The sequence below is a fragment of the Novosphingobium umbonatum genome, assembly GCF_004005905.1.
Taxonomy (GTDB): Bacteria; Pseudomonadota; Alphaproteobacteria; order Sphingomonadales; family Sphingomonadaceae; genus Novosphingobium; species Novosphingobium umbonatum.
The window spans coordinates 1-57,671 of the sequence record NZ_SACO01000001.1 but is presented as its reverse complement, the minus strand read 5'-3'; the positions used below and the strand labels follow the sequence as shown (position 1 = coordinate 57,671).

General features: G+C 62.6%; 40 protein-coding genes and 1 riboswitch (1 of these 41 running past the window's edge). Of the genes, 18 read left to right on the top strand and 22 right to left on the bottom strand.

Annotated features, from left to right (window positions below):
• The 3 genes in view from EOE18_RS00200 to EOE18_RS00190 are tightly spaced (each overlapping or abutting the next) and all read right to left on the bottom strand, a layout consistent with a single transcriptional unit that may run on beyond the window.
• Nucleotides 1-195: the beginning of a right-handed parallel beta-helix repeat-containing protein gene (locus EOE18_RS00200; protein ID WP_127705033.1), read on the bottom strand. Its footprint begins 1,263 nt before the window's first position; only the first 195 of its 1,458 coding nucleotides appear in the window; the start codon lies at nucleotides 193-195; the stop codon falls past the left edge of the window.
• The gene (locus EOE18_RS00195) at nucleotides 195-2,729 is read right to left on the bottom strand and encodes an ABC transporter permease (RefSeq protein WP_127705032.1); all 2,535 of its coding nucleotides are present in this window, start codon (nucleotides 2,727-2,729) and stop codon (nucleotides 195-197) included. Before EOE18_RS00195 ends, EOE18_RS00200 begins: the two co-directional genes overlap by 1 nt.
• Complete coding sequence (locus EOE18_RS00190) at nucleotides 2,726-3,424, bottom strand: ABC transporter ATP-binding protein (RefSeq protein WP_246027173.1); 699 nt, start codon at nucleotides 3,422-3,424, stop codon at nucleotides 2,726-2,728. The genes EOE18_RS00195 and EOE18_RS00190 overlap by 4 nt, the downstream gene beginning before the upstream one ends.
• A gap of 55 nt (nucleotides 3,425-3,479) precedes the next feature.
• Here EOE18_RS00190 and EOE18_RS00185 point away from each other — a divergent pair, with 55 nt between their 5' ends.
• Nucleotides 3,480-4,151, top strand: coding sequence for an arylesterase (locus tag EOE18_RS00185; RefSeq protein ID WP_127705030.1), 672 nt, complete (start codon nucleotides 3,480-3,482; stop codon nucleotides 4,149-4,151).
• Here the strand turns inward: EOE18_RS00185 and EOE18_RS00180 are convergent, their stop codons facing one another.
• The 3 genes from EOE18_RS00180 to EOE18_RS00170 are packed head-to-tail and all read right to left on the bottom strand — an operon-like array spanning nucleotide 4,152 to nucleotide 9,634.
• A complete protein-coding gene (locus EOE18_RS00180; RefSeq protein WP_127705029.1) occupies nucleotides 4,152-5,408 on the bottom strand; it encodes a TolC family protein in 1,257 nt (418 codons plus the stop codon).
• Nucleotides 5,401-8,505 carry an efflux RND transporter permease subunit gene (locus EOE18_RS00175; RefSeq protein ID WP_127705028.1) on the bottom strand — a complete coding sequence of 1,035 codons (3,105 nt, stop codon included), beginning with the start codon at nucleotides 8,503-8,505 and terminating at the stop codon, nucleotides 5,401-5,403. The genes EOE18_RS00180 and EOE18_RS00175 overlap by 8 nt, the downstream gene beginning before the upstream one ends.
• Nucleotides 8,506-8,509: 4 nt before the next feature.
• Nucleotides 8,510-9,634, bottom strand: a complete 1,125-nt coding sequence (locus EOE18_RS00170) for an efflux RND transporter periplasmic adaptor subunit (protein WP_127705027.1) — start codon at nucleotides 9,632-9,634, stop codon at nucleotides 8,510-8,512.
• 302 nt (nucleotides 9,635-9,936) lie between these two features.
• Here EOE18_RS00170 and EOE18_RS00165 point away from each other — a divergent pair, with 302 nt between their 5' ends.
• Nucleotides 9,937-11,010: a LacI family DNA-binding transcriptional regulator gene (locus tag EOE18_RS00165; protein WP_127705026.1), complete on the top strand. Its 1,074-nt coding sequence runs from the start codon at nucleotides 9,937-9,939 to the stop codon at nucleotides 11,008-11,010.
• On the opposite strand, the gene EOE18_RS00160 is transcribed toward EOE18_RS00165, so the two are convergent.
• Nucleotides 11,011-12,204, bottom strand: a complete 1,194-nt coding sequence (locus EOE18_RS00160) for an MFS transporter (RefSeq protein ID WP_164852613.1) — start codon at nucleotides 12,202-12,204, stop codon at nucleotides 11,011-11,013. It abuts the gene before it with no gap.
• A gap of 179 nt (nucleotides 12,205-12,383) precedes the next feature.
• Between EOE18_RS00160 and EOE18_RS00155 the strand changes: the two genes are divergently transcribed.
• The 4 genes from EOE18_RS00155 (at nucleotide 12,384) to EOE18_RS00140 (ending at nucleotide 20,079) form a co-directional block, all read left to right on the top strand.
• Nucleotides 12,384-15,230, top strand: coding sequence for a TonB-dependent receptor (locus EOE18_RS00155; protein ID WP_164852612.1), 2,847 nt, complete (start codon nucleotides 12,384-12,386; stop codon nucleotides 15,228-15,230).
• A gap of 81 nt (nucleotides 15,231-15,311) precedes the next feature.
• Complete coding sequence (locus EOE18_RS00150; protein WP_127705020.1) at nucleotides 15,312-16,808, top strand: tryptophan halogenase family protein; 1,497 nt, start codon at nucleotides 15,312-15,314, stop codon at nucleotides 16,806-16,808.
• Between the two features lie 17 nt (nucleotides 16,809-16,825).
• The gene (locus EOE18_RS00145) at nucleotides 16,826-18,328 is read left to right on the top strand and encodes a tryptophan halogenase family protein (protein ID WP_127705019.1); all 1,503 of its coding nucleotides are present in this window, start codon (nucleotides 16,826-16,828) and stop codon (nucleotides 18,326-18,328) included.
• A gap of 17 nt (nucleotides 18,329-18,345) precedes the next feature.
• Nucleotides 18,346-20,079, top strand: coding sequence for an alpha-glucosidase (locus EOE18_RS00140; protein WP_127705017.1), 1,734 nt, complete (start codon nucleotides 18,346-18,348; stop codon nucleotides 20,077-20,079).
• Between the two features lie 84 nt (nucleotides 20,080-20,163).
• On the opposite strand, the gene EOE18_RS00135 is transcribed toward EOE18_RS00140, so the two are convergent.
• A complete protein-coding gene (locus tag EOE18_RS00135) occupies nucleotides 20,164-22,929 on the bottom strand; it encodes a TonB-dependent receptor (RefSeq protein WP_127705015.1) in 2,766 nt (921 codons plus the stop codon).
• A 74-nt stretch (nucleotides 22,930-23,003) separates the two neighbouring features.
• On the opposite strand from EOE18_RS00135, the gene EOE18_RS00130 reads away from it, so the two are divergent.
• The gene (locus tag EOE18_RS00130; RefSeq protein ID WP_281278031.1) at nucleotides 23,004-24,497 is read left to right on the top strand and encodes an MFS transporter; all 1,494 of its coding nucleotides are present in this window, start codon (nucleotides 23,004-23,006) and stop codon (nucleotides 24,495-24,497) included.
• A complete protein-coding gene (locus EOE18_RS00125; RefSeq protein WP_127705013.1) occupies nucleotides 24,494-26,320 on the top strand; it encodes a DUF8034 domain-containing protein in 1,827 nt (608 codons plus the stop codon). The genes EOE18_RS00130 and EOE18_RS00125 overlap by 4 nt, the downstream gene beginning before the upstream one ends.
• Here the strand turns inward: EOE18_RS00125 and EOE18_RS00120 are convergent, their stop codons facing one another.
• On the bottom strand, nucleotides 26,321-27,211 hold the full coding sequence (locus EOE18_RS00120) for a LysR family transcriptional regulator (RefSeq protein WP_127705011.1): 891 nt from the start codon (nucleotides 27,209-27,211) through the stop codon (nucleotides 26,321-26,323).
• A gap of 17 nt (nucleotides 27,212-27,228) precedes the next feature.
• On the bottom strand, nucleotides 27,229-28,161 hold the full coding sequence (gene kdgD, locus EOE18_RS00115; protein ID WP_127705009.1) for a 5-dehydro-4-deoxyglucarate dehydratase: 933 nt from the start codon (nucleotides 28,159-28,161) through the stop codon (nucleotides 27,229-27,231).
• Nucleotides 28,162-28,380: 219 nt separating this feature from the next.
• Here kdgD and EOE18_RS00110 point away from each other — a divergent pair, with 219 nt between their 5' ends.
• Nucleotides 28,381-28,773 carry a hypothetical protein gene (locus EOE18_RS00110; protein ID WP_127705007.1) on the top strand — a complete coding sequence of 131 codons (393 nt, stop codon included), beginning with the start codon at nucleotides 28,381-28,383 and terminating at the stop codon, nucleotides 28,771-28,773.
• A 62-nt stretch (nucleotides 28,774-28,835) separates the two neighbouring features.
• Here EOE18_RS00110 and lpdA read toward each other — a convergent pair whose 3' ends face one another.
• From lpdA to EOE18_RS00070, 8 genes are all read right to left on the bottom strand, one after another.
• A complete protein-coding gene (lpdA, locus tag EOE18_RS00105; protein WP_127705005.1) occupies nucleotides 28,836-30,236 on the bottom strand; it encodes a dihydrolipoyl dehydrogenase in 1,401 nt (466 codons plus the stop codon).
• Nucleotides 30,237-30,257: 21 nt separating this feature from the next.
• Nucleotides 30,258-31,466 carry a 2-oxoglutarate dehydrogenase complex dihydrolipoyllysine-residue succinyltransferase gene (odhB, locus tag EOE18_RS00100; protein WP_127705003.1) on the bottom strand — a complete coding sequence of 403 codons (1,209 nt, stop codon included), beginning with the start codon at nucleotides 31,464-31,466 and terminating at the stop codon, nucleotides 30,258-30,260.
• A 39-nt stretch (nucleotides 31,467-31,505) separates the two neighbouring features.
• Nucleotides 31,506-34,346 carry a 2-oxoglutarate dehydrogenase E1 component gene (locus EOE18_RS00095; protein WP_127705000.1) on the bottom strand — a complete coding sequence of 947 codons (2,841 nt, stop codon included), beginning with the start codon at nucleotides 34,344-34,346 and terminating at the stop codon, nucleotides 31,506-31,508.
• A 144-nt stretch (nucleotides 34,347-34,490) separates the two neighbouring features.
• A complete protein-coding gene (gene sucD / locus EOE18_RS00090; RefSeq protein ID WP_127704998.1) occupies nucleotides 34,491-35,384 on the bottom strand; it encodes a succinate--CoA ligase subunit alpha in 894 nt (297 codons plus the stop codon).
• Nucleotides 35,385-35,460: 76 nt separating this feature from the next.
• Nucleotides 35,461-36,423 carry a malate dehydrogenase gene (gene mdh / locus EOE18_RS00085; RefSeq protein ID WP_127704996.1) on the bottom strand — a complete coding sequence of 321 codons (963 nt, stop codon included), beginning with the start codon at nucleotides 36,421-36,423 and terminating at the stop codon, nucleotides 35,461-35,463.
• 359 nt (nucleotides 36,424-36,782) lie between these two features.
• On the bottom strand, nucleotides 36,783-38,810 hold the full coding sequence (locus EOE18_RS00080; RefSeq protein ID WP_246027172.1) for a putative bifunctional diguanylate cyclase/phosphodiesterase: 2,028 nt from the start codon (nucleotides 38,808-38,810) through the stop codon (nucleotides 36,783-36,785).
• A 234-nt stretch (nucleotides 38,811-39,044) separates the two neighbouring features.
• Nucleotides 39,045-39,374 (bottom strand): hypothetical protein, encoded by a 330-nt coding sequence (locus EOE18_RS00075; protein ID WP_127704993.1) that lies wholly within the window; start codon nucleotides 39,372-39,374, stop codon nucleotides 39,045-39,047.
• A gap of 135 nt (nucleotides 39,375-39,509) precedes the next feature.
• Nucleotides 39,510-40,619, bottom strand: a complete 1,110-nt coding sequence (locus EOE18_RS00070; protein ID WP_246027171.1) for a cell wall hydrolase — start codon at nucleotides 40,617-40,619, stop codon at nucleotides 39,510-39,512.
• 249 nt (nucleotides 40,620-40,868) lie between these two features.
• Nucleotides 40,869-41,079, top strand: a riboswitch (cobalamin riboswitch).
• A gap of 116 nt (nucleotides 41,080-41,195) precedes the next feature.
• Here EOE18_RS00070 and EOE18_RS00065 point away from each other — a divergent pair.
• The 6 genes from EOE18_RS00065 to uvrA all read left to right on the top strand — a co-directional run bounded on the left by EOE18_RS00065 (nucleotide 41,196) and on the right by uvrA (nucleotide 50,021).
• Nucleotides 41,196-43,046, top strand: coding sequence for a TonB-dependent receptor plug domain-containing protein (locus tag EOE18_RS00065; protein WP_127704991.1), 1,851 nt, complete (start codon nucleotides 41,196-41,198; stop codon nucleotides 43,044-43,046).
• A 106-nt stretch (nucleotides 43,047-43,152) separates the two neighbouring features.
• Entirely contained in the window at nucleotides 43,153-43,926 is a 774-nt protein-coding gene (locus EOE18_RS00060; protein WP_246027170.1) for an ABC transporter substrate-binding protein, read from the top strand.
• Nucleotides 43,923-44,909 (top strand): FecCD family ABC transporter permease, encoded by a 987-nt coding sequence (locus EOE18_RS00055; RefSeq protein WP_127704987.1) that lies wholly within the window; start codon nucleotides 43,923-43,925, stop codon nucleotides 44,907-44,909. The genes EOE18_RS00060 and EOE18_RS00055 overlap by 4 nt, the downstream gene beginning before the upstream one ends.
• Nucleotides 44,906-45,670 (top strand): ABC transporter ATP-binding protein, encoded by a 765-nt coding sequence (locus tag EOE18_RS00050; RefSeq protein ID WP_127704985.1) that lies wholly within the window; start codon nucleotides 44,906-44,908, stop codon nucleotides 45,668-45,670. Before EOE18_RS00055 ends, EOE18_RS00050 begins: the two co-directional genes overlap by 4 nt.
• 97 nt (nucleotides 45,671-45,767) lie before the next feature.
• Nucleotides 45,768-47,033 carry a DUF3857 domain-containing protein gene (locus EOE18_RS00045; protein ID WP_127704983.1) on the top strand — a complete coding sequence of 422 codons (1,266 nt, stop codon included), beginning with the start codon at nucleotides 45,768-45,770 and terminating at the stop codon, nucleotides 47,031-47,033.
• 87 nt (nucleotides 47,034-47,120) lie between these two features.
• Nucleotides 47,121-50,021 carry an excinuclease ABC subunit UvrA gene (gene uvrA, locus EOE18_RS00040; protein WP_127704981.1) on the top strand — a complete coding sequence of 967 codons (2,901 nt, stop codon included), beginning with the start codon at nucleotides 47,121-47,123 and terminating at the stop codon, nucleotides 50,019-50,021.
• A gap of 286 nt (nucleotides 50,022-50,307) precedes the next feature.
• On the opposite strand, the gene EOE18_RS00035 is transcribed toward uvrA, so the two are convergent.
• A complete protein-coding gene (locus tag EOE18_RS00035) occupies nucleotides 50,308-51,207 on the bottom strand; it encodes a glycosyltransferase (RefSeq protein WP_164852611.1) in 900 nt (299 codons plus the stop codon).
• A gap of 565 nt (nucleotides 51,208-51,772) precedes the next feature.
• Here EOE18_RS00035 and EOE18_RS00030 point away from each other — a divergent pair.
• Entirely contained in the window at nucleotides 51,773-52,456 is a 684-nt protein-coding gene (locus tag EOE18_RS00030; protein WP_127704977.1) for a DUF2971 domain-containing protein, read from the top strand.
• A 139-nt stretch (nucleotides 52,457-52,595) separates the two neighbouring features.
• Here EOE18_RS00030 and EOE18_RS00025 read toward each other — a convergent pair whose 3' ends face one another.
• The 3 genes from EOE18_RS00025 to EOE18_RS00015 form a co-directional block, all read right to left on the bottom strand.
• A complete protein-coding gene (locus tag EOE18_RS00025; RefSeq protein ID WP_127704975.1) occupies nucleotides 52,596-53,807 on the bottom strand; it encodes an argininosuccinate synthase in 1,212 nt (403 codons plus the stop codon).
• A 172-nt stretch (nucleotides 53,808-53,979) separates the two neighbouring features.
• Nucleotides 53,980-54,561 (bottom strand): TMEM165/GDT1 family protein, encoded by a 582-nt coding sequence (locus EOE18_RS00020; RefSeq protein ID WP_127705766.1) that lies wholly within the window; start codon nucleotides 54,559-54,561, stop codon nucleotides 53,980-53,982.
• Complete coding sequence (locus EOE18_RS00015; protein ID WP_127705764.1) at nucleotides 54,561-55,313, bottom strand: SDR family oxidoreductase; 753 nt, start codon at nucleotides 55,311-55,313, stop codon at nucleotides 54,561-54,563. The genes EOE18_RS00020 and EOE18_RS00015 overlap by 1 nt, the downstream gene beginning before the upstream one ends.
• 100 nt (nucleotides 55,314-55,413) lie before the next feature.
• Between EOE18_RS00015 and EOE18_RS00010 the strand changes: the two genes are divergently transcribed.
• Both EOE18_RS00010 and EOE18_RS00005 read left to right on the top strand, forming a co-directional pair.
• On the top strand, nucleotides 55,414-56,244 hold the full coding sequence (locus tag EOE18_RS00010; RefSeq protein WP_127704973.1) for a PhzF family phenazine biosynthesis protein: 831 nt from the start codon (nucleotides 55,414-55,416) through the stop codon (nucleotides 56,242-56,244).
• A 72-nt stretch (nucleotides 56,245-56,316) separates the two neighbouring features.
• Entirely contained in the window at nucleotides 56,317-57,633 is a 1,317-nt protein-coding gene (locus tag EOE18_RS00005) for a hypothetical protein (protein ID WP_127704971.1), read from the top strand.
• Nucleotides 57,634-57,671 lie beyond the last annotated feature (38 nt).

The following is a 57,671-nucleotide window of genomic DNA, read 5'->3' as shown; positions in this document are numbered from 1 at the left end:
CGGGTGGCGGGCGGAGCCATCGCCGCCATCATCGCCCTTTTGCGCATCGGCATAGAATATGCGGGTGGGTTGGTCGGCAGGGGGCGCGGCGCAGGTGGTCAATTCCGGCAGGTCGGGCGAAACGGGTGGCGGGCTGCCCGTCAGAAGCGCGGGGCTGGCGACCGTCAGCAGCAGGGCCGGAATACGGTTCAACATCACAATTCCCTCAGCGCCGCCGCAGGCCGCGTGCGCAACACCGGCAGCGAACCGCCCAGCGCGAAAGCCATGACCAGTGCCAGACCCGCGCCCAGTACCATCAGCACTCTTCCCCAATCGGGCATGAAGTCAAAGGAGAAAAGCTGCACCACCACCAGCCAGCCAAGCCCGCTGCCCAGAGCCAGCGCCACCAGCGCCAAGAGCAGCGCCAAAGCGCCATATTCGGCCAGCAACAGGCCCAGCAATTGCCGCTGGCTGGCGCCCAGCACGCGCAGGATGGTGTTGTCATAGGCGCGACTGGCGCGTGCGGCGGCCAAAGCGCCCAGCAACACGGCAATGCCTGCCAGCACCGCGACACTGGCCGCGGCCAGAATGGCATTGGCCAATTGGGTCAGCAACCCGCGCGCATCGCGCAGCAAGGGGCCAACCTCCACCACCGAGGCGGTGGGGAAGCTTTTGGTCAAGGCGCGTAGCAGGCCGTCATTGGCCTTGGCGCCCTTTGTCGGGGTGAAGGGGGGCAGGTTGACGGTTGCAGCCAGTTTGAAAGGCGCGCCGGTTAGCGCATTCGGGGAAAAGACCAGCACATAATTGAAGCCAAAGCTTTGCCAGTCGATGCGGCGCAGGGAGGCGATGCGCGCGCTGCGCTCCACGCCCAGCAGGCCGACCGTGATGCGATCGCCAACCTTCAGACCGGTGGCGCTGGCCAGCTTGTCGTCAATGGACACCAGTGGCTCGCCGCTGTAGCCCTTGGGCCACCATGCGCCCTGGGTGATGACATTGCCTTCGGGGATGTCATCGGCAAAAGTCAGGCCGCGTTCGCCCTTCAATTGCCATGCGTCCTGCGGAATATCCTTCATATCGGACACGCGTGTCTGCTGGCCCTCTGGCCCATAGCTCAGGATCGCGCCGCGCAGGGTGGGCACGCTGCGGACGCTTGCGCCCTTGGCCGATTGCTCGACGATGGAGCGCAGGGCCGGTTCATCCTGCGGTTGCAGGTCGATCACGAAATAGTCGGGGGCTTTTTGCGGCACGCGGGCGGCAATATTGGCGTCCAGACTGGTTTGCACCACCGCCAGCAGCACAAAGGCGGTGAGCCCAAAGCCCAGCGCGGTGACCAGCCTGCCGGTTTGCGCGCCGGGGCGGTGCAGATTGGCCAAAGCCTGCCTTGCGATCACCCCGCGCGGGCGGGGCATATGCGCCGCCACCCAACGCACCAGCCAGCCCAAACCGCCCAGCAGGCCAAAGGCCGCACCTGCGCCGCCAAGGAAAATGGCGGTAGTTTTGCTGTCTCCCCCGCCAAGGAAGGCAAGGCCGACAATCGCCGCCACGCCGCCCAGCACCGGCAGACTGGCCCCGCGCCGCCAGCCTCCCACGGGGGACACGCGGGCGCGCAGCAGGGCCATGGCGGGAAAATGGCGTGCGGCGGCCAAGGGCGGCGCGGCAAACACCAGCGCCACCAGCAGGCCCCATAGCGCCGCCCGCGACAGCGCCCAGGGCGCCAGCACCGGACCATCCATCACCGGCAGCACATCGGCCAGCAGCCGCGCCAGCAAGGGCAGGATCGCCACGCCCGCCGCCAGCCCCGCCAGCGCCCCCACGCCCGCCGCCGCCAGAATTTGCAGCACATAGATGCGGGCAATATCACCGCTGGTTGCGCCCAGCACTTTCAACGTGGCAATCACCCCGCGCCGCGCCTCCAGATAGGAGGCCGTGCCGCCACCAATGCCGAGCCCTGCAATGAGCAGCGCGGCCAGACCCAACAGCACCAGAAAATCGCCCATGCGGGTGATGAAGCTTTCGGTGCCCGGCGTGGCTTTGTCGCGGGTGCGGATGTCCAGCCCCGCTTCGGGGAAGCGCGCGGTCAGGGCATCGGCAATGGCTTGGGGGTTGCAAGTGGCGGCGCAGGCCATGCGCAAACGGCTGCGGAACATGGCGCCGGTGGCGGTCAGGCCCGCCGCATCGGGAAAGCCCATGGGCACGATCACCGTGGGGCCTAGGGCAAAGCCTTCGCCCAAGCCATCGGGCTCGGTGGCGATAATGCCGCCCACGCGCAAAGGCTGGCCTGCAATGGTGAATTGGTCGCCGGCTTTGAGGCCCAGACGCGCGGCGGCCCCGCTGGCGATCCATGCGCTGCCCTGTGGCGGGGCGCCCACTTGTCGGCCATCGGACAGGGTGAGGCGGCCCACCAGGGGCCATGCTGCATCCACCGCCTTCAACTGCACCGGCGCGGCATTGTCGGCATGGCTGGCCATGGCCTGCATCCGCTGCCCATCGGACAAGGTGCCATAGGCGGAGAGCGCCTTGCGTTCCTCCACCGTAAACGGGCGTTGCCACACGGTGATCTGCACATCGCCGCCCAGAATGGTCCGGCCCTTCGCCGCCAGACCCTGACTGATCGCGGTGGTGAGCGAGCCGATGGCCGCCAAGGCTCCCACGCCCAGAAACAGGCAGGCCAGCAGCAGCCGCAGCCCTTTGAACCGCGCCGACAATTCGCGCCGCGCGATGCGCCATGCGGCGGACCAGCTTAAACTCATTGGACGATATCCGAAGCAATGCGCCCATCGGCAATGCGCAGGATGCGCTGCGCACGGCGGGCCAGCGCCTCATCATGGGTGATAATCAGCAAGGTGGCTCCCGTTTCGGCGCGGCGGGCAAGGATCAGCTCGATGATCGCCTCGCCGGTGGCCGTGTCCAGATTGCCGGTGGGTTCATCGGCAAACAGCAGCGCAGGGCGGGGGGCCAAGGCGCGGGCAATGGCCACGCGTTGCTGTTCGCCGCCCGACAATTGGCTGGGGTAATGGTGCAGGCGATGGCCAAGGCCCACCGCTTCCAGTTCCTCCTGCGCCCGCGCCTCTGCATCGGGAATGCCCGCCAGTTCCAGCGCGGTCATCACATTGTCCAGCGCGCTCATGGTGGGCAACAGGTGAAAGGCCTGCAACACCACCCCGATCCGCCCGCGCCGCGCCAGCGCCAGCCCATCCTCGGACAGGCCCATGAAATCGGCTCCGCCCACATTCAATTGCCCGCCGCTGGCGCGTTCAAGGCCGCTTAACACCGCCATCAGGCTGGATTTGCCGCTGCCCGATGGGCCAAGCAGCGCCACCACCTGCCCCTGCGGCACGGATAGGTCGATACCTTTGAGGATGGAGGTAGCCTCTGCTGCACTGCCAAGCGAGAGAGTGAGGCCTTGGGCGAGGATGGCGGTCTTGCCGTTTGCGGTTTGGGTCACAATATCAGTATGGTGATGCGGTCCTGCGGCTGCAAGGTGTTTGGAAGGGTGAAACATGCGTAAATGGGCGGCTCTGGCGGGAATTCTGGCTCTGGGCGGCTGTGGGCAGGGGGGGCAGCAAGAAGCCAAGGCCCCGCAACAACAGGCTAGCGCGGCGCCCGCTCCCGCACCGCAAGGGCCACAGGTGCATATTGTCGCGCTGGGGGACAGTCTGTTTGCCGGATACGGATTGCGGGCGGAGGAAGCCTATCCGGTCAGGCTGGAGGCGGCTCTGCGCACGCATGGGGTCAATGCCAGCGTGGTCAATGCCGGTGTTTCGGGGGACACGACCGAGGATGGTCTGGCGCGGCTGCAATTCACGTTAAGCTCGCAGGCGCAGGCGCCCGATATGGTGCTGATCTCGCTGGGTGGGAATGATATGTTGCGCGGGCTGCCGCTCGATCGGACCAAGGCCAATCTGGACGCCATTTTGGGCGAACTGGCCAAGCGCCATATCAAGACCGTGGTGATGGGCATGTTGGCCGCGCCCAATATGGGGCCTGACTATGCCAAGCAATTCAACGCCATTTTCCCCGCGCTGGCCAAGAAGCATGGCGCGGTGTTGGTGCCTTTCTTCCTGAAGCCCATTTTCGGCAAGCCCGCGCTGCAATTGCCCGACCATATCCACCCCACCGCGCAAGGGGTGGAGGCTATGGTCGGGGCAACGGTGGATGTGGTGAAGCCTTAATCAGCCCTCATCATCGTCAATCCACAATTGATGGCTGTCGATCCGCAGGCGGGTGATGGCGCGCATGGCATCGGTGCGGGCCACCGCCTCGGCGCGGAAAGCGTCCTGCACCATGCGTTCGGCCAGCAGCACTTCGGACAGGCTGATCTCGCCCAATTGCTGTCCACGGCGCAGCTTTTGCAGGGCGGCCACTTGCGCTTCCACCGCCGCGCGGGATTGCTGCCACACGGTCAGGCTGGCCTCGGCCTCGGCCAGATCGGTGTTGGCGGTTTCGGCAATGGTCAGGCGCGTGGCCTGCAATTCGCCCTGTGCGGCGCTGGCCTCGGCCGCGGCCTTGCTCGCCTGTGCGGCGCGATAACCGCCGCCCAGCGGGATGGTGAGCGAAAGGCCAGCGCCCTTTTCCATGCCGCCGCGATCGGAAAAGGCGCGTATGCCCAAAGTGGGGTCCGGGGTTCGCTCGGCGCGGGCGCGGGCGGCTTGGGCATCGGCTTGCGCGGCCAAGGCTTCGGCAGCGGCCAGTTCATGGCTGCGGCGCAGGATGGCATCGCGCAAAGGCGCAAGGCCACCGGCGGGTACATGGGGCAGCGGCACGTCGGGCGCCACGGCGGGCAGGGGCAGGGCAGGGAATTGCGCCATCAGCCTTGCGCGGGCGACCTTCTCGCGCCCCATGCTCCGCTGCGCCTGCGCGCGGGCCGAGCCTAGCGCCGCCTCGGTCTGGTTCTGCTCCAGCTCGGCTGCATCGCGCAGGGCCACGCGGCGCTTCACACTGGCCAGCAAGCTTTCCATATTGGCCACCGCTTGCGCATCCACGCTGGCCTCTTGCGCGGCGCCCAGCCAGTCCCACCAGTTTTGCGCCAGCACCAGCGCGGTATGGTGGCGGGCATCCTCGGCCATATTGCTGGCATAGGCGACCCCTTGCGCGCCGATCTTGCGGTCCAGCGTGGCCTTGCCCGGCAGGCGGAAGGGGCGTGATAGCTGGCCTTCATATTCGTTGAACGTGCCATTGTTGACGCCGGTGCCATCATCCACATGGCGGCGAGCCACATTGGTGCTGAGCGTAAATTCCTGCGGCCCGCGTGCCAGAGCATCGGCTTCGGCCCGCGCGGCATCGGTGCGGGCATTGGCGGCGGCGACGGAAGGATGCGCGTCCAGAGCGGCCACCACATCCGCGCGGGTGGGCAGGCCTGCCTCGTCGGGCGCATGGGCGAAAGCGGAGGATGCCAGCAGCAGACCGGCCAAAGCCGCAAATTTACGCATCGGCCAACTCCTGTTCCTCGGCGCTTTCGCCAAAGCGTTCATAGAGGATGGGCAGCAGCACCAAGGTCAGCAGGGTGGAGGTGATCAGGCCCCCGATCACCACAATCGCCAGCGGCTTTTGAATTTCCGAACCCGGCCCCGTGGCAAACAGCAGAGGCACCAGACCAAAGGCGGCAATCGTGGCGGTCATCAAAACGGGGCGCAGGCGGCGCTGGGCCCCTTGGCGCACGGCTTGGGATAGGCTGAGCCCGCTGTCGCGCAATTGGCGGATATAGCTGACCATCACCAGACCATTGAGCACCGCAATCCCCAGCAGAGCGATAAAGCCCACCGAGGCAGGCACCGAGAGATATTCGCCCGACAGCGCAAGGCTGATCATCCCGCCCACCAGCGCGAAAGGAATATTGACCAGAATGAGCAAAGAGGCGCGCAAGCTGGAGAGCGTGAGGTAAAGCACCAGAAAGATCATCAACAGCGCAATCGGCAGCACCAGCCCCAGACGGGCCGAGGCGCGTTGCTGGTTTTCAAACTGGCCACCCCATACAATGCGATAGCCGGCGGGCAGCTTCACATGGGCGCCAATATCCGCCTTGGCATCGGCCACATAGCCCACCAGATCGCGCCCCGAAACAAAGGCCTGCACCATGGCAAAGCGCGAGCCATTCTCATGCTCCAGCTTCACCGGCCCTTCGGTGCGTTCCACCTTGGCCACGTCGCTGGCGCGCACCAATTGGCCGGTGGGGCTGCGATAGGTCTGGTCGGCGAAAGTTTCCGGCGTCAGGCCCCCTTCGGCCCCCGCGCCGCGCAGCAAAATGGGCACGCGGCGCAATCCATCGGCCACTACGCCTGCGCGCACGCCTTCCACCTGCGCGCGCATGGCGTCCTGCAACTGGTCAATCGGCATACCCACGCGGCCAGCGGCCATGCGGTCTATGTCGATTTGCAGATAGTCCACCTTGTCATTGGCCATGGTCAGCGCCTCGCTGGTGCCGGGGATGGCCTTCAGGCGGGTCTGGATCTGCGCGGCAATGCGGGCCAGTTCGGCATTATCCGTGCCGAAAATGCGGATCGCCAGATCGCCCCGCGCGCCGGTGAGCATTTCGGAGACGCGCATTTCGATCGGCTGGGTATAGCTGGTTTGAATGCCCGGAATATTGGCCAGCGCCTTGCGGATCTGGTCCACCACCCATTCCTTGTTGCCCACGCGCCATTCGCTGCGGGGTTTCAATGTCAGGAACGTATCCGTCTCGCCAAGGCCCATCGGGTCCAGCCCCAGCTCGTCCGAACCGGTGCGGGCGATCACCTGACTCACCTCGGGCACTTTGGCCAGAATGGTCCGCTCGACCAACCGGTCATCGTCCAGACTATGCGGCAGGGATATGGCGGGGGCCTTGGTCAGCTGCACGATCACGCTGCCCTCGTCCATCGTGGGCAGGAAGGTCTTGCCGGTGACGCTATAGGCCACGACCGTCAGCGCCAGCGACAGGCCCGCCAAGCCGAACACCAGCTTTTTACGCGCAAAGGCGCCGTCCAGCAGGCGGGCATAGCGCGGGGCCAGCTGGCGCATCAGCCAGGGCTCGTGGTGGTGGCCTGCCTCGTCCACTTTTACCTTCAGCACATAATGGCTGAGCACCGGCACAAGGGTCAGCGCCAGCACCAGAGCGGAGAGCAGCGCCAGCACGATGGTCATGGCGACAGGGGCGAACAGCTTGCCCTCCAGCCCTTCCAGCGTTAGCAAGGGCAGGAACACCAGCGCGATAATCGCCATGCCGCTGGCGACCGGCGTGGCCACTTCGGTCGCGGCCACCAGCACATTGGCCAGCTTGCTGCTGCTTTTGGCATGGGCGGGGTCGGACAGGCGCTCGACCACATTTTCGACCACCACCACCGCGCCATCGACCAACATGCCCACCGCAATCGCCAGACCGCCAAGGCTCATCAGATTGGCGGTAAGGCCGATGCTTTTCATCCAGATGAAGGTGAGCAAAGAGGCCATGGGCAGCGCCAGCGCGACAATGATCGAGGCACGCACATCGCCCAGAAACAGCAGCAGCAGCACAACCACCAGCAAGGTGGCCTCCAGCAGCGCTTCCTCCACCGTGCCCACCGCGCGCTCGATCAGGTCAGAGCGGTCATAGAACACCTGCGCCTTCATGCCCTTGGGCAGGGTGGGGGCTAATTCGTCGAGCCGCGCCTTGATGCCGCCCACCACTTTGGAGGCATCCGTGCCGCGCAGGGCGATGACAATGCCCTCCACCGCCTCGCCTTGGCCATTTTGCGTCACCGCGCCATAGCGGGTGAGCGCGCCGATCTTCAGCCGCGCCACATCGCCCACGCGCACAATGCCGGACGGGCCGGATTTGACCACCACCGCGCCCAGATCGTCCAGATTGCGGATCGCGCCGGTGCTGCGCAGGATCAGCGCTTCCTCGCCCGTGGTCAGGCGGCCTGCGCCATCATTGCGGTTGCCCGCATTGATCGCATCGGCCAGATCGGACACCGACAGGCCAGCAGCCGCCAGAGCGGCGCTATCGGGCGCGACCTCGAAACTTTCCACCATGCCGCCCAGCGCGTTGACATCGGCCACTCCGGCCACCGTGCGCAGCGCTGGGCGGATCACCCAATCGAGCACGCGGCGCTTTTCGGCCAGCGACTGCGGCCCTTCCAGCGTGAACATCACCACATCGGACAAAGGCGTGGAAATGGGGGCCAGACCGCCGGTAACGGTAGAGGGCAGATTGCCCATCACACCGCTTATCCGCTCGTTCACCTGATTGCGCGCCCAATAGACATCGGTGCTGTCGTCAAAATTGATGGTGATATCGGCAATGGCATATTTGGCCAGACTGCGGGCCACTGTCTGGTGCGGGATGCCGAGCATCTCCTGCTCCACCGGCGCGATGACGCGGCTTTCCACTTCCTCGGGCGTCATGCCCGGGGCCTTCAGGATGATTTTGACCTGCGTGGAGGAAATATCGGGAAAGGCATCGATCGGCAGATTGACGAAGGCCCAGACCCCCACGCCCGCCAAGGCCAGAGCCAGCCCGATGATCGCCATGCGCCATGTCAGCGCCGCCTGAACCAGCCTGCGCAACATGGCCCTATTGCCCCTGCGCCAGAGTTTTCAATTCCGCCACCCCGCTGGTGGCCACTTGCGCGCCAGCCTCAAGGCCGGACGAGAGATAGGCGCGGTCGCCAATCTGGCCCGCCACGGTGACCTTTGCGGCGCGGAAACCCTTGGGGGTTTGGACGAAGACCATATCCGCGCCATCGGCATGGGTCACGGCAAGGGCAGGGATGCTGACGCCCTTGGTCTGGCTTTGCCCTGCAATGGCGGCCATCACGCTTTTGCCGGGGATCAGGCCAGCGCCCGCAGGCAGGCTGGCCTTGGCGATCAAAGCGCGAGTGGTGGGGTCCAAAGTCTCGCTGACCGAGAGCAGCTTGCCCTCGATGCTGCGGCCATTTTGCACCACATGCACCACCATGCCCTTGCGCACCTGACCCGCCAGCCTTTCGGGGATTTGCAGATCAAGGCGCAATTGCGCGGTGTTTTCCACGATGAAGGGGGCTGTGCCTTCGACCACGGCCCCGCCGGTTTCCACCGATACGCTGGAAACGCGTCCCGTGATCGGCGCGCGTAGGGTGATCGTGCCATTCTTGGCCACGCCGCTCCCCGGTCCAGCTAAATTCATGAGGCGGCGGTTTTCGGCTTGGGTGGCTTGCAAGGCTTGCAGCGCGGCGCGGGCTTCATCGGCGCGGGCGGGGGCGATAATGCCCTCGCGCGCCAGTTGCGCCAGACGCGAGGCTTGCGCGGCGGCCACGGGCAGTTCCGCCTGCGTGCGGGCCAGCGCGGCGCTATATTGCACCGCTTCGGCCGCGCGGACCACGGCCAGCGGATCGCCCTGCTTCACTTCCTGTCCGGCAATCACCATCAGGCGCAGCACCGTGCCCGCATAGGGCGAGGCCACCGCCACCCGCGCCTCTGGCGGCAGGCTGACCACGGCGGGCACCGAACCAATCGGCAGATTATCCGCCGCTTGCGCCTGCGCCAGCGTGATGCCCAAAGCGGCGATTTGCGCAGGGGGCAACGTGATCGCACCATCTTTCGCCGTGGCGGCGGGCGTTTCGGCAGCCTGCGGTGTCGGCTGCTTGGAACAGGCTTGCAGGCCTGCCAGCGTAAGGCCAACAGCCAAAGTCAGGCGAAAGATGTGCGCAGGGTTTTTCATCACACTTGATTCCTAGACCGGCCGGCAGAGAGGGATCTGCTGTTACAAGGCCGCAGGCCGCAGCGAATTTCGTAAGTTGCGCCTAATTCCCGTGTGGGCGATTGCAAGCACTATTGTGCCGTTGCGAATGGTTCTAAATCGCGGGAGATAAGGGATCGGAGGGGGACGGCGATTCTGTCCCGATAATGCACGCGTGGCACAGCATGATGCGGGCAAGCCAATTGCAAATGCTATCGTTTGCATGTGATACATGAATTCGTCAAAACGCTGGTTCCAAGCGTTGGAAAACAGGTCGTACAACCATGGCACAGGATAAGCCGAAGACCGTCGAGAGGAATGCCGCGCCCCGCTTGGTCGATCTGGCGCAATGGGCAGGATTTTCCGTGGCCACCGTGTCGCGGGCTCTGGCCGATCATCCCGCGATCAGCGAGGAAACCAAGAATCGCGTCAAGGCGGTCGCGCTGGAGCATGGCTATACTTTACGCGACAATCAGGCGGGCCCGACGGCCCATCGGCGCAAGGATCGCAAGCGGATCGGGGTGGTGATGCCCGCGCCCCTGTCCATCGGCAGCCCCTTGGCCAACCCGTTTGAATTGAGCCTGTTGGGCGGCATCGGCGCGGCTTTGCGTGATCGGCATTTCGATTTCTCGGTCGCCTGTTCAGCGCCCCATGATGACAAGTCGCTGGCGCGGTTCATGACCAAGGCTAAATATGACGGCACGATCTTTATCGGTCAGGCGCAATATCATGCGGGCCTGAACCGTCTGGCCGAAACGGGGCGCAACATTGTCGTATGGGGCGTGGAGGCCGAGGGGCAGCAATATTGCTCGATTGGCAGCGACAATTTTCAGGGAGGCTTTCGCGCGGCCAGCCATTTGATCCGACTGGGGCGGCAGCGGATTGTGTTTCTGGGCCAGTCCCCTGCCTTGGCGGCGGCGCAAACCGGCATCTCGCAATCGGCGATGCGGTTGGAGGGATGCCGCGCCGCGTTGGAGGCGGCCGGTCTGCCGCTGGATCCGGTGATGGTGCAGGCCGCGGCAGGCACCAGCGAGGCCGGCGCCGAGGCGGTGGTCAATCTGATGGAGCGCAATGTCGAATTTGACGGCATTGTGGCGGCATCGGATGTGATGGCGATTGGCGCGATCTGCGCGCTTCAAAGGCGCGGGCGGCATGTGCCGCGCGATGTGTCGGTGATCGGCTATGACGATAGCGAATTTGCCCGCTATGCCCAACCAAGGCTGACCACGGTGCGGCAGGATGTGATGAAGGCGGGCAATCTGCTGGTCTCCAAATTGCTGCGCATCATGGATGGGCATGTGGTGACATCGGAAAGATTGCCGACCGATATTGTGATCCGCGATTCCTGCGGGGCGTGATTAACCCTGTGGCCAGATGGCGGGCTTGAGCGCGGCAAACAGCGCGATCAGGCCATAGGCGACCAAGGGCACCAGAAAGGCTTGAGCCAGACCGGTATGGTCGGCCATTTCGCCCACCAGAATGGAGATGAGAGCGCCGCCCGCAATCGCCGTGCAGAGCAAGCCCGACACGGCCGAGGCGGGCGCCTTGCTGCGCGCGAGGGTGAGCGAGAAGATGGTGGGAAACATGATGGCATTGCACAGGCCGATGGCGAGGGCGGCATAGCCTGCCATAGGTCCCTGTGTGACGGCTACGGTCAGGCACAGGGCGCAGGCCAGCGCGGCCATCAACCCCAACAGGCGCGGCGCGCGATAGCGGGTCAGCAGCCAACTGCCCGCAAATCGTCCCGCCAATGCGCCGCCCCAATAGATTTTGGCGCTGGCGCGTCCCGCTTCGGCCATGGGCAGGTTCAACACATGGGGCTGGTGCAGGAAATTGATCATGATGGAACCAATCGCGCCTTCGGCCCCGACATAAAGGGCAATGGCCGCCGCACCAGCCCATGCCCAGCGCGATGTGAGCGCTTCGGACGGAGCGGCGGTTTCATTGGCCAGAGCGGATGTGGGGAAGGCTTTGCCTCCGCAGAGGAACATGGCCAGACCGGCCAGCGTTAGGACGGCCAAAATGCCATAGGTCAACTGCACCCCTTGCGCCGCATCCTGTCCCAGCATCAGGGATGAGCCCAGATGGACGCCCCCCAGCACGCCCAGCGAATTGAACCCCTGTGCCAGCGCCAGACGGGCATGGCTTTTCTCCGGCGCGCCCAGCGCCGTGGTCAGGGGGTTGCCTGCGACCTGCAACAGGGTGGTGCCTGTGGCGATTACCGCCAGAGCAAGCAGGACGCTGGCAAAATAGCCCGAACCCGCCGCGAAACTGACCGCAAGGCACCCTGCGGCCATCAATCCCAGCGCAAGGCAGAGAAGGCGAAACACGCCCCAGCTTTGCATCAGGCGCGCGGCGGGCCATGCCAGCGCGCCGATCACCACCAGCACCAGCCATTGCGCGGCCATTGCCTGACGGAAATCGAGGGCGAAGATATGGCGCAGCGCGGGCACCAGCGGGCCGGTCATCGATCCCACCAGCCCGAGAACGAAAAACGCCAGATACATCAAGGCAATGGCTTTATGGTCAGAGCGGGACGGGTTTGGGCGCATCGTTTGCATCGCCTGTTTCTAGCCCGTTGGGACAGGTGGTCTAGCGGGGAAAGTGCGTTTCTGGTAATTTGCACATGCAAAAAGCATAAATATGGTTTTGCAATCGATTGAATTTGCACTATCCAAGCATCAGGCCAGCAACATAAGTTGCGGCTAAAATATCCATGGGGGATGTTGAAATGGCAAGACAATCACAGTCTTCTCTCGCCTGTTCCGTGGCGGCTATCGCGCTGTTGACCGCGACTCCGGCGCTGGCGCAATCGGGCGCGGCTTCGGGTAAATCCAATGCGCTCACCAATGATGCACCCGCTCCTGCCGAGATTGTTGTCACAGGCTTTCGCGCCGGTTTGCAGCGCGCGCAGGCGGTGAAGCAAAATGACACTTCGGTGGTCGAAGCGCTGTCGGCAGAAGATATCGGCAAGCTGCCCGGATCGAGCATCGCGGATTCGATCGGCCGACTGGCCGGTGTGGCGGGCGAACGTATGGCGGGCCGTGTCAGCGGCATTTCGGTGCGCGGTTTCCGCGAGGATTTTGTCGGCACCACGCTGAACGGGCGCGAGTTGATCGGCATTGGCGATAATCGCGGGGTGGAATATGATCTCTATCCTGCCGAAATCATTGATTCCGCCGTGGTGTATAAAACGCCCAATTCCTCGCTATCGGCGATGGGTGTGGGCGGCACGGTGGATATGCGGACCTTGCGTCCGCTGTCGGCCAAGCGCCGCCTGACGGTGAATGGTACGTTTGAAAAGAACGGGATGAAATCGGCCAACCCCGATTTCAAGGATCAGGGCTATCGCGTGGCCTTGTCCTTCAGCGACAAATTCGCCGATGACACTCTGGGCATCGCCTTTACGGCCGCCACCACCTCCTCGCCCACGCAGGACCGGTTCTTCAGCGTATGGGGCTATGACAAAGGCGCGGTTTCCTCGGGCGCCAATGCGGGCAAATATGCGCCCAGCGGGATCGATATTTCCTCGCGCTCACGCGTGTTGAAGCGGGATACTTTGGCTGGTGTGATCGAATATAAGCCCAGCGACAATTTCAGCGCGACCTTTGACGCGCTCTACATCAACTTCTCCGACAAGGGCATTTCGCGCGGCTTTATCGAAGCCTTGCCGATTGCCTCCAACGGCAGCACGGTGCTGTCCTCGGATGCCACCACCATCACTTCGGCGCGCACCACCGGTTTCAATTCGGTGCTGCGTTCAGACCCGTTGGACAAGACGGGCAAGCTGACCACCTTTGGCGGAAATTTCAAATATAAGGCTTCGGATCATGTGCATCTGACGCTGGACGTGTCGCATGCCGCCAGCAGCAAGCGCGATACGCGTGCGGAAAGCTATGCCGGTCTTGGCCGTGCGGGCTTGCCGACGCAGGGGGCGAATAATCTTCGCACCTATACCTATTCGCCCAATGGCCTGACCTTCTCGAACAATTCGCAAGGTTATAGCGATTATGCGGTGGTCAGACTGGCCGGTCCGCAGTCATGGGGCGGCAGCCTGGCGCCGATTTCCGCGCTGAACACGGCGGCCTCGCGCGCGGCGGGCGTCGGTTTTGCGCAGGCGCAGGATGGTTTCGTCAACACCGGCGTGTTCGATGAAAAGCTGACCTCGGCCCGTTTCGAGGTGAAGGTCGATATGCCCGAAGGCCCGATCAAGGATGTGCAGCTGGGCCTGCGCTATTCGGACCATAAAAAGTCCAAGGTCAATGAAGGCTATTTCCTCACCGCCAACACCTATCCGCTGGATGGCGCGATCCCCGATGGCGCGCGGCGCGGGGTGGCCGATTTGAATTGGGCTGGGCTTGGCAATGTGGTGGCCTATGACGCGCTGGGGCTGATCAACAGCAATTTCTACACGCGCTGGTCGGCGGCAGCTCTGGAACCGGACCGTATGGGCGACACCTATACGATCAAGGAAAAGATATGGCAGCCCTTTGCGCAGGCCACATTTGACACCAAGCTGGGCGGGGTGCGGACCTTTGGCAATATCGGCTTGCAAGGGGTGATCACCAAGCAGCAAGGTTCGGGCTTTAACTCGATCATTGGCGCGGCTCTGGTGGATATTGCCACGCCAATTACCGATGGCGCCAATTACGCCCGTGTGCTGCCCAGCCTGAATGCCAATTTCGAATTGGGCAACGGCCATACTTTGCGCTTTGCCGCCGCCAAGGTGATCAGCCGGGCGCGCATTGACTATCTGAACCCGGGCTCTTCGGTGAAATTTGCCAATAACGTGGCCAATGTCACCAACAGCAACCCGCAATTGGGGCCATGGACCTCGCGCTCGGGCAATGCCCAGCTGCGCCCCTATGAGGCCAATCAGGTTGACCTGTCCTATGAATATTACTTTGCCCGCGACGGTTTCCTGTCGGCATCGGTGTTCTACAAGGATCTGGTGAACTGGAATGTGGCCACCACCACCCTGCGCGACTATACCCAGTTCTACATCCCCGGCTATCATCAGGCGGTCAGCAGCGATGGCCTGACCATCTATACGCCCGCCACCTTCAAGGGGGTGAACACCACCTATACCGGCGGATTGAAGGGCAAGGTGAAGGGGATCGAGCTGCAGGCTACCATTCCCTTTGGCCGCTTTGTCAAGGCGCTGGACGGGTTTGGCGTGGTGGCAGGGGCTGCCTTTACCGATGGCACGTTGAATGATGGCACCGATGTGCCCGGCCTGTCGAAGCGGGTGATGCAGGGCACGGCCTTCTATGACAAGGGCGGCTTTGGTGCGCGCGTTTCGGTGAACAAGCGTTCGAAATGGGTGTCGGAAGACCGTGGGGGAAGCAACACCCTGTCTCCGGTCAACCGTGCAGGGCAGACCTTGGTGGATGCCCAGATCAGCTATGACTTCAAGCAGTCGGGCTTGTCCTATCTCAAGGGGCTGAAAGTCTCGCTGCAGGGCCAGAACCTGACCAACCAGCGCGATACCTATACCGACAGTGTCAGCGGTTTGACGACCCGCAATGAAACTTTCGGGCGTAACTTCCTGCTCAACTTCATTTACTCCTTCTATTGAGGATCCCCCCCCTTGGGGATGCTGGCTCCGTCGCTATAAAGGCGGCGGAGCCAGTTAAGGGGCCGATAACAGGAGCGGGTGATGGAAGAGCGGGTGAAGTCGGTTGTCGTGGTGGGCGGCGGCACGGCGGGTTGGATGGCGGCAGCCTTGATCGCCAAGGTGATTGGCAAGGGCGCGCGGGTCGAGCTGGTCGAATCCGATGCCATCGGCATTATCGGCGTGGGCGAGGCCACCATTCCTCCGATCCAGACTCTCAACAGCGTGCTGGGGATTGATGAGGCCACCTTCCTGCGCGAGACCAAGGCCACGGTCAAACTGGCCATTCGTTTCGAAAACTGGGGGCAACAGGGCGAGAGCTATTACCACACATTCGGTGCGGCAGGGCGCAATATGGCCTTTTGCTCGTTCCACCATTTCTGGACGCGGGCGCGGCAGCGGGGGCATGAGACATCCTATTGGGATTATGACCTCAATTACCTATGCTGTGAGGCGGGGCAGTTTGCGCCCACCACCGGCAATGATCCCATTTGGGACATGCCCTATGCCTATCATTTCGATTCCGCACTTTACGGCCAGTTTCTGCGCCGCCTGTCCGAACAGATGGGGGTGCGTCGCACCGAAGGCATGATTGGCGAGGTGCGCCGCTGCGCCACCACCGGCGATGTGACCAGTGTGGTGTTGCAAGACGGGCGCGAGATTGCGGGCGATCTCTTCATCGACTGTTCGGGCCAGCGCGGCCTGTTGATCCAGCAAGCCTTGCGCACCGGCTATGAGGATTGGGACCATTGGCTGCCCTGTGACCGCGCCATGGCGGTGCCGTCGGAACCCTTTGCCACCACTGCGCCCTATACGCGTTCCATCGCGCATGGGGCGGGTTGGCAATGGCGGATTCCCCTGCAACATCGCAATGGCAACGGGCTGGTCTATTCCAGTCGCCATTATTCCGATGATCAGGCGGCACAATTGCTGCTGGGCAATCTGGACTCCAAGGCGCTGGACGAGCCGCGCGTGATCCCCTTCCGCACCGGCCGCGCAAGACAGCAATGGAACCGCAATGTGGTGGCGGTGGGCCTGTCGAGCGGATTTCTGGAACCTTTGGAATCGACCAGCATCTATCTGATCCAGTCGGCCATCGTGCGCCTGTTGCATCTGTTTCCCCATGGGCCGGATGTGGCGGCTTTGCGGGCGGAATATAACCGCCAGTCTGCCCGCGAATATGAATTGATCCGCGATTTCATCATCCTGCATTACCATGCCAATCGCCGCGATGATTCCGCCTTCTGGCGCGACCTGCGGGAGATGGCGGTGCCCGACCGGTTGGCGCAAAAGATCGAATTGTTCCGCGCATCGGGTGCTTTGGTGCAGGATCAACTGGATATTTTCATGGAAGCCTCCTGGGTGCAGGTGCTGATGGGGCAGGGTATCTTGCTGCAGGATTATCACCCGCTGGCCAATGGCCCGTCCGATGCGGAATTGCGTCAACAACTGTCGCAGTTGAGGCAGGTAAAAGCGCAGCCTTTGTCGCAATTGCCAGCCCATGATGCCTGGTTGGCCGCCAAGATGGGGGCGCACGCGTGAACGGGGATCATGCCTCTATGCCACGCCAGCGAATTGTGATCGTCGGCGGCGGCACGGCGGGCTGGATGACGGCCAATCTGCTGGCGCAACGTTGGCCGCATATGGCCATCGCGCTGGTCGAGGCGCCCGAAATCGGCATTATCGGGGTGGGCGAGGGCTCCACCCCCACGTTGAAACGCTTTTTCGAGGAAATGGGCATTGCCGAGGAAGCGTGGATGCCCCGCTGCAAGGCCACCTATAAAACCAACATCCGCTTTGCGGGCTGGAGCCCGGCCACAGGCATTGCCGATTACAGCCACCCCTTCCTGACGCAGATCGATCTGCACACCAGCGAAGCCTTTGTTCTCAATTGTCGCAATCGCCGTCTGGGTCTGGACGTGCCCACCGCGCCAGAGGCTTTCTTTCTGAACGGTGTGCTGGCCGCGCAGGGCAAAGCCCCGCTGGCGCCCGAGCATTTCCCCTTCGCCATCGAATATGGCTATCATTTTGACTCCGGCCTTTTGGGCGAATTCCTGCGCGATCACGCGACGGCGCGTGGCGTGGTCCATCGGCAGGCGAAAGTGGTGGATGCGCAATTGGCGGGGGATGGCTCCATCGCCCATGTGCTGACCGATCAGGGCGAGGCGATTGCGGGCGACCTGTTTATCGACTGCAGCGGCTTTTCCGCCCTGTTGATGCGCGGAAAATTGGGGATTGGTTTTAAAAGCTTCCGCGACAATCTGTTCAACAATGCAGCCGTCGTTCTGCCCACGCCTGCGCAAGATGAGCCTGCGCCGGAAACGGTCTCTACCGCCCTGTCGCATGGCTGGTGCTGGTCGATCCCGCTCACCAGTCGGGTGGGCAATGGCTATGTGTTCAGCAGCGATTACCTCTCGCCTGATGCGGCGGAGGTCGAGTTGCGCGCCCATCTGGGCATGTTGGATAGCGCGCAGGAAGCCCGCCATTTGCGTTTCAACACCGGACAATTGGCACAGCATTGGGCGCGCAATGTGTTGGCGGTGGGCCTGTCGCAAGGCTTTATCGAGCCGTTGGAAGCCACTGCCCTGCATCTGGTGCTGGGCACGGTGGATATGTTCATGGAGGAATATCAGCGCGGCGGTTTCACCAACCTCTATGCCGATGCCTTTAACCAGAAGATCAGCGAGCGGATCGAGCGGGTGCGCGACTATATCGTGGCGCATTACAAATTGAACATGCGCGAGGACAGCGCCTATTGGCAGGACAACCGCGAGAACGAGCATCTGTCCGAAGCTTTGCGCCATATTCTGGACGTTTGGTTCAAGCGTGGCGATCTGGTCGCCGAACTGGAGCGGCAAAATTCGTTGAGCCATTTTGGGGCTGAGTCATGGCACTGCCTGTTGGCGGGCTATGGTGCTTTTCCCGCGGTTAAACAGGCGGGCAGTCTGGATGTGGATTTCTATGCGGCGCGGGGGATCGGTTCCTTCCTTGATCGCTGCAGCCTCAATTTCCCCCCGCAATCGCGCGTGCTGGCCGGTTGGGCCGGTGGCGGCGCGGTATAAGAACAAGAAAGGGTCCGATGATGCCGAGGAGCAAGTCCCTTCTGGCGCTGGCCGCCGCTTTGGCCGCCGTGATGGCCGGAGGCAGCGTTCAGGCCGCGCCTGCCAAACCGCCTGCCAAGCCGTCTGCCAAATCCGCCGACAGGGCCAGTGCGGCCCCGTGGTGGGCGCATGCGGTGATCTATGAAATCTATCCCCGCAGCTTTCAGGACAGCAATGGCGATGGGATTGGCGACCTCAATGGCATCACCGCGCGGCTGGATTATCTCAAAGATCTGGGCGTGGATGCGATCTGGATTACGCCTTTCTTCCCGTCGCCCAATTTCGATTTCGGCTATGACGTGGCCGATTACACCAATGTGGCCCCCGAATATGGCACGCTGGCCGATTGGGACCGGCTGGTGGCGCAGGCGCGCAAGCGTGGCATCCGTGTGATGGTCGATTTCGTGCTGAACCATAGCTCGTCAGAGCATCCATGGTTCAAGGCCGCGCTTTCATCCCGCAACAATCCCAAGCGTGACTGGTATGTCTGGAAAGATCCCGCCCCCGATGGCGGTCAGCCCACCAATTGGGAATCGATCTTTGGTGGATCGACATGGACCTTGGACCCGAAAAGCGGCCAATATTATTACCATGTCTTCCTGAAAGAGCAGCCCGATCTCAATTGGCGCAACCCGCAATTGCGCAAGGCGATGGGCGATGTGATGCGCTTCTGGCTGAAGCGCGGGGCGGCCGGTTTCCGTCTGGATGCCACGCCCTATTTGCTGGAGGACACCAGCTGGCCGCAAGACCCTGATGTCAAATCGGGCGCGCCGGTTGGCCTTAAACCCTATAATGCGGGGCAGGAGGGCAATCATGCCATCATGCGCGATCTGCGCAAGATTGCCGACAGTTTCCCCGGCCAGCGCGTGTTGCTGGGCGAGAATGCCATTGCCACCATCGGCGATCTGCGCCGCGTTTATGGCGCGAAGAATGACGAGATCAACCTGCCGATGAACTTCCTCTATAGCGGGGTTCAGAAGCTGGATGCGCCCACCTTCAAGGCGCGGATCGATGATGCGCATGGCAAGCTGGACGGGCTGCCTCCTGTGCTGTTCTTCAGCAACCATGACACTTCGCGTCAGGCGACGAGGCTGGGCGACGGGCTGCATAATGACCAGATCGCCCGCATCACCGCCGCCATGACGCTGACCCAACCCGGCACCGCGCTGATGTATTATGGCGAGGAACTGGGCATGGAGGATCTGCCTGCGCCGGTGTTGAAGGAGACGCCGTTAAGCCCCAAGCGCAAGGTTGCCGATTTCCGCGATGCCGAACGCAGCCCGATGCAATGGACGGGCGGGGCCAAGGCTGGCTTTACCACGGGCGCGCCTTGGCTGCCGGTGAACAAGGATGCCGCCATCCGCAATGTCGAGGTGCAAAGGCCCAATCAGGCCTCGATGTACAATTGGTATCGTATGTTGCTGGCTATGCGGCGCAACAACAGTGCTTTGCGCGAAGGGGCCTATCTGCCGCTGGCATCGGGCAATGACAAAGTGCTGGCCTTTGCGCGGCAGGATAGCAAGGGGCAGGGCGTCTTGGTTCTGCTCAACATGAGCGATGCGCGGCAGGATGCCAATATCACAGGCTGGAAAGCGGGCGAGCGCCGCTTTGGTTCGGTTTTGCTGGCCACGCCTGGCGTTCCCATGCCCGACCTTGACCATGCGGTGATCGAGCCTTTTGGCGTGCAGATCCTGAGCTATAGTCAGAAGTGAGCCACAAATCCCGCGTCCGGCGGGAGTATAGGGAGTGCCGGACGCGGGTGGGCTATGGTCTGCCTTCTTGGGAGGGTGGGCCTCTTAGAAGGTGTACTTGGCCCCAAGGTTGAACTGGCGACCGCTATGGGTCAACACGTTGAGGCGGTTGGTCGCATCGACATATTGATCGTTGAGCGCATCGGTCAGGTTGATCATTTCAAGGCTGAATTTCAGCTTCTCGCTGGGCGCATAGGTGACCTGTGCGTCCACGTTGATCGTGCGGTTGGTGCCGTTCCAGCTCTGCCCCTCGGTGCCGGGCACAGCGGTCAGATATTTGGAACGATAGGCCACCGATCCGCGCACCGAGAACTTCTTGTCCTCGTAATAGAGCGTGCCATTGGCGGCATATTTCGACAGACCCACCAAAGGCGCGATGACCGAAGTGCTGCCATTGGCGCTGGTAAGATATTCGATATTCGAGGTCACATAGGTGAAGTTGCCCAGAACGCCGAAATTCTTGCCAATGCCGCGCAGGAAGGTGAAAGGCTGCTGCATATTGACTTCAAAGCCGCGCAGCATACCGCCCTTGGAATTGACCGGCGTGCTGGCGATGAACACGTCGCTGGCGCTGGCGGTGGTGCCGGTCAGCAGCGATGCGGGCAGGCCCAGCGAGGAGAAGGGCACAGATGTGCTGAGCGTCTGGGCAAAGCTGCTGATGTTCTTCTGGAAATAGGCCACCGAATAGATCGCGCCACGGGCGGGATAATATTCAAGGCTGAGGTCCAGATTGGTGGATTCGGTGGGGCGCAGGTCGGGGTTGCCGGAACTGAACGTGCGGCTGCCGCCCGAAACCGACAGGCTGCCGCCCGGCGTCAGGGAAGAAATGCCCGCACGCGCCAGCGTCTTAGCCGCGCCAGCCCGCACCAGCAATGCGCGGGTGATGTCATAGACCAGATTGGCCGAGGGCAGCAGGCGGCTATAGCTGCGGCTTGCATCCACCAGATTGATATTGGCGCCCTGGCTGGCATAGCCGGTGGAATATTGCTTGGTCCGGACATAGCGCAAGCCAATATCGCCGCGCAGCGGAATATCGCGGTCGCCAAGGTTGAACTCGGTCATGCCCCAGATGCCGGTGTCATCCTCGCGCACGGTGATATAGGAACCGCGCGCCGTGGCATTTTCAATCCCGCCCACGGCATAGGCCGGATCGCTGTAAATGCCGTAAAGGCTGGCAAAGGCGTTGAGATCGGGCACCACCCATGCCGTGGGCGTGCCCGCCGGAACCGCAAGGCCGCGCCCGAAGCCGCTGAACACTCTGGTGGCGGCGGCAATCTGCGTGGCGTTCAAAGTGTTGACCACGGTTTCACCGGCCAGTCGGCGCTTTTCGGTGGAGCCATAGGTGAAGCGGCGCCAGTCGAGGCCCGCCTTGACCTTCAGCACATCATTGGCCTTCCATTCCAGCGCGCCCTTGGCCGTGCCAAAGGCATTGTCCACCGTTTGCGGGCGGATACGCACTTCGGATGTGCCGGTGTTAAAGGCGAAATTGGCGGCATTGGCAATGTCTACCCCGGGCCGGATGGTGGGGAAGCGGGTGGAGAAATCGTAGAAGAAATTGCCGGTGTTGGCCGCATCCAGCGTCACCGTGGTCTGGATCGGATTGGTGAAGGCCGATTTGGAATAGCCGACAAGGCCGGTGAATTTCAGCCGGTCGGAGAAGGAATGTTCCAGATTGGCGGTCAGGTTGTAAAATGTGGTGCGCAGCACGTCATAACGGGCCTGCGTGCGCAGATCGACATTGTCGAACGTGCCGGAAATCAGATTGCCTTGCCCGTCCACCGTGCCATTGCGGATGACGGTTTGCGGCTTGCCCGTGCCGGAACGGCTGAAGCTGATCGCCTGAAACTGGCTTTCGGCGCGGGTGCCGTCCAGATAGGAGAACAAGCCGTCCAGCCCCACCAGTGTCCGCTCACCGGGCCGCCACTGGATCGAGGCCGAGGCACCAAGGCGCTTCTGGTTGATGTCATAGCTGACCAGACCGGGGATACGCGGGTGATAGAGATTGGCGCTGTTGATTTGCGAGGTGGTGTAACCGGGCAGGGTGGAGGCAGTGTTGAAACCGCCATTGAACCCGCCATAGGTCCAGCGGGTGATGTTCGCGCCTTCTTCCTTCAACCGGCGCGCTTCATAGGACACCGACATCAACACGCCAAAGGTCTGGTCATCATTGCTGGTGGTGACCAAGGCCGACAGGCGCGGCGTGGTCTTACGCGACAGGTCATTATAGCTGCCCTGCGCCGAGAAAGTTGCGGTCGGCTTTTTGAAATCGAACGGGCGGGCGGTTTGCATATCCACCGTGGCGCCCAGCGAGCCTTCTTCCACATCGGCGCTGGCGCTTTTGCGCACGGCAAGGCTGTTGAACAGGTCGGAGGAGAAGATGTTGAAGTCAAACCCGCGACCACGGTTCACGCCGCCCGAATTGTCGGTGCCGCCGGTGGTGCCGATGGCCTCCATGCCATTGATGCGCACGCGGGTGTAATCCGCGCCAAGGCCGCGCACCGATACGTTGCGCCCTTCGCCATTGACGCGGTTGATGGCCACGCCGGGGATGCGTTGCAGGGATTCGGCCAGATTGAGATCGGGGAATTCGGCAATGTCCTCGGCCTTGATCACGTCGACGGCGGCAGCGGTGGCCTTTTTGACGCCCAGCGCGCTGTTCAGGCTGGCGCGGAAACCGGTGACGATGATTTCGGTCGGCTTGGCTTCTTCGGCCTGTTGTGCGGCGGCCTGTTGCGCCGTGCCCAGAGCGATCATCGCGCTGGCAGCAAGCAGGGCGGATTTCGCGCCCGGATGGATGGATTTGGCCATCATATATCCCCTCAATGAGTTTGAACGCCGGCTAGAACTGCCAGATTGGCTGGTGTGTTACTGTAGGGGGTGCCGATTTGGCCAATCTCAATCCGGCATCAATCAATGCCAAACCCGCACCGATGGCGCGGCATTTTGCCAATATTGACGCAATCATGCCGGAATTTGGCTTGATTGACGCGCAAATCGCTTTGGACGGGGCGGCTTGGCGCGGCTATCAATGGGCGTTAACAAGAAGAGGCCGGAGAGTTGTGATGCATATATCGGGCGACCAGTCCCCTACGCGAACCCGATACAAGATTATCGCGTTGATTTTCCTCATCACCACGCTCAACTATGCCGACCGGGCGACATTTTCGATCGCGGGCAGCGCAGCAGCGGCGGAGCTGTCGCTGACACCGGTGGCTACGGGCTATATCCTGTCGGCCTTTGCTTGGGCCTATGCGCTGGCGCAGATTCCGGGCGGGGCTTTGCTGGACCGTTTCGGCACCAAGCGGATCTATGTCGGCGCGATTGCCTTGTGGTCGGTGCTGACGGCGGCGCAGGCTTTGGTGGGGACGGTGCCCTTTCTGCCGGTGGTGGGGACCTTGTTTGTCTTGCGCTTTCTGGTCGGGCTGGCCGAGGCGCCGTCCTTCCCCGGCAATGCGCGGTTGGTGGCGGCATGGTTCCCTGCGGCAGAGCGTGGCACCGCTTCGGCCATTTTCAACAGCGCGCAATATTTCTCTCTGGTCGCTTTTGCGCCGGTGATGGGCTGGATGGTGCATAGCTATGGCTGGCGTTCGGTGTTCTGGATGATGGGGGTGATCGGGGTGGTGGCCGCCTTTATCTTTGCCCGCAGCATCCATGGGCCAGACCGGCACCCGTCGATCAATGAGGCCGAGTTGGCCCTGATCCGCGATGGTGGCGGGCAGATCACGCTGGAGAGCGGGGCCAAGCAGGGCGTGGCTTTCAACTGGGCCAATATCCGGCCCTTGCTGGCCAATCGCATGCTGCTGGGCATTTATCTGGGCCAATATAGCATCAATGTGCTGACCTATTTCTTCGTGACCTGGTTCCCGATCTATCTGGTGAAGGAACGGGGCCTGTCGATCACACAGGCCGGTTTTGCCGCCGCTCTGCCTGCGATCTGCGGTTTTGCGGGCGGGTTGGTGGGCGGGGTCATCTCCGACCGCTTGCTGAAACAAAGCGGCAGCCTTGACCGCGCGCGCAAAGTGCCATTGGTGCTGGGCATGGTGTTGGCCTCCACCATTCTGGCTTGCGTTTGGCTGGATAGCCAGAGTGCGATCATTGCCGTGATGGCCTTGGCCTTTTTCGGCAAGGGCATAGCCTCGCTGGGCTGGGCGGTGATGGCCGATGTGGCCCCGCGCAAGCTGGCGGGGCTGTCTGGGGGCGTGTTCAATATGTTCGGTAATGCGGCGGGCATCGTCACGCCGATTGTGGTGGGCTATATTGTGGCGGCCACGGGCTCGTTTGACGGGGCGCTGGCCTTTGTGGCGGCGCATTGCCTGCTGACCATCCTGTCCTTTACGGTGATTGTCGGCCCGATCCGGCGTTTGGAGATTGCGGAATGAGCCTGAACCGCCGCGACTTTCTGGCCAGTGGGGCCGCTGTGGTGGCCGCGCCCGCGCTGGCCCGCGCGCCTGTCGTACCGATCCATGTGACATCACCGATGCAGGCCCCGCGCTGGGCGATTTTGCAGCGCCGCCTGCTGGAGGCCAATGCGCAGGCCTGCGCCGATTTCTACGCCACCTATGTCGATGCGCGCGACGAGCTGAAAGTCTTTGCCCGCTGGGGCGCCAACGACGGGCCCGATGATGCGGCCGAGGCGACCAATGACTGGGTGCTGCTGCATGCTTTGGGCGCGCCGGATAATCTGCTGCATTTGTCGCAGCGCTTTTACGAAGGCCATTTGCGGCAATATGCCAAGGCGCGTACGGTGGATGTGCCCATCGCCCGCGCGGGTATGTATCACCGCGAATTTCCGGTGCAGATGGATTGGCAGCATAATTCCGAAGGGCTTTCCACCTTCAATGTGATGGGCCTCTCCGCGCCGCGCGATCCACGCCTGTTTTTGCGCACGCGCCGCTTTGCCGATTTTTACACTGGCGCTGATCCGGCGGTGCGCAATTATGACCCGAAGCATCGCGTGATCCGCTCCATCGTCAATGGCAGCCGCGGGCCGATGTTGCGCAAGGCTACGCCGCTCGATTGGGCAGGCGATCCGTTTGATGCCAGTCGCTTTCATCTGGAGCATGGCGAGGACAGCTATGAGCAGTTCCTGCGCCATTATGACGAATATGATGATGTGGTTTGCGATACGCCGCTGAATTTGCAGGCCACGACTTTGGGCCTCAACGCCTATGCCTTGGGTGGGGGCGAGCGGTTCCGCCGCTGGGTGCTGGATTACACCGATGCGTGGATGGACCGCGCGCGAGCCAATGGCGGCATTCTGCCCAGCAAAGTGGGGGCCGATGGCAAGGCTGCGCCCGATTGGTGGGGCGGCACCTATGGCTGGAACTTTGCGCCCATGGTGCCGCAAACGGGCAAGCGCGAGGGGCGCAACCGGGTGCCGCGCTCGATCACCGCTTTCTACAATGCGCTGTTGTTGACGGGGGACCGTGAATATTTGCACCTGTGGCGGCGGCAAAATGCGCTGATCAATGCGCAGGCGCGCATGATCGAGGGCAAGCTGCACACGCCCACGCTCTATGGGCCGGAAGGCTGGCATGGCTGGAAGGCGGGGCCCTATCGGCAGTCGGGTTTTGAAATCTGGTATGCCACGCAGGACAAGGCCGACCGTGAGGCGGCGGGCAGCGACCCGTGGATCGCCTTTCTGGAAGGGGCGAACCCAGCCTATCCCGAAACGGCACTGGAGGCCGATCTGGCGCGCATTGCCAAGCGCGATGCCGCCCGCCGCGCGGATGAGACTACGCCCGACACGAGGCTGGCTGACTGGCCGCTCGATTATAACCCCGCCAGCGCCAAGGCTCTGGTGCAATTGACCACGGGGGGGCTGCATATTGCGCGTCCCTCATGGAACGCGGACAGTCCGCCGCAGGGCGGGGTGACGCTGCATTGCCGGTTGCGCTATTTCGACCCCCAGCGCCGCCGTGCCGGTCTGCCGCAGGATGTGGCTGCCTTGGTGCATCGCTTGGGCGACAAGAGCACAGAGGTCACCTTGGTCAACACCGGCCAGCAGCCGCGCAGCATCATCGTGCAGGGCGGCGCCTATGGCGAGCATCGTATCGACAGTATCACGCTGGATGGCGTGACGCAGGCGGTTGGCGGGCGCCATGCCACCCTGCATCTGGCCGCAGGGGCAGGGGCGCGGCTGACGCTGGCGATGACGCGCTACGCCAACCGGCCCTCGTTGGCCTTTCCTTGGGATGGGTGACTAGCTGCCGATCACTTCGGCGCAGAGCTTGCGCATAGGCTCCAGCGCCGGATTGGCATTGTCGCGCCGCCACGCCATGATCAATTCCACCGGATGTTCGGGCTGGGTGGCCAATTGGCGGAATTGCACATCATCAGGGTGCAGGCCCAGCGCCGATTGCGGCACCACGGCGGCGGCCAGCCCAGCGCGCACCAGCCCCAGCATCGAATGGATCTGCGTCACATGCTGCACGAATTGGGGCGAGACCTGCGCCTCGTCAAACAGGCGCACCAGCATGTCGTGGAAATAGCCCGCGCCCTGGCGGGAATACATGATCAGCGGCAGGCCATCGAGGTCATCGGGTGCCAGCACGCTTTCGCCCTGTCGCGGGTCGCCGTTGGGCAGGGCCACCATCAAGGGTTCATGCAGAATGGTGAGCGTTTCAAATTCGGAGCGCACCACCGGCGGGCGGACAAAGCCGATGTCGATCAGGCCAGTCAGCAGCGCGTCGGTCTGCTCTCCGCTGACCATTTCGCGCAGTTCCAGCTCGATATTGGGCAGGCTAGCGCGGGCCTGCGCCACGATTTGCGGCACCAGAGTATAGCCCGAAACGGCGGTAAAGCCGATGGCGACCTTGCCTGCATCGCCCTTGGCCACGCGTCTGGCCGAGAGCGATGCGCTTTCGGCCAGACGCACAATCCGCCGCGCCTCGATCAGGAACACCCGCCCCGCAGGCGTGAGGGATACCGTGCGACTGGTGCGTTCCAGCAGGGTCACATCCAGAATGCGTTCCAGCAACTGGATCTGCCGACTGAGCGGCGATTGGGTCATGTTCAGCCGCTGGGCCGCGCGTCCGAAGTGGAGTTCTTCGGCGGCGGCCACAAAGCAGCGGAGTTGGCTGAGTTCAAACATGCCCCAGCCTAGCCTATTCAGGCGGTAACGGGGAGGGCATATGGCGCGACCTTGGCGATCAGCGCGGCCAGTTCGGCATCCTCTGCCGCCGACAGGTCGGACAGAGGCGTGCGGACGGGGCCAGCATCGCGGCCAATCACGCGGCAACCGGCCTTGACAATGGACACCGCATAGCCGCGCCCGCGGTTGCGCAGCGCGATATAGGGCAGCACGAAATCACGCAATTGCTGCTGCACATGGGCATGGTTGCCCGCGCGCACGGCCTTGTAAAACTCCAGCGCCCATTGCGGCAGGAAGTTGAAAATGGCCGAGGAATAGGTGGTGACGCCCATGGTAAGATAGGGTGTGGCAAAGGTTTCCGCCGTGGGCAGGCCGCCGATATAGGTCAGCCGGTCGCCCATGCGCGAATAGATGCGGGCCATCAGCTCGATATCGCCCACGCCATCCTTGTAACCCACCAGATTGGGGTTGCGCTCGCACAGGCTGGCCAGCGTTTCGTCATTCACCACCGCATTGTCGCGGTTATAGACGATGACGCCAAGGCCGGTCGAACGGCAAACTGCCTCGATATGCGCGGCAAGGCCTTCCTGTTTTGACCCCACCAGATAGGGGGGCAGCAGCAGGATACCATCGGCGCCCGCCGCCTCTGCCTTGCGGGCGATGTCCACCGCGATGGCCGTGCCATAGCCGCAGCCGGAAATGACCGGCACGCCAGCCTTGCGCTCGGCCACGGCGGCGCGCACCACGGCGGCCACTTCATCGGGCGTCAGCGAGAAGAATTCACCCGTGCCGCCGGCGGCAAACAGGCCGGAGAGTTCATGTTCCAGCATCCATGCGCAATGCTGGCGGAAGGGGCCTTCCTGAAACGCGCCTTCGGCATCAAAATGGGTTACAGGGAACGACAAAAGTCCTTCGCCCAAGCGTTGAGCCATTGCGACGGGATCAAACATTGCCTTCTCCTGAGGGTATGATGTTGGGCCAAGCTGTGTTGGTGTTGCCCCATGTGTAGGTAGGGCGGGGGGGCAAGTCCAAACCAAAGCCTCGGTTGATCCATGCGGAAATTGGCTTGATGAGATGGCCTTGCCATATCGCAACCGCCTGCCTAACCTGCGCGGGTCATGGGGGCATGATGCATGGTGGAGCGCGGATTGCGGTATCGATGGCCCCTGATGTTGCTTTGTGCCCTGCCGCGCACCGCGTTGGCGCAAGATCATATCGACCAGATGATCGAGAACCAGCGCGCCATGTTTCATGTCGAGCCGGAGAACAAGCGCTGCCCGCGCGATCCGCTCAATGATGCAATTGTTGTTTGCCGCCGCGATCATAGCGACCACTATCGCATCCCCTCCACGCAGGAGGAGCATCCAGAGTCGCCGGAGGCGCGGCGCACGGGGCAACTGGCGCCGCCCGATATCTACGGGTTGGCCCCGTGCACCGGCGTGTGCATCAAGGGCGGTTATGCGCCTCCGCCGGTCTATTATTTCGACATTACCGCGCTGCCCGAACCGGAGCCGGGCAGTGATGCGTGGAAGATCGCCCATGGGGAAATGCCAGCGCCCTGATGCATAAGAAAAAGGGCGAGGTTTCCCCCGCCCTTTGTTCTTTCAGCCGATGCTGGCAAGGATCAGATATGGATCGCCTTGCCGCGCACAGCCATCGCCGCTTCCTTGATCGCTTCCGAATGGGTCGGGTGAGCGTGGCAGGTGTAAGCGATGTCTTCGCTCTTGGCGCCAAATTCCATCGCCTGAGCCGCCTGCGCGATCATCGTGCCGGCAACGGTGGCAATGGCCCACACGCCCAGCACGCGGTCGGTTTCCGCGTCAGCGATGATCTTCACGAAACCATCGGGCTCGCGGTTGGTCTTGGCGCGGCTATTGGCCAGCATGGGGAACTTGCCGACCTTGATCGGTCCGCGTTCCTTGGCGGCTTCTTCCGTCAGACCAACGCCTGCGAATTCGGGGGTGGTGTACACCACGCCGGGGATGATGTCATGGTTCACAATACCGGTCAGACCGGCAATGTTTTCGGCCACGGCAATGCCCTCGTCCTCGGCCTTATGCGCCAGCATCGGGCCGGGGATGACGTCGCCAATCGCCCACACGCCATCGACGGCGGTGCGGAAATCATGGTCGGTTTCGATCTGGCCACGCGCATTGGGCGACAGGCCGATGTTTTCCAGACCCAGACCATCCACATTGGGGCGACGACCAATCGCCACCAGCACATGGCTGGCCTCGATGATCTGCGTTTCGCCGCCAGCAGCAGGCTCGACCGACAGCTTGACCGTCTTGCCTTCCACCGTGGCGCCGGTCACCTTCGTCGAAAGCTTCAGCTCAAAGCCCTGCTTCTTGAAGATCTTGGCCGCTTCCTTGCGCACTTCGCCGTCCATGCCGGGCAGCAACTGGTCAAGGAATTCCACCACGGTGACCTTGGCGCCCAGACGGCCCCAGACCGAGCCCATTTCCAGACCGATCACGCCGCCGCCGATCACCACCAGATGCTCGGGTACGCGGTTGAGGGCCAGAGCGCCGGTCGAGTCGATCACGATGCCCGCGTCATTGTCCACGGGAACCGTGGGCAGCGGGGTGACGCTGGAGCCGGTGGCGATCACGATATGCTTGGCGGTGACGGTTTCGCCAGCCACTTCTACCGTGTGGGCGTCCTTGAACTTGGCGTAGCCCTTCTTCCAGTCGACCTTGTTCTTCTTGAACAGATATTCGATGCCGCCGGTCAGTTCCTTGACCGCGCTGGCCTTTTCGCCCTGCAGCACGTCGAGGTCGAGTTCCACCGGACCGGTCTTGACGCCAAACTTGGCCAGCGTGCCATGCTTGGCTTCCTCGAACAGTTCCGAACCGTGTAGCAGCGCCTTGGACGGGATGCAGCCCACGTTGAGGCAGGTGCCGCCCAAGGTGGCGCGCCCTTCGGCGCAGGCCACCTTCATGCCCAATTGAGCCGCACGGATCGCCGCCACATAGCCACCCGGGCCAGCGCCGATGACGAGGACGTCGTAATTATATTCAGCCATGACTAAAGTCCTCTTATCCGATCAAAGGTCGATCAGCAGACGAGTGGGATCTTCGATCGCTTCCTTGATGGTCTTGAGAGCCGTCACAGCTTCACGACCGTCGATGATGCGGTGGTCATAGGACAGGGCGATATACATCATCGGGCGGATCACGATCTGGCCGTTGCGGACCACGGGGCGGTCCTCGATACGGTGCAGGCCGAGCACAGCCGACTGGGGCGGGTTGATGATCGGGGTGGACATCAGGCCGCCGAACACACCACCGTTGGAGATGGTGAAAGTGCCGCCCTTCATGTCTTCCATGGTCAGCTTGCCGTCCTTGGCAGCCTTGCCATAGTTGGCAATCGACTTTTCAATGTCGGCAAAGCTCATCTTGTCGACATTGCGCACCACCGGCACCACCAGACCCGAAGGGGCCGACACGGCAACCGAGATATCGACATAGTCGTGATAGACGATTTCGTCGCCATCGATCTGGGCGTTGACGGCGGGGATGTCTTTCAGCGCCAGCACCGAAGCCTTGGCGAAGAAGGACATGAAGCCCAGCTTCACGCCATGCTTCTTTTCAAAGCTGTCCTTGAAGCGGTTGCGCGCTTCCATCACGGCGCTCATGTCCACGTCGTTGAACGTGGTCAACAGAGCGGCATTTTCCTGCGCGCTCTTCAAACGCTTGGCGATGGTCTGGCGCAGGCGGGTCATCTTCACGCGTTCTTCGCGGCGTTCGTTGGTGGCCACAGCAGCAGGCACCGAGATGGCAGCGCCGGTGCTGGCAGGCTTGGCCTTGGCAGCGGCGACCACATCTTCCTTGGTGATGCGGCCGTCCTTGCCGGTGCCCTTGATGGTGGCAGGGTCAATGCCATATTCCAGCACCGCGCGGCGCACAGCGGGGCTCAGCACAGCCGGATCGCTGCTTTCCTCGCCACCGGTTTCGGCAGGAGCCGACACAGCAGCAGCAGCAGGCGCCGCAGCGGGGGCAGGGGCAGCAGCGGCCGCACCGGCGGTGATCGTGGCGATCACGGCATTGACGGTGACCGTGGCGCCTACTTCGGCCAGTTGCTGGGCCAGCACGCCGGCGACCGGCGCGTTGACTTCGATGGCAACCTTGTCGGTTTCCAGGCTGGCAATGGGTTCGTCGAGGGCAACAGCCTCGCCGGGTTGCTTGAGCCACTGGCCGATGGTGGCTTCGCTCACCGATTCACCCAGGGTGGGAACTTTGACTTCCGTGGACATGACAGACGTTTCCTGATGAAATGGGGGGGAGAGCGGCGCTTAGCCCTTCTTCGTGCGACGGATTTCGCTGCGGACAGACAGGCCCAGCGCATCGGCGACCAGCGACTTCTGCTCCAGCGTGTGACGCTTGGCCGAACCGGTGGCAGGCGAGGCCGAAGCATGACGGCCAGCATAGCGGGCACGGCCAACCTTGGACTTGGCTTCGGTCAGCACATCCTCGATCAGCGGCTCAACGAAGAACCACGAACCGTTGTTCTTGGGCTCTTCCTGACACCACACCACCTCTTCCAGATTCGGCATGGCAGCCAGACGCTTGGCCAGCGGTTCGCCGGGGAAGGGGTAGATCTGCTCGATACGGATGATCTGCGTATCCTTGATCTCGGCCGCATCGCGGGCTTCGAGCAAGTCATAGGCGACCTTGCCGGTGCACAGGATCACGCGCTTGGTTTCCTTGTCCGCCGAACCGTTGGGGTCCGACAGAATGCGCATGAAGTGGCCTTCGCCCACGAAATCCTCGGCCTTGGACTTGGCCAGCGGGTGACGCAGCAGGCTCTTGGGCGCCATGATGATCAAGGGCTTGCGGAAGGGCCGGTGCATCTGGCGACGCAGGATGTGGAAGTAGTTGGCCGGGCTGGTGATGTTGCACACCTGCATATTGTCTTCGGCGCAGAGCTGGAGATAGCGCTCCAGACGGGCCGAGGAATGTTCCGGACCTTGGCCTTCGTAACCATGCGGCAGCAGCATGACCAGACCATTGGCGCGCAGCCATTTCGATTCCGAGGAAGCGATATATTGGTCGATCATGATCTGGGCGCCATTGGCGAAGTCGCCAAACTGCGCTTCCCACAGAACGAGCGTCTTGGGGTCGGCGCTGGCATAGCCATATTCAAAGCCCAGCACGCCATATTCCGACAGGGTCGAGTCATAGACTTCGAACTGGCCGTGCGGAATGGTGGTCAGCGGCACGAACTTGCGTTCGGTGTTCTGGTCCACCCATACGGCGTGGCGGTGGCTGAACGTGCCGCGGCCCGAGTCCTGACCCGACAGACGCACCGAATAGCCTTCCGACAGCAGCGAGCCAAAGGCCAGAGCCTCTGCGGTCGCCCAGTCAAAGCCTTCGCCACTGTTGAACATCTCGCGCTTGGCATCGATCACGCGGCCCAGCGTCTTGTGGATGGTCAGATCATCGGGAACCGTGGTCAACGTGCGGCCAAGGCTGTCGAACAGCTTCTGTTCGATACCGGTGGCCACATTGCGGCGGGCGGTTTCGGGGTCCATCGGCTGGTTGAAGCCGCTCCAGCGACCGCCGAACCAGTCGGCCTGATTGGCCTTGTAGGTCTTGGCAGCCTCGAAATGCTCTTCCAGATGGGCGTTAAAGCCCGAGACCTGATCAGCCAGATAGGCTGCATCGATCACGCCTTCCCGCTGCAGGCGTTCGGCATAAAGCTCGGACACCGGCTTGTGCTGGCGGATCTTGGCATACATCAAAGGCTGCGTGAAACCGGGTTCATCGCCTTCGTTATGGCCGAAGCGGCGATAGCACCACATGTCGATCACGATGTCGCGGCCAAAGGTCTGGCGATAGTCGATCGCCAGCTTGCAGGCGAAGGTCACCGCTTCTGGATCGTCACCATTGACGTGCAGCACGGGGGTCTGGTTGCCCTTGGCTACGTCCGAAGGATACGGGGACCCGCGCGAGAACTTCGGGCTGGTGGTGAAGCCGATCTGGTTGTTGATGATGAAATGCAGACAGCCGCCGGTGTTGTAACCCTTCACGCCCGACAGGCCGAAGCATTCCCACACGATGCCCTGACCCGCAAAAGCGGCGTCACCATGGATCAGCACGGGCAGCACCTGCTTGTGCTTGGCGCCGGGGCCGATGTCATCGCCGATATCGTCGCGCAGCACCTGATAGGCGCGCACCTTGCCCAGCACCACCGGATCAACGGTTTCGAGGTGGCTGGGGTTCGGCATCAGGCTCATGTGAACCTTGATACCGTCAAATTCGCGGTCGGTGCTGGTGCCCAGGTGATACTTCACGTCGCCCGAGCCACCCACGTCTTCGGGGTTGGCGGTGCCGCCCGAGAATTCGTGGAAGATGACCTTGTAGGGCTTGGCCATCACGTTGGCCAGCACGTTCAGGCGGCCACGGTGGGCCATGCCATAAACGATTTCCTTCACGCCCAGCTGGCCACCATATTTGATGACCGCTTCGAGCGCGGGGATCATGGATTCGCCGCCATCAAGGCCAAAGCGCTTGGTGCCAACCCATTTCTTGCCGCAGAACTTTTCATACTGCTCGCCGCGGACCACGGCCGACAGGATGGCCTTCTTGCCCTCGGCGGAAAATTCGATGTGCTTGTCGGCACCTTCCATGCGGTCCTGCAGGAACTTGCGTTCCTCCAGATCGGCAATGTGCATATATTCAAGGCCGACCTTGCCGCAGTAATTGGCGCGCAGAATGGCGACCACTTCCTTCACCGTGGCCCATTGCAGGCCCAGCGTACCACCAAGGAACACCTTGCGGTCCAGCGCAGCGCCGGTAAAACCATAATACTCCGCGGTGAGATCTGCAGGCAGGTCGCGCTGGTTCAGGCCCAGCGGGTCCAGATCGGCGGCCAGATGGCCACGCACGCGATAGGTGCGGATCAGCAGCTGGACGCGGATGGCGTCGCTGGCGGCTTCTTCGACCGAAGCGTCGGAAACAACGGCACCGGACTTCTTGGCGGCGGCCTTGATTTCGGCCTTCAACACCATGGGGTCCAGAGCCTGCGTCAGGTCATCTTCGGCATTGCCGCCGACCTGCGGCCAGTTCTTGCGTTGCCAGCTGGGACCCGGCTGCGGGTCATCGGGTAAAAAATCGTGGCTTTCGCTACCCATGGCTTCACCTTTTTGGCGCCGGTGCAAAGGGGCGCTCGCTAAAGTTGTTGCGCCGCAGTTCTATCGCGGCACGGGATCAGTAGAGGCTTAAACATCAGGCGTGGTTAACCCATGATGGGCGCCACGCCTGATGCAATACTTAGATCAAAGGCTCTTGAGCACTTCGGCCAAGGTTTCACCCAGCAGGCTGGGCGAATTGGCGACCTTGATGCCAGCCTCTTCCATGGCGGCGATCTTGTCTTCCGCGCCGCCCTGGCCGCCCGAAACGATGGCGCCAGCGTGGCCCATGCGGCGGCCCGGAGGCGCCGTGCGGCCTGCGATGAAGCCAGCCATCGGCTTTTTACGGCCCTTCTTGGCTTCGTCCTTCAGGAACTGGGCAGCTTCTTCTTCCGCGCTGCCGCCGATTTCACCGATCATGATGATCGACTTGGTGGCTTCGTCGGCCAGGAACAGTTCCAGCACGTCGATGAAGTTGGTGCCATTGACCGGATCGCCGCCGATGCCGACAGCCGTGGTCTGGCCAAGGCCGATGTTGGTGGTCTGGAACACCGCTTCATAGGTCAGCGTGCCCGAGCGCGAAACTACGCCGACCGAGCCTTCCTTGAAGATCGAACCGGGCATGATGCCGATCTTGCACTGGTTGGGCGTCAGCACGCCGGGGCAGTTCGGACCGATCAGGCGCGACTTGGAACCCGACAGGGCGCGCTTCACGCGGATCATGTCGGTGACGGGGATGCCTTCGGTGATCGCCACGATCAGCTCGATTTCGGCATCGATCGCTTCGAGGATCGAGTCAGCGGCGAATGGTGGCGGAACGTAGATGACCGAAGCGGTCGCGCCCGAAACGGCCTTGGCTTCGGCCACGGTGTCCCAGATCGGCAGACCGGTTTCGTCATGCGTGGTGCCGCCCTTGCCGGGGGTCACGCCGCCAACCATCTGCGTGCCATAGGCCAGCGCCTGCTGGGTATGGAAAGTGCCGGTCTTGCCGGTCATCCCTTGGGTGATGACCTTGGTATTCTTGTCAATCAGGATCGACATGGGATTCTCCGAGAGGGGGAGGAGGTCGTCTTATGTTTGCGGCCCCGGTATGCAACCGGGGCCGACTTCATTTGGATCAGGCCAGCGAGGGATCAATGCCCTTACAAGCCACCAGCAGTTCCTTCACAGCGTCCACCGACACCTGCAGGTTGCTCTTGGCTTCGTCGTCGAGTTCGATTTCGACCACCTTTTCCACGCCGCCAGCGCCGATCACGACAGGAACGCCCACATAGAGGCCGTCCACGCCATATTCGCCGTTCACATAGGCAGCGCAGGGCAGGATGCGCTTCTGGTCGTTGAGATAGGCTTCAGCCATGGCGATGCCCGAGGCAGCCGGAGCGTAGAAGGCCGAACCGGTCTTGAGCAGGCCGACGATTTCGCCGCCGCCCGAACGGGTGCGCTGCACGATCGAGTCGATGCGTTCCTGAGTCGACAGGCCCATCTTGACCAGATCGGGAACGGGGATGCCGTTGACCGTCGAATACTGGGTGACGGGGACCATGGTGTCGCCGTGGCCGCCCAGAACGAAAGTGTTCACGTCGCGGATCGATACGCCAAATTCCCAGGCGAGGAAGGTGGTGAAGCGGGCCGAGTCGAGCACGCCAGCCATGCCGACCACCTTGTTGGCGGGCAGGCCCGAGAATTCGCGCAGAGCCCAGACCATCGCGTCGAGCGGGTTGGTGATGCAGATGACGAAAGCGTCGGGGGCGTTGTCACGGATGCCTTCGCCAACGGCCTTCATCACCTTCAGGTTGATGCCCAGCAGGTCGTCGCGGCTCATGCCGGGCTTGCGGGCAACACCGGCGGTCACGATGATCACATCGGCGCCTGCAATGTCGGCATAATCGTTGGTGCCGATGATCTTGGCGTCAAAGCCTTCAACCGGGCCACACTGCGACAGGTCGAGAGCCTTGCCCTGGGGCACGCCTTCCACCACGTCGAACAGCACGATATCGCCCAGTTCCTTCTGGGCTGCCAGATGGGCGAGCGTGCCGCCGATGTTGCCAGCGCCGATCAGGGCAATCTTCTTGCGTGCCATGAAAAACAGTCCTTCCCTAACTTGCGGGGCTTCCCCACCAAAGATGGCCGGTGGAGAGCGCTAGTGCAACGAGCCGAACGTGCAGTCCCGCAAGCGCACGAGCAGCCCGGTTAAATTGTGGCATCCTTAAACCGCGACAGGCCCTATTCCTGTCTTTCGCCCATTGCAAGGCAGGAAACGTGCAAAGCGCGAAAGAGTTTGCGAGAATGTTTCGCAATAGCGTTAGGGCCTGTTTTGCAGTCCTATTTGGTTAAAAATGACTTTCGAAATTGCCATAAGCCGGTGGGTGCCATGCCACTTTCGTCGTATATCCGGCCAAACGCGATGGTTTGACCGGACTCACGTGGACAGCATCGGGTTCATGCCGATTTGCGCAGAGACTCCGGCGCAGCCTTGCCTCGATGCGTGCGGGTGGAAGTCGGCGCGTGCATCGCCGCTTCCTGATCCAGCAACATCCTTGCCAGATAATCGGGCACCGCGCGGCTGAAATACCACCCCTGACCCAAGGTGCAGCCGGCCTCGCGCACGGCGGCCACCTGTTCCAGCGTTTCCAGTCCCTCGGCCACGATCTCCATATCCAGCGCTTGCCCCATGGCCGATACGGCGCGGATAATCGCGCTGCTCGTTTTGCCTGCTTGCAGGCCGGATACAAAGCTGCGGTCGATCTTGATCTTCTTGAACGGATATTTGTCGAGATAGCCCAGCGAGGAATAGCCGGTGCCAAAGTCATCCAGTGCAAAGCGGACGCCTGCCTCGCTCAATTGCTCGATGAAATTGGCGGTGGCGGGGCTGTGGTCCAGCACCACCGTCTCGGTGATTTCCAGTTCCAGACGATGTGCGGGCAGGCGCGCCTCGCGCAGGGCATTGAGAACGGCCAGCGCCGCGCCGGGGGCACGGATCTGGATGGGAGAGAGGTTGACCGCCAGCGTCACATCATCGGGCCAATGCGCCGCCGCCTTGGCCGCCTGCAAGGTGATCCAATTGCCCAGAGTGATGATCGCGCCGCTTTCCTCGGCCACGGGGATGAATTCATCGGGGCGCAATTCGCCCTTTTCGGGATGGAACCAGCGGACTAAGGCCTCAAAGGCGCGGATGCGGCCCGTATGCAGATCGACGATGGGCTGAAAAAAGACCGACAATTCGTCATTCTTCAGGGCTTGGCGCAGGTCGGTTTCGATTTCCTTGCGGCGCACCAGATTGCTGGTCATGGCGGGGGTGAACAGCGCCACCTGACCCTTGCCATGCGTCTTGGCATGGTTGAGCGCCAAGTCGGCGGCCTGCATCACCGTGTCCATATCGCCGCCATGGTCGGGCAGGGCCGCCATGCCGATCGAGCAGCCAATGTCCAGCCGGTGATCGTCAACGCGGATCGGGCGGTTGATCGCGGCCATCACCATTTGCGCGATGGACTGGGCTTCTTCCAACTGGCCGGTTTCAAAGGCGATGATGAATTCGTCGCCGCCGAAACGGCCAATCGCGGCGCCTGCTGGCACGCGCTTGCGCAAACGCGCGGCCACTTCGGCCAGACAGCGGTCGCCGGTCTGGTGGCCCAAAGTGTCGTTGATTTCCTTGAACCGGTCCAGATCGACCCACAGCAGCGCCAGCTTGCGCCCTTCGGGCAGGACAGCTTGCAGATCGACCAGTTCATGCGTCAACCCACTGCGGTTGAGCAAGCCGGTCACGCCATCGCGCCGCGCCAGCAATTGCATCTTGTCGGCCAGACGCTGGCTGGTTTCCGCCATGGCCAGCGAATCGCGCAGGTTGCGGAAATTGGTCAGCGAGATGGTGATCATCGCAGGAATGGTCAGCCCCAGCACCAGCCCCAGAATTTGCACCGCCCTTTCCTGTGCCAACAGACAGGTGATCGACAAAGGCAGCAGGGTCAGCACCATCTGGCCGATGGACACCATCGGGCGGCCTGCATTTCGGCCCGTGGTGCTGATGGCATAGACCAAGGCCTCGCCCACCACCAACAGGCCCAGCGCGCGGGGCAAAGGCAGCGCCATCACCAAAGCTGCGGCCATACCCGTCGTCAGTCCATAGGCCAGTTTGGCGCGGTGGAAACAATGGCTCGACCGGAACAGGCCGGGGCCGGGTTTCCATTGCGGCAGGATATGGCTGGCCAAAACCGCCATGCCAAAGGTGCAGCGCAGCGCCACCGCGCCCCACAACCACATATTGCCCGCCAGCCACGCGGCCGACAGGCTGGCGATCAGCCCGCTGGCCAGCCCGATCATCAGGCTGAAAGGCTGGCTGTAGAGGGTGGCGACCATTTCGGCCTCGGCCTTGTCCTGTGCCGCGCCATCGCGGGCGGGCGGGGCGAACAAGGCGCGCCATGGGTGATGCAAGCGGTTGATCGGACTGCTCCCTTCAGGTTGCGCCGACACTAGCCCATGGTTACTGGGAATGGTTAAAAACTGGCCTAGGGGTATGGCCGTAAGATGCTGGGTTAAAAGCCGCTTTTATGCCTAAAGCGCTTAGAGCCTGTTTGGAAATTCGCCGAAAGAGGCGAATTTCAAGCGGCACCGGCCCTCTCCCCCTGCCCTACCACCCATATATGGTACCCTGTTGGGTGGTAGGGCAGGGGGAGAGGGCCGGTGCCGCCATTTCCAAACAGACTCTTAGCCCTGTCGGGCAGTTTCGTCCTCGTGCAATCCGCCCTCCACGGTCAGGCCGGTTGCCATGCGGCGGTCCAGATGGTGGCAGACGGCCAGCCAATGCTGATAATCCTCGTGCCGTCCGGAGAAAAAGGCGCGGATGGCCGATGCCCGCGCCCTTTCCGCCGCGCCCAAGCCGTGGCGCGCGAAATGGCGCAAGGCCGATTGCAGCAAGACATCCTGCGGCCATGCGGCATCGCTGTCATTGGCGGGGGCGCTCAGGCGGGGGCGGCGCAAGGTGCGCGCAACGCTCAGGCACTCACCGCTGCCGGCGGCGGCGAAACGGATGGACATGGGACTTACTCCATTCGATCGGGCAGGGGGCACTTTCGACGTGCCATGTTCTAGGGCGCAGCGGCTAAACCTTCGTGTGTTCTCTTGGTTATCACCAGCTTACCAAGGGGGCTTACCTAGTTGTTGAGGCTGTTGTTAATGGGGCTGGGCAATCCATTGCCCGCTGTTGCGATATTCGGGGCGGATGGCCTCGCTGGCGGGCAGGCTTTGCGCGCGATAGGCGCTGTCGCCGCCATGGCGCAGCACATCCTCGGTATAGCGCGGAGACGGGTTGGCGGGCGCAGGCGCGGCGGCATAGCGGCGTTCCAGCGCCACGGGATCTTCGGCCAGACTATAGGCGGCGGTTTGCAGCGCCAGTTGCGGATGCGGGCCGGGCAGGGGTTCGGGGCGGCTATGGACAAAGCGGAATGTGCCCGCTGCGCCAGCCGGACCTGCGAGCGCATAGAAACGATGCGCGCCGATCTGGTCAAGGAAGTTCAGACTGTCGGCCCAGACCGGATGCACGGCAAAAGTGTGGTAATGCGTGGCCAGTCCCACCGGCGCATAGATCGCCCCTTTCAGCGCGGCCTGCGCCACCAGTTCGGCCCGCCGCCAAAACCAAGCCACCGGCTTGCGCGCCAAGGCACCATCGCAGGTGAAGGTGAACTGGCAGCCGGTGGCGCGTTCCGATCCCTGATAGACCACATCGCACACCGTTTTGGGATAGGCCGGATGGGCGAGTCGGTTGAGCACCACTTGCGCCACCGCCCTTTGGCCTGCGTCGGGTTCGCTGGCGGCTTCGTAATAAATCGCCTGTGTCAGGCAGGTCAGCGCGCGGTTGAAATCGACCGGATTGTTCATGCCCGCCAGCGCATGGGCGGGGGGCAGGGCGATGGGCTGCGGTGTCTCGCCGTCCAGTGCTGTGTGATCGCGCGGGGGCGCAGTGAACCAGGGGCTGGCTTCGGGCAGGTCCTGATCATCGATCACATAATAAAAGGCCGAACCGGGAAAGCTCTGTCCCGCCTGTTCGAAAGGCATGGGTTCGATGGCTTGGCTATCCGATCCCTGCGCGCTGAACATGGCCAGCGTGTTGGCCGCTTCCAGCCCGTCACCCTGCATATGGCCCGATACAGCCGCAATTGCCGTCAGTCCCAGCACCGCCGCGCCCAGATAGGCCGCCACGCGGTTGAGCACCGTCAGTCCCCACAGCGGGGGCGATGCCCTGCTGGACAGGCTGCGATCATCAAGGCGGATCGGGCGGGACAAAGCGGGGCTTGTTTCCTGTTGCGGGCGGAATAGGGGATCAGATCACCAAGCATGACCGTTCCCCCGGCGCACTTGCCAAATGCGCAAGGTTTCATTTCGGCACGGTTCTGCCTGACCCTTTTGGCGCTAACCCCGAACTGCTTAAGACCGCCGTGCCATAGATGGTTAATTTGGCCCTATCCTTTGGGCTGGCGCCTGAAACGCGGGCGGGTGGGCGGTCAGGGTTGCGCTGCGGCATAAACTTGGTAAAGCCCGCCCCACGCCATCGGTGCCCGATAAAACGGGCTGAAAAGGGAATTTGGCAGGAGAGGCTATGCGGCCCCGCCTGATCCAGAGCTGCCCCCGCAACTGTCGCCGGACGAGCGTATCGCCTGAATTGTCACTGGCCAACAGGCTGGGAAGACCGCGATGCGTGATGACTTCGGCTAAGCCAGGAGACCTGCCGGTGTGTGGTCGTTCAGCGCCGGGCGGGGTGAACCGGAGTGCAGTGCAGGCATGCTTTGTTACCATGCGTGAGGGACGCGTGGGGGTGATGCTGGCGCCATGAACGGCTTCTCGAAAAGCTGAGGAGCACACATGCTTTTTCGTTACCTGACTTCCGCCGCCATCCTGTCGCTGGCCGCCGGTGCCGCCCATGCGGAAAGCGCGCCTGAAACGACTGATACGACCATCACCGTGCTGGCCACCGGCCGCGCGCAAAAGCTGGGCGAGACGGGCCAGACGATTTCTGTGGTCGGGCTGGAGGAAATCAAGTCGGTGCAGGGGCCGGACCTGACCCGCGTCTTGACCCGTTTGCCCGGCATCAGCGTGGCGCGGGCCGGTGGGCTTGGCGCGACGACCAGCCTGTTTGTGCGCGGTGCCAATTCCGAACAATTGCTGGTGACGCTCGATGGCGTGCGCGTGGAAGACGTGGCCGCGCCTTCGGGTGGCTATGACTTTGGCGGCTTGATGTCGGGCGGCATTGGCAAGCTGGAACTGCTGCGCGGATCGAACAGCGTGGTCTGGGGCGCCAATGCGATTGGCGGCGTGCTGGCCATCACCAGCCGCGAACTGGATGGCGCAGAAGCCAGCGTTGAACATGGCAGCAATGCCAGCTGGGACGCCAATGCCAGCGCGGGCGTGAAGCGCGATTCCTATGCGGTCAATGTCAACGCCGGTTTCACCCGCACCACCGGCATTCCCACCCGCACCACCGACACTTTGCCCAATGGTTTCCGCCAGTGGCATTTCTCGGGCCGCGCGCGTTATACGCTGGCGCAGGGGCTGGATCTGGTGGCCAATGGCCGCTTCGCCGATACGCGTCTGGGCATCGATTCCTATGACTGGGTCAAGGGCTATGTGAACCGCGGTGAAAAGCAGTCGGGCGAGCAGGCTTCGGGCCGCGTTGGTCTGGACTATCAGGGCGCGGGCTTTGGCCTGAAGGGCGGCGTGGCTGTGTCCTCGCTGCGCCGTGGCTATCTGGACCCGACGGTGCAGGCCACCGAATATTCCAACTATCTGGGCCGCAGCACCCGCGCCGATCTGTCGGGCCATGTGGCGCTGCCGGCGGGCTTTGCGCTGGATGCGGGCGGCACCAGCGAATGGAGCCATGCGCGCAATTTCTATTTCACCCCCGGCGGTGACCATGACGCGCGTCTGAGCAGCCTTTACGCGCTGCTGGGCCAGCATAGGGGGCGTTTGGACCTCAATGCAGGTCTGCGCATGGATGACCATTCGACCTTTGGCACGCATTGGACCTTTGGTGCCAATGGCGCGCTGAGGATCGTGCAGGATGTTCGCCTGCGCGCCTCCTATGGCGAGGGCTTCAAGGCGCCCACCCTGTATCAGCTGTATGATTCCTATTCGGGGTCGAAGGATCTGCTGGCCGAAACCAGCAAGTCCTATGATATCGCGCTGGAAAAGGGCGACCGCAATGGGCGCATCTTTGGTGCCGTCACCTGGTTCCACCGCGATGTGACCAACCAGATCGACTATAACAACACCACCTTCCGCTATTCCAACCTTGGCAAGACCCGCGCCGAAGGTTTTGAAGTGGAAGGCGGCTTGCGCCCCGTGCCCAGCCTGCAATTGCGCGGCGCCTATACTTATGTGAAGAGCACGAGCCAGAGCGCGGGCAGCAATTTCGGCAAGGATCTGGCCCGCCGTCCGCGCCATATGTTGACCTATAGCACCGACTGGACCTCGCCTTTGGCAGGGCTGGCGCTGGGCGGGGATATTCGCTTGGTATCCTCCAGCTATGACAATGCCGCCAACACCACGCGTCTGGCTGGCTATGCCACGCTGGACCTGCGCGCCAGCATCCCGCTGTGCGAAAAGGTCGAGCTGTTTGGCCGCGTGGAGAATGTGACCAAGGAGCGCTATTCCGTGGTCAATGGCTATAACACGTTGGGCCGCACGGCGGCGGTGGGCCTGCGGGCGAAACTGTAAGCGGGGGATCGGGGCGATGCGGGGGGTAGCGGGAGCATGTTTGCTAGTGCTCCCTTTGCTGACATTGGCCGCCTGCTCGCCCCGTCCTGAAGGCAGGGGTTCGGGCGTGGTTAGCCTCAACCCCTGCACCGATGCCTTGCTGGTGGAACTGGGCGATCCGGCGCAGATAGCGGCCCTTTCCTCTTACAGTTCCACGCCGGGGCAAAGCTCGCTGCCTTTGACCGTGGCGCGGCGCTTTCCCAGCACCCGCGGCACGATGGAAGAAGTGCTGGCCGCGCGGCCATCGGTGGTGGTCAGCGGGGGCTTTACCCCGCCTGCGACGGCCCAAGCCTATCGCCGGATGGGGGTTAGGCTGGTGGAATTGGGCATCGCCTCCACCGTGGAGGAGAGCGATGCGCAGATCCGCCAGATGGCCGCCTTGCTGGGCCATCGGCAGCGGGGCGAGGCTTTGATCGCGCGCATCCATACCGCCTTGGCGCAGGCCGCGCCGCCTGCGGGGCAGGCTGCGGTGCCTACTCTGGTATGGCATGGCGGCGGCTTGGTGTCGGGGCCGCATACGTTGATTTCCGATGTGATGGCGCGGGTTGGGCTGGCGCCGCTCAGCGCCACCAAGGGCCTGTCGCAGGCGCAATATCTGCCTTTGGAGGCGGTGGTGGCCGATCCGCCCGCTTTGGTGCTGGCCGTGGCGCATAGTGGCCAAGGGACCGATGGGCGCCGCAGCGGGGCGCGGGCTATTTCCCATCCAGTGCTGGACCGGTTGCCCCATACAAGGCGGGCCGAATTGGACCCCTCGCTGGAATATTGCGGCGGGCCGACGATTATCGCGCTGGCGCAAAGGCTGGCGCAGATCAGGCAAGACCTGCCACAGGAGCATCCATGATGAGCCGTCTCAATCTCTGGCTTTTGCTGGCGCTGGCTTTGGCCTTTGCGGCATCCTTGCTGGCAGGGAGGGTGTGGATCGATCCCTTTGTGCCGCCCTTTGCGGGGGCAGAGCTGATCCTGATCGACTTGCGCCTGCCGCGCGCTTGCCTTGCCGTGTTGGTGGGGGCGGGGCTGGGCAGCGCGGGGGCGGCGATGCAGGCCTATTTGCGCAACCCTTTGGCTGATCCGGGCCTGTTTGGCATTGCTCCCAGCGCGGCCTTGGGCGCGGTGCTCAGCCTGTGGCTGGGGGCCTATGGGCTGAAGCTGGGGGCATGGGCGCTGCCTTTGTTCGCGCTATTGGGCGCGGGCGGGGCGATGGCGCTGCTGGGCCTGATCGCGGCGCGGGGCGGGGCGGCTTTGTTTACGCTGGCGGGGATGATGATCGCCAGCCTGTCGGGCGCGCTGATGAGTCTGGCGATCAGCCTTGCCCCTTCGCCCTTTGCCCTGTCGGAAATTGTGGTGTGGCTGATGGGCGCTTTGGCGGACCGCAGCTGGAGCGAGGTTTGGGTGGCTTTGCCGCTGACGCTGGCGGGGCTGGGCGCTTTCTGGCTGGCCGCGCCCGCGCTGGATGCGCTGACTTTGGGCGAGGCGACCGCGCGTTCGCTGGGCGTGGATCCGCGGAGGTTGCAAATGCTGCTGATCCTTGGCGTTGGCTGCACCGTGGGGGGCAGCGTGGCCGTGGCGGGCGTGATCGGCTTTGTCGGGCTGGTGGTGCCGCATCTGTTGCGCCCATTAACCGACAAAAGGCCGTCGAGCCTGATCCTGCCTTCGGCCTTGGGCGGGGGGCTGCTGCTCTTGCTGGCCGATAGCCTTTGCCGCCTGATCCCGCTGGCGGGGGGCGAATTGCGGCTGGGCATTGCGCTCAGCCTGCTCGGTGCGCCTTTCTTTCTGGCGCTGTTGTGGCGGATGCGGCGCGAAGGTTTCCGTGGAGGCTGGGCATGATTTTGACCGCCCAAGATGTTGCGCTGGCAGGCCGGTTGCAGCCTTTGTCGCTGGTGCTGGAACCGGGGCAGGTGATTGCCATTTGCGGGCCCAATGGCGCGGGCAAATCCTCGCTGCTGTCTTTGCTGGCCGGAGTGCAGGCCGCCGATGCGGGCGCGGTGGCCTTGGACGGCACGGCCCTGTCCGCGATTCCAGCCCGCGAAAGGGCGCGCAGCCTTGGCTATCTGGCGCAGGGCGGCGGGGCGGCATGGGATCTGGAGGTGGAGGCCTTGGTGGCTTTGGGCCGCCTGCCATGGCAGGCCGCGCCTTTGCAGCGGGCCGTGTCCAGCGCGGGGCAGGATGCGGAGGCGGTGGAGGAAGCTTTGGCCGCGATGGACCTGCTGGCGCTCCGTCACCGTCCGCTCTCGCGCCTGTCGGGCGGGGAAAGGGCGCGGGCGATGTTGGCGCGGGTATTGGCGGGGCAGCCGCGCTGGATTCTGGCCGATGAACCTTTGGCCAGTCTGGACCTTGGCCATGGGCTGGGCCTGTTGGCGGCCTTGCGGCAGGCGGCGAATCAGGGCGCGGGCGTGGTGCTGGTGCTGCATGATCTGGCGCTGGCGATGAACCATGCCGACCGCGTGCTGGTGCTGGATGAGGGGCGTTTGGTGGCCGATGGACCGCCCGAAGTCGCGCTGGCGCAAGGCGTTATCGAACAGGTGTGGCGGGTGAAAGCGCAATGGCTGGGCGAGGTGGGGGCGCGGGCTTTGGGATTGGGTTGTTAATGGTTTCGGGCGGCTCCTGTCCCGCTGCGGAACAGGGGTTCTCAACGAAAGGTTAAGGCTCTCGACCTCGGATCGGGATTGCTCCCTAGTGGGTGCCATGATGAAACAGACCGCCCGCTTGCTCGCCCTTTCCGTGTTTGCATTTTCGGCTGGGGCCTTCTCGCTGCCCGCCATGGCGGCGGAGCAACCTGTGACCGGCGCTGCGCCGACATGGGTGCAGCAGGTGGCCGCTCCGGTGGCAGTGGCGCAGAATGCCCAGCCCCTGCGTCTGTTGTTGCAGGACCAGCAGGTGCGGTTTCACAAGGACGGCGCCAGCCTTTACCAGCACCGCCTCTGGCGCATTGACGCGCCCGAAGGCGTGGCGGCGCTGGAGCAACTGGCGCTCAGCTGGCAGGCGCAGAGTGACCAATTGACCATCCACAGCTTTCGCCTGACCCGCAAGGGGCGCAGCCATGATGTGCTGCCCGCCATCGCGCAGGTGCTGGAGATGCAGGATGTGCCCCATTCCGCGCTGACCATGGACGGGCGGCGCAGCCTTGGCCTGCCTTTGGGCGGGTTGATGGTGGGCGACGAGGTGGAACTGGCTTGGTCGATTGACCGCAGCGAGCCTTTGCTGAACGGCCATCGCGATCTGGCGCTGGAGGCGGGGGAGGCCGATGTGGTGGCCTTGTCCGCGACATGGGATGGCGCGATGGGGGTGGAGGCCAAGGGCCTGCCCGCGCCGGTGCAGCAGGGGGCCGGTGAAGCGCATTGGCTGGTGCAGGGCGGCGCCAAGACCAAGGCGCAGGTGCGTTTCAGCGATTTTGGGCAATGGTCGGATGTGGCGGGTTTGATGGTGCCTCTGTTCGCCTCGGCCCGCGTGCTGAACGAGGATAGCCCCTTGCATGAGGAGATCGCCCGTATCCGCGCCGCCAGTGCCGATCCCATGGTGCGGGCGCAAATGGCGCTGGCTTTGGTGAAGGGCAAGACGCGCTATCTCTATTCCGGCCTTGGCGATGCGCCCTTGCGCCCGATGCGCGCCGATCAGGTATGGGGGCGCGGCTTTGCCGATTGCAAGGGGCGGGCGGCCTTGCTGCTCGCTTTGCTGGACGGGCTGGATCTGGTGGCGGAACCGGCTTTGGTGGCCATGCAGGGCGGCGCGGCGCTGGACCGCCATTTGCCCAGCCTGTCGGGTTTTGACCATGTGATCGTGCGGGCGCAGATCGGCGGGCGGGTCTTGTGGCTGGACCCTGCCAAGGGGGGCGAGGCGGTGAAAGGCACGTTGGCCTATGGCTGGGCTTTGCCCCTGCGTCTGGGGGCGGGGCTGGAGGCGGTGAGCCCCAAGCGCGCGGCGGCCAAGGGGGATCTTGCGCGTAATCCCTGATGGGCAGTTGTTAGCTGATCTGGTTATGGGCCATAGGGGCGGCGACTCCCCTTGCCAAATGCGAACAGATCTGGAACATACCGCCCCATGAGCCTTACCCATATCACCGTGCGGGGCGCCCGCGAGCATAATCTCAAAGGCATCGATATTTCGCTGCCGCGCGATAGTCTGATCGTGATGACCGGCCTTTCGGGGTCGGGCAAATCGTCTTTGGCGTTTGATACGATCTATGCCGAGGGGCAGCGGCGCTATGTCGAGAGCCTGTCGGCCTATGCGCGCCAGTTTCTGGAAATGATGCAAAAGCCCGATGTGGAACATATTGACGGGCTGTCGCCTGCCATTTCCATCGAGCAGAAAACCACCAGCCGCAACCCGCGCTCCACCGTGGCCACGGTGACCGAGATTTACGACTATATGCGTCTGCTCTGGGCGCGGGTGGGCGTGCCCTATTCGCCTGCCACCGGCCTGCCGATTGCGGCGCAAACCGTTTCGCAGATGGTGGACCGCGTGATGGGCCTGCCCGAAGGCACGCGCGCCTATTTGCTGGCCCCCGTGGTGCGCGGGCGCAAGGGCGAATATCGCAAGGAAATCGCCGAGTGGCAGAAGGCGGGCTATACCCGCCTGCGCGTCGATGGCGAGCTCTATGCCATCGAGGATGTTCCCGCGCTGGACAAGAAGTTCAAGCATGACATCGAGGTGGTGGTTGATCGTATCGCGGTGAAACCGGGCATCGAATCGCGTTTGGCCGACAGTTTTGAACAGGCGTTGAAACTGGCCGAGGGGCTGGCCTTTGTCGATCTGGCCGATGGCGTGGTGCCGGGGCGCGAGGATGAGGCCAAGGTGAAAGGAAAGGCGATGAAGGGGGCGGGGGTGCCGCTCAACCGCATTGTCTTTTCCGAAAAATTTGCCTGCCCCGTGTCCGGCTTCACGCTGGAGGCGGTGGAGCCGCGCCTGTTTTCCTTCAACGCGCCGCAGGGGGCCTGCCCCACTTGCGATGGCTTGGGCGAAAAGCTGCTGTTTGATCCGCAATTGGTGGTGCCCAACGAGGCGCTGAGCATCAAGGAAGGCGCGGTGGTGCCTTGGGCCAAGAGCAATCCGCCTTCGCCCTATTACATGCAGGTGCTCTCCAGTCTGGCCAAACATTACGGGTTCAAGCTGGAAACGCCTTGGGCCGATCTGCCGGTCGAGGTGAAGATCGTGATCCTCTATGGCACGGGCAAGACGCCGGTGCCGCTGACCTTTATCGACGGGCGCAAGAGCTATACGGTTGAAAAGGCCTTTGAAGGCGTGATCGGCAATTTGAACCGCCGCATTCTGGCCACCGATAGCGCATGGATGAAGGAGGAACTGTCCAAGTTCCAGACCGCCCAACCTTGCGAGACTTGCGAGGGCAAGCGCCTGAAGCCCGAAGCGCTTTGCGTGAAAGTGGCCGAAACCGATATTGCCAGCGTGACCCGCCTGCCGGTGGGCGAGGCGCTGGAATGGTTTGGCGGGCTGGACGCGAAACTGGGCGATCAGCAGAAGCAGATTGCCAAGGCGATCCTCAAAGAGATCAACGAGCGTCTGGGCTTTCTCAACAATGTGGGGCTGGATTACCTCAATCTGGACCGCACCAGCGGCACTTTGTCGGGCGGGGAAAGCCAGCGTATCCGTCTGGCCAGCCAGATCGGCAGCGGCCTTTCGGGCGTGCTTTACGTGCTGGACGAGCCTTCGATCGGCCTGCACCAGCGCGACAATGACATGTTGCTGGCCACGCTGAAGCGGCTGCGCGATCTGGGCAATACAGTGATCGTGGTGGAGCATGACGAGGATGCGATCCGTGCTGCCGATTACATTGTCGATCTGGGGCCGGGCGCGGGTGTGCATGGCGGGCAGGTGGTGGCCGAGGGCACTTTGGCCGATATTCTGGCCAATCCCGACAGTATCACCGGCCAATATCTGACCGGATTGCGCAAGATTGAGGTGCCTGCCGAGCGGCGCAAGGGCAATGGCAAGGCGATTGTGGTGGAAAATGCCCGCGCCAACAATCTGAAAGGCGTGACGGCGCGTTTCCCGCTGGGCACTTTCTGTTGCGTGACCGGCGTTTCGGGCAGCGGCAAATCGACGCTGACGCTGGATACTTTGCAGGCGGGGGCCAGTCGCGCTCTGAACGGGGCGCGGGTGATCGCGGGGGCGCATGACCGGATCACGGGCCTCGATCATTGCGACAAGGTGATCGAGATTGACCAATCACCGATTGGCCGCACGCCGCGTTCTAATCCGGCCACCTATACCGGCGCTTTCACGCTGATCCGCGACTGGTTTGCGGGCCTGCCGGAGGCGCAGGCGCGGGGCTATAAGTCGGGGCGGTTCAGCTTTAACGTGAAGGGCGGGCGCTGCGAGGCCTGTCAGGGCGACGGGCTGATCAAGATCGAGATGCATTTCCTGCCCGATGTTTACGTCACTTGCGAGGAATGCGGCGGCAAGCGTTACAACCGCGAGACGCTGGAGGTGAAGTTCAAGGGCCATTCCATCGCCGATGTGCTGGACATGACCATCGAGGATGCCGAGAGCTTCTTTGCCAATGTGCCCCCGATCCGTGATCGGATGCATATGTTGAACGAGGTGGGGCTGGGCTATGTGAAAGTGGGCCAGCAGGCGACCACGCTTTCGGGCGGTGAGGCGCAAAGGGTGAAGCTGGCCAAGGAACTGGCGCGGCGTTCCACCGGCAAGACGCTCTATGTGCTGGACGAGCCGACCACCGGCCTGCATTTCGAGGATGTGCGCAAGCTGTTGGAAGTGCTGCACCGTTTGGTGGATGGCGGCAATTCGGTGGTGGTGATCGAGCATAATCTGGATGTGATCAAAACCGCCGACTGGATTATCGACATGGGGCCGGAAGGCGGCGTGCGCGGCGGGACTATCGTGGCCGAGGGTACGCCGGAGCAAGTGGCGAAGAACAAGGCCAGCTTTACGGGGGCCTATTTGAGGCCGCTGCTCAAGCGGTGATTGTTGAGGCTATCGTTGCGCCTTTCATCTTGGCGGTGATGGACGCTGCTCTGTGGTGGCGCATCGATGGTATTCTGTCTGGCGGGCCCTTTCCGCCTGCGCGGTGGCGTATGCGTCGCCGTCGTTGGGGTGCTATTTGTGCGGCCTACTTATGGGTTCTGCTCGTGGCTTGGACGAAAAACTTAGCGTCGACGCTCGAGAATGGCCTCGTTGACTCAGCCTTTTTAGTTTCCATGGTCGCGATTGTGATATGGTGGATGGTCGCAATCTATCGTGACATTAAAGGCTAGGTCAGACTGCGAAGGATGGCGAGATAGGCGGAGCGTTCGGCGGATAGGCTGCGGCTTTGCGCCTCGGCCTGTCCGTTGCGGGCGAGCGTGTCGGCCAATGCGGGATGTTCCAGCAGGGTGAGCGCGGCGTTGGCGATGGCGGTGGGGTTGCGTTCGGGCATCAGGCAGGTTTGGCCGTGGCGGCAAAAGGCGCGGTTGCCGATGGCATCGGGGCAGATAGTGGCGCAGCCTGCGGCCATGGCCTCCAGCGCGGGGAGGAAGAAGCCTTCCTGTGGCAGCGGCAGGGTGATGGCCACGCGCGCGCTGGCCATGAGCGCGAGATAGTCGGCGCGGGGGAGCGGCGAGATTTGCACCAGCGGGTCCACGCCTTGCTGGCGCAGGATGGCGGCGATGGCCTCTGCCAGAGCGGGGTCTTTCATGCCGCCGATGAAGATGGGCGCGGTTTTGGCCGAGCCTTGGGGGATGGCGGAGAGGTCTAGCCCTGCGGTGATGGTGTGGATGTGGCCGTTGGCGCGGCCGGTGGCCTGCACGGCCTGCGCGACCTCTGCGCTGACGCAGAGGCGGATGGCGGGGCGGGAGAGGAAGGCGTAGCGTGGATCGGCCGGATCGGCATGGGCCAAGCCTTGCAGCAGGTTGATGATGGGGATGTGGCTTTCGAGGCCCAGTGGCACCTGCGCCCAATCCATTCCGGCGAGGAAGAGGGCATCGGCTTGGTCCGGCTGCCATATGTCTGTCAGGCAGTCGTGGGGGAAGGGATGGTCGGGCAGGCTGTCGGCGCTGAGGAAAAGGCGGGGCGTGAACAGGGCGCTGGCCTGCGTGTGGGCGATGTAATCCGCCAGTTTGAGATGGCCGCCCTGAAAGCTGCGATAATCGCGGAAAAAGAACATGTTGCGCATGGGGGGAGGATATGCCGCCTGTGCCATCGTGCAAGAATGAATGCTGCCATTTTGGCGGGCATGACGGGGCCTCCGCTGACGGCGGATGGCGGGAAATGGGTCGGCGTCTGGCGGGCGCCCGTGTGCGATGGGCGCGGATGCTGTCTCTTTCTATGCGACCGTCCGAAGGCTGACTGCGCAGGCTCCTTCGGCTCGACCCTGCGGATGGTAGCAGCAGCGGAGGCGGGCTCGCAAAGGCCCCGCTGCCTTCATACTATCCATCCGAAATTGGGCGCTGTTGGCGTGGCACGACTTGTTTAAACCCGATCCCACGGCCCGACAAACGCCGACCCTTACCCCCTTTCCCAATGGCGCCTTGGTGGGGAGGCGGTGGTGTGTTTAACCGATTTGGTTTTGTGTAGGAAAGGGGGATTCTTTTGGCGGTTTAATCGCTGCGCGATGGGCCTCCGGCGGGCAAAGGGCGGGGGCCCTTTGCAATCCCGTTAAACTGCACTTGAACTTATGTTCATCGCTGCTCTATTTTCCTTGATGGCATCGGAGAAAAGGCGTGAAAATAAAGAGATATATGCCATTGGCAGCGGCAATTGACATGATTATTAATAATAGGATTTGCCTTTTAAATCCAGATGGCTGGCCGGATAAAAATGATATTGGTTTTATTAGTAAATTTATATCATTAAGAAATGTTGAGGCTGTCAGGGCTATTTGCTTCACCTATGCGGCGGAGACGTATCATCACTGGAGTGTTTACGGTCAATCGGATGGGGTTTGTGTAACATTTGATTTTGAAAAAATGATTGAATTCTTTCAGGATGAGGAATTTTTTTGGGGATTTGTTGAATACTATCCCAATAGTAAGATTCGTCCGGAAAAGCTTGGTCCGAGAGATCTTTGTTTCACGAAGCGTTGGGCGTATAAGGACGAGAAAGAATTTAGGATAATGTGGAGTTCTTCGCGTCCGTTCGATGGGCCGAAATATGTAAATTTCGAGCATAATTGCATTTCGTCAATTCAGTTTAGTCCTTGGACATATGACGCTATCTGTAAATCCCTGAAGGATATTTTTCTAAAATGCCTGAAGGGTGGGGAAGGCGTAAGGATAGAAAAGAGTAAAATCACTTATCATGGCGAATGGCTGGATATTTTAAAATCTGTCGATGAGATGGATTTTGATTTTCTATTTGAAGGGGACCAAACCTATCGTGACCCTTTCCCAAAGCGGAAGACGTCTATCCGCCGATCAAAATGAACATTTCTATTGGTGGGATTGCAAAGGGCTCCCGCCCTTTGCCCGCCGGAGGCATATCGCGCAGCGATTAAAACCGCCAACAAACAAAAAAAAGGCGCCAGCCGAAGCCAGCGCCTTCTTCTAACCCAAAGATTAAACCTTACTTCTGGCCAGCCAGCAGCTTCAGGCGCAAGGCGTTGAGCTTGATGAAGCCAGCGGCGTCTTTCTGGTCATAGGCGCCGGCGTCGTCCTCAAACGTCACGTGGCGTTCGGAGTAGAGCGAGTAGGGCGACTTGCGGCCCACGACATAGGCGCCGCCCTTGTAGAGCTTGAGGCGCACGGTGCCGGAGACTTTGGCCTGGCTGTGGTCGATGGCGGCCTGCAGCATTTCGCGCTCGGGGCTGAACCAGAAACCGTTGTAGATCAGTTCGGCATAGCGGGGCATCAGCTCGTCCTTGAGGTGGGCGGCGCCACGGTCAAGGGTGATGCTTTCGATGCCGCGATGGGCGCGGGCGTAGATTTCGCCACCGGGGGTTTCGTACATGCCGCGCGACTTCATGCCGACGAAGCGGTTTTCGACGAGGTCGAGGCGGCCGATGCCATGCTTGCGGCCCAGTTCGTTGAGCGCGGTGAGCAGGGTGGCGGGCGACATGGCTTCACCGTTCAGAGCCACGCCATCGCCCTTTTCGAACTCGATCTCGATATATTCGGGGGCGTCGGGGGCGTCTTCGGGGTTGACGGTGCGGCTGTAGACATAGTCGGGCACTTCCGACCACGGATCTTCCAGCACCTTGCCTTCAGAGGAGGTGTGCAGCAGGTTGGCGTCGGTGGAGAAGGGGCTTTCGCCGCGCTTGTCCTTGGGGACGGGGATCTGGTGCTCTTCGGCCCAGGCGATCAGCGCGGTGCGGCTGGTCAGGTCCCATTCGCGCCACGGGGCGATAACCTTGATGCTGGGCTGCAAGGCATAGGCGGAGAGTTCGAAGCGGACTTGGTCGTTGCCCTTGCCGGTGGCGCCATGGGCCACGGCGTCGGCGCCGGTTTCCTTGGCGATTTCGATCAGGCGCTTGGAAATCAGCGGGCGGGCGATCGAGGTGCCCAGCAGATAGTCGCCTTCATAGCGGGCATTGGCGCGCATCATCGGGAACACGAAATCGCGCACGAATTCTTCGCGCAGGTCGTCGATGTAGATGTGTTCAGGCTTCACACCCATCAGTTCGGCCTTGGCGCGGGCCGGTTCCAGTTCCTCACCTTGGCCGAGGTCGGCGGTAAAGGTGATCACTTCGCAATTATAGGTGACCTGCAGCCACTTGAGGATAACCGAGGTGTCGAGGCCGCCGGAATAGGCGAGAACGACCTTTTTGATGTCGGACATGATGGGCGCTCCATGACAGAGGAATAGGCTTTGGCCGCGCGCCTAGCAGGGTGGGGGGCGGTTGGCAATTATGGGTGAACGGCACCGGCCCTCTCCCCCTGCCCTACCACCCAACAGGGTACCATATATGGGTGGTAGGGCAGGGGGAGAGGGCCGGTGCCGCCTCAAAACTTCAGCGCAGCAGGTCCACGATTTGCCATGCGCCAATCGCGGCAAACATGATCGCGGCCACAATGCGGGCCAGTTTCAAAGGCACGATACGCACCAGACGGTCGCCAAGGAAGACGGCGGGGGCGTCGGCGATCATCATGCCAAGGGTGGTGCCCGCCGCGACGGTCAGCACATCATGGTAACGCGCGCCAAGGGCAATGGTGGCGATCTGCGTCTTGTCGCCCATTTCGACGAGGAAGAAGGCGATTGCCGTGGTGGTGAAAGCCGAGAGCCAGCCGCCGCTGCCTTCCTTCACCGAAGGCTCCTCATCATCGTCCAGACTGTCGGGCACAAGCGTCCATGCCGCCATGGCCAGAAAGCCCGCCGCCACGGCAAAGCGGAACCAGCGTGCGTCGAGCAGGCCCGCGACTTCCGAACCGACCAGCGCGGCCAGCAGGTGATTGGCGACCGTAGCGGCAAAGATGCCCGCCACCACGGCCCATGGGCGTTGCAATTTTGCGGCCAGAACCATGGCCAGCAGCATGGTCTTGTCGCCAATCTCGGCCAGAGTGACGACAGCGGTGGAGGTGAGCAGGGTAGAGATCATGGCCGCGCGAGGTAGAGAACGTCCCTTGGCTGGGCAAGCAGATGTTGGCCGGAATCGATGAACAGAGTTTCCCCGCTGGCCAGCCAGCCTTGGGCCATGAACAAAGCGGCCTCGGCGATCTCCTGCGGCGCGGTCAGGCGTTGCAACAGGTTCATCCGGCCCGAGGTTTCATGCTCTTGCGGTTGCTGGTCATAGCTGGGCAGCATGGCGCCCGGTGCGATGGCATAGATGCGGTCTTCGGCCTTGCACGCGCCCATGGCCAGCATTTTCACTGTGGCGGACAGGGCATGTTTGGCCATGGTATAGCTGAAGAAATCGGGGTTGGGGTTGGCCAGTTTCATGTCGGTAATGGCAATCACCCGCCGCCCTGCCTTGGCCCGCGCATGGGTCAGAAAGGCCTGCGCCATGCGGGTGGGGGTCAGCGCGTTGACGGTCATCGCCTCGGCAAAGACATCGGGGAGGATGGCTGCGGCATCATCGTAACGGAACACCGCCGCGCTGTTCACCAACATGCGCCAGTCGGGCAGGGTTTGGGCCAATTGCTCCACCATCGCCACCGCCGCATCGGGATCGGCCAGATCGCAACCCACGATGCTGGCGCTGGGCAGAGTATCGGCCAAGGCCTGCGCGGCATCGCGGCTTTGCCCGTAATGGATGATCACATGCCACCCCGCCGCGCCAAAGCTGCGGGCGATGCAGGCGCCAATCCGCTTGGCGCCGCCGGTGATCAGAATGGCCGGTCGGTTCATGGCCGAGGGTGAAGCATAAAGCGCGGGCGAAGGGAAGCGCACTTGAGGGCTGATTCGAAATGCTTATGGTGTGCTGGTCGAGCCTAAACGGGGGTAGCGCATGAAGATCGATCTGGTGGATGTTTTCGTGAATGGCGCGCTTTCGGGCAATCCCTTGGCGGTGGTGCATGGGGGCAGGGACCTGTCGGATGAGCAGATGCAGGCGCTGACCCGCTGGCTGGGCTTTTCGGAAACCACCTTTCTGTTGCCCCCGACACAGGGCGGGGCGGATTATCGGGTGCGGATTTTCTATCCGGCGGGGGAATTGCCCTTTGCGGGCCATCCGACGCTGGGCACGGCCTTTGCGTGGCTGGCGGCGGGCGGGGTTCCGGCAGGGCCGGTGGTGGTGCAGCAATGCGGGGTAGGGCTGGTGCCGGTGCGGGTGGCGGGCGACAGGCTGGCCTTTCGTGCGCCCGATTTGCTGCGCTCTGGCCCTTTGACCGAGGAGGAATTGGCGCCTGCTCTGGCCGCGATGGGCTTGCCGCGCGAGGCGGTGGTGGAGGCTTTGTGGGCCGACAATGGGCCGGGCTGGAAATTGCTGCGTCTGTCCAGCGCCGAGGCGGTCTTGGCGGTGGAGCCGGAGGTGCGGCAACCCTTGGGCACCAACATCGGCCTGATCGGCCCTTCGCAGGAGCAGGGCGTGGATTGGGAAGTGCGGACCTTTTTCACCAACCCGCTGGGCCTGTTGGCCGAAGATCCCGTGACCGGCAGCCTGAACGCGGGCGCGGCGCAGGCCCTGTTTGCGCAAGGGCTGGCGCAGGGCAGCTATGTCGCGGCGCAGGGGCGCAGGACCGGTGCGGACGGGCGGGTCTATGTCGAGCAGGACGAGTTGGGCGTATGGATTGGCGGCGCGGTGCGTATGGTGGCGCAACACGCGGCGTTGGAAATTTAGCCTGTCCTACAAGAACCATTATGGTTAATTCATCGAGTCATTCCAGTGTGGACTGGCCGATGGAGAATGACCATGCCCAACCCCCAGATTACTTTCCCCGCCGCTTTCGCCCCCGCCCAGGCGGTTGCCTTTGCCAATGGTGACAATAGCGCGCAGGTGGTGAGCCAGACCGCCCCGCTGCCCGTGACGGTGACCAATGCGGCAAGCGGAGGCGGTGCGATGACCGAGGCCGATGGTGCCAATGTGGCTCTGGGCGCAAAGGCCGATGCCGCCGCCACCAGCGATACGGGCGCGTTCAGCCTGATCGCGCTGACCAAGCGCCTGCTGGGCAAATTGCCCGCCAGTCTGGGGCAGAAAACCGCCGCCAACAGCCTGCCGGTGGTGCTGCCCAGCGATATGGGCGCGCTGCCGGTGTCTGCCGCCGCGTTGCCGCTGCCTGCCGGTGCGGCCACGGCGGATAACCAAGGCACGGCCAACACCGCCTTGGCCGCCATTCTGGCCAAGCTGATCGCCGCGCCCGCCACCGCCGCGAATCAGGCCACGGCCAATGCCAGCCTGTCGGCCATCGCCGCGCAATTGCCCGCCAGCCTTGGGCAAAAGACGGCGGCGGGCAGCCTGCCCGTCACGCTGCCCAGCGACATGGCCACCCTGCCGGTCAGCAACACCGATGGCGTGGCCGATGGCGCGACACAAACCGCCAGCGTCACCAGCGCGGCGGTGGTGCTGTCGCTGGACACTTTGGGCTATGCCTCTGGCTCTTTCCAGATCACCAGCATCGGCAGCGGCAATACCGTCTCGTTCGAGCAGAGCAATGACGGCACAAACTGGACGGCGCTGCCGGTCAATCTGGCCACCACGCCCTTTGTCGCCTACGCATCGACCGCCACCGTCACCGGCATCTTCAATTTCGGCATCATCGCCCGCTATGTCCGCGCCCGTGTCAGCACCTATTCCAGCGGCACGGTGACGATCACATCTTGCCTGAAACGCACCAAGGGCGACACCGAAACCGTGCTGTCCACCGTGATATCGGGCGGAACGGCCACGATTGGCTCAATTGCGGCCTATGCTGGTTACATAGAGTATACAACTTCCCTTGCTGCTAATGCAGCCCTTCCATCACCTGTAAGCAGAGTTGCTTCAGCGAATCCATCGGCATCCTATTTCAACGCTCGTGCCTATTCGGATCAGGCGGGTACGATGACTATAGAGCAAACTATTAACAGTGGTGGCACTTGGGAAGTAGTTGCCAGCACTGCCGTTTCGGCGGGAGTAGTCGCTTTTTTACGTATTCCCACAACTGGACACCTCGAAGAACCGTGTAAATTTGGCGTGGCAAGTGCGCGAGGGGTTGTCGGCGGCGCAGGGAATGCCGTTTTGCGGGGTTGAGCGGACGATTATTGGTCGGTCGGGCGGCCTTTCGGGCC

What these genes read in the sequence shown, in the direction of transcription:
- EOE18_RS00160 (WP_164852613.1), bottom strand. Translation starts at nt 12,204, where the DNA reads ATGCGCCCAAACCCGTCCCGCTCTGACCATAAAGCCATTGCCTTGATG.
- kdgD (WP_127705009.1), bottom strand. Translation starts at nt 28,161, where the DNA reads ATGTTTGATCCCGTCGCAATGGCTCAACGCTTGGGCGAAGGACTTTTG.
- EOE18_RS00110 (WP_127705007.1), top strand. Translation starts at nt 28,381, where the DNA reads ATGTTGCTTTGTGCCCTGCCGCGCACCGCGTTGGCGCAAGATCATATC.
- EOE18_RS00035 (WP_164852611.1), bottom strand. Translation starts at nt 51,207, where the DNA reads ATGCGCAACATGTTCTTTTTCCGCGATTATCGCAGCTTTCAGGGCGGC.
- EOE18_RS00005 (WP_127704971.1), top strand. Translation starts at nt 56,317, where the DNA reads ATGCCCAACCCCCAGATTACTTTCCCCGCCGCTTTCGCCCCCGCCCAG.
- EOE18_RS00055 (WP_127704987.1), top strand. Translation starts at nt 43,923, where the DNA reads ATGATGAGCCGTCTCAATCTCTGGCTTTTGCTGGCGCTGGCTTTGGCC.
- EOE18_RS00025 (WP_127704975.1), bottom strand. Translation starts at nt 53,807, where the DNA reads ATGTCCGACATCAAAAAGGTCGTTCTCGCCTATTCCGGCGGCCTCGAC.
- EOE18_RS00150 (WP_127705020.1), top strand. Translation starts at nt 15,312, where the DNA reads ATGGAAGAGCGGGTGAAGTCGGTTGTCGTGGTGGGCGGCGGCACGGCG.
- EOE18_RS00180 (WP_127705029.1), bottom strand. Translation starts at nt 5,408, where the DNA reads ATGCGTAAATTTGCGGCTTTGGCCGGTCTGCTGCTGGCATCCTCCGCT.
- EOE18_RS00075 (WP_127704993.1), bottom strand. Translation starts at nt 39,374, where the DNA reads ATGTCCATCCGTTTCGCCGCCGCCGGCAGCGGTGAGTGCCTGAGCGTT.
- EOE18_RS00140 (WP_127705017.1), top strand. Translation starts at nt 18,346, where the DNA reads ATGATGCCGAGGAGCAAGTCCCTTCTGGCGCTGGCCGCCGCTTTGGCC.
- EOE18_RS00095 (WP_127705000.1), bottom strand. Translation starts at nt 34,346, where the DNA reads ATGGGTAGCGAAAGCCACGATTTTTTACCCGATGACCCGCAGCCGGGT.
- EOE18_RS00120 (WP_127705011.1), bottom strand. Translation starts at nt 27,211, where the DNA reads ATGTTTGAACTCAGCCAACTCCGCTGCTTTGTGGCCGCCGCCGAAGAA.
- EOE18_RS00145 (WP_127705019.1), top strand. Translation starts at nt 16,826, where the DNA reads ATGCCACGCCAGCGAATTGTGATCGTCGGCGGCGGCACGGCGGGCTGG.
- EOE18_RS00010 (WP_127704973.1), top strand. Translation starts at nt 55,414, where the DNA reads ATGAAGATCGATCTGGTGGATGTTTTCGTGAATGGCGCGCTTTCGGGC.
- EOE18_RS00050 (WP_127704985.1), top strand. Translation starts at nt 44,906, where the DNA reads ATGATTTTGACCGCCCAAGATGTTGCGCTGGCAGGCCGGTTGCAGCCT.
- EOE18_RS00045 (WP_127704983.1), top strand. Translation starts at nt 45,768, where the DNA reads ATGATGAAACAGACCGCCCGCTTGCTCGCCCTTTCCGTGTTTGCATTT.
- lpdA (WP_127705005.1), bottom strand. Translation starts at nt 30,236, where the DNA reads ATGGCTGAATATAATTACGACGTCCTCGTCATCGGCGCTGGCCCGGGT.
- EOE18_RS00185 (WP_127705030.1), top strand. Translation starts at nt 3,480, where the DNA reads ATGCGTAAATGGGCGGCTCTGGCGGGAATTCTGGCTCTGGGCGGCTGT.
- uvrA (WP_127704981.1), top strand. Translation starts at nt 47,121, where the DNA reads ATGAGCCTTACCCATATCACCGTGCGGGGCGCCCGCGAGCATAATCTC.
- sucD (WP_127704998.1), bottom strand. Translation starts at nt 35,384, where the DNA reads ATGTCGATCCTGATTGACAAGAATACCAAGGTCATCACCCAAGGGATG.
- EOE18_RS00015 (WP_127705764.1), bottom strand. Translation starts at nt 55,313, where the DNA reads ATGAACCGACCGGCCATTCTGATCACCGGCGGCGCCAAGCGGATTGGC.
- EOE18_RS00030 (WP_127704977.1), top strand. Translation starts at nt 51,773, where the DNA reads ATGCCATTGGCAGCGGCAATTGACATGATTATTAATAATAGGATTTGC.
- EOE18_RS00170 (WP_127705027.1), bottom strand. Translation starts at nt 9,634, where the DNA reads ATGAAAAACCCTGCGCACATCTTTCGCCTGACTTTGGCTGTTGGCCTT.
- EOE18_RS00125 (WP_127705013.1), top strand. Translation starts at nt 24,494, where the DNA reads ATGAGCCTGAACCGCCGCGACTTTCTGGCCAGTGGGGCCGCTGTGGTG.
- EOE18_RS00165 (WP_127705026.1), top strand. Translation starts at nt 9,937, where the DNA reads ATGGCACAGGATAAGCCGAAGACCGTCGAGAGGAATGCCGCGCCCCGC.
- odhB (WP_127705003.1), bottom strand. Translation starts at nt 31,466, where the DNA reads ATGTCCACGGAAGTCAAAGTTCCCACCCTGGGTGAATCGGTGAGCGAA.
- mdh (WP_127704996.1), bottom strand. Translation starts at nt 36,423, where the DNA reads ATGGCACGCAAGAAGATTGCCCTGATCGGCGCTGGCAACATCGGCGGC.
- EOE18_RS00135 (WP_127705015.1), bottom strand. Translation starts at nt 22,929, where the DNA reads ATGATGGCCAAATCCATCCATCCGGGCGCGAAATCCGCCCTGCTTGCT.
- EOE18_RS00155 (WP_164852612.1), top strand. Translation starts at nt 12,384, where the DNA reads ATGGCAAGACAATCACAGTCTTCTCTCGCCTGTTCCGTGGCGGCTATC.
- EOE18_RS00175 (WP_127705028.1), bottom strand. Translation starts at nt 8,505, where the DNA reads ATGTTGCGCAGGCTGGTTCAGGCGGCGCTGACATGGCGCATGGCGATC.
- EOE18_RS00065 (WP_127704991.1), top strand. Translation starts at nt 41,196, where the DNA reads ATGCTTTTTCGTTACCTGACTTCCGCCGCCATCCTGTCGCTGGCCGCC.
- EOE18_RS00195 (WP_127705032.1), bottom strand. Translation starts at nt 2,729, where the DNA reads ATGAGTTTAAGCTGGTCCGCCGCATGGCGCATCGCGCGGCGCGAATTG.